The 52,807-nt window shown below is 56.2% G+C and carries 51 protein-coding genes (1 of these 51 cut by a window edge); 14 read left to right on the top strand and 37 right to left on the bottom strand.

The window, feature by feature from the left end; translation table 11 throughout:
• The 3 genes from ABIE61_RS10990 to ABIE61_RS10980 form a co-directional block, all read right to left on the bottom strand.
• The coding region (locus tag ABIE61_RS10990; protein ID WP_354409415.1) for a ferric reductase-like transmembrane domain-containing protein at window positions 1-610 on the bottom strand (610 nt) is incomplete at its 3' end.
• Between the two features lie 103 nt (window positions 611-713).
• Window positions 714-1,382, bottom strand: coding sequence for an RBBP9/YdeN family alpha/beta hydrolase (locus tag ABIE61_RS10985; RefSeq protein ID WP_354409412.1), 669 nt, complete (start codon window positions 1,380-1,382; stop codon window positions 714-716).
• An 86-nt stretch (window positions 1,383-1,468) separates the two neighbouring features.
• Window positions 1,469-2,476 carry a sulfate ABC transporter substrate-binding protein gene (locus ABIE61_RS10980; protein ID WP_354409409.1) on the bottom strand — a complete coding sequence of 336 codons (1,008 nt, stop codon included), beginning with the start codon at window positions 2,474-2,476 and terminating at the stop codon, window positions 1,469-1,471.
• Window positions 2,477-2,683: 207 nt separating this feature from the next.
• Between ABIE61_RS10980 and ABIE61_RS10975 the strand changes: the two genes are divergently transcribed.
• The 6 genes from ABIE61_RS10975 (at window position 2,684) to ABIE61_RS10950 (ending at window position 7,975) form a co-directional block, all read left to right on the top strand.
• Window positions 2,684-4,222 carry a thymidine phosphorylase family protein gene (locus tag ABIE61_RS10975; protein ID WP_354409421.1) on the top strand — a complete coding sequence of 513 codons (1,539 nt, stop codon included), beginning with the start codon at window positions 2,684-2,686 and terminating at the stop codon, window positions 4,220-4,222.
• Window positions 4,219-5,115 carry a ribose-phosphate pyrophosphokinase gene (locus ABIE61_RS10970; protein ID WP_206839488.1) on the top strand — a complete coding sequence of 299 codons (897 nt, stop codon included), beginning with the start codon at window positions 4,219-4,221 and terminating at the stop codon, window positions 5,113-5,115. The genes ABIE61_RS10975 and ABIE61_RS10970 overlap by 4 nt, the downstream gene beginning before the upstream one ends.
• Entirely contained in the window at window positions 5,102-5,686 is a 585-nt protein-coding gene (locus tag ABIE61_RS10965) for an alpha-ketoglutarate-dependent dioxygenase AlkB family protein (RefSeq protein WP_206839473.1), read from the top strand. The genes ABIE61_RS10970 and ABIE61_RS10965 overlap by 14 nt, the downstream gene beginning before the upstream one ends.
• 30 nt (window positions 5,687-5,716) lie before the next feature.
• Window positions 5,717-6,454 (top strand): oxygen-insensitive NADPH nitroreductase, encoded by a 738-nt coding sequence (gene nfsA, locus ABIE61_RS10960; RefSeq protein ID WP_206839472.1) that lies wholly within the window; start codon window positions 5,717-5,719, stop codon window positions 6,452-6,454.
• Window positions 6,455-6,566: 112 nt separating this feature from the next.
• Window positions 6,567-6,890, top strand: a complete 324-nt coding sequence (locus ABIE61_RS10955; RefSeq protein ID WP_091821557.1) for a hypothetical protein — start codon at window positions 6,567-6,569, stop codon at window positions 6,888-6,890.
• 62 nt (window positions 6,891-6,952) lie between these two features.
• Window positions 6,953-7,975 carry a CobW family GTP-binding protein gene (locus ABIE61_RS10950; protein ID WP_354409405.1) on the top strand — a complete coding sequence of 341 codons (1,023 nt, stop codon included), beginning with the start codon at window positions 6,953-6,955 and terminating at the stop codon, window positions 7,973-7,975.
• Between the two features lie 33 nt (window positions 7,976-8,008).
• Here the strand turns inward: ABIE61_RS10950 and ABIE61_RS10945 are convergent, their stop codons facing one another.
• The 5 genes from ABIE61_RS10945 to ABIE61_RS10925 form a co-directional block, all read right to left on the bottom strand.
• Window positions 8,009-9,361: a TRAP transporter large permease gene (locus ABIE61_RS10945; protein ID WP_354409402.1), complete on the bottom strand. Its 1,353-nt coding sequence runs from the start codon at window positions 9,359-9,361 to the stop codon at window positions 8,009-8,011.
• The gene (locus tag ABIE61_RS10940) at window positions 9,351-9,992 is read right to left on the bottom strand and encodes a TRAP transporter small permease subunit (protein ID WP_091821567.1); all 642 of its coding nucleotides are present in this window, start codon (window positions 9,990-9,992) and stop codon (window positions 9,351-9,353) included. Before ABIE61_RS10940 ends, ABIE61_RS10945 begins: the two co-directional genes overlap by 11 nt.
• Complete coding sequence (locus tag ABIE61_RS10935; RefSeq protein ID WP_206839453.1) at window positions 9,967-11,007, bottom strand: TRAP transporter substrate-binding protein; 1,041 nt, start codon at window positions 11,005-11,007, stop codon at window positions 9,967-9,969. The genes ABIE61_RS10940 and ABIE61_RS10935 overlap by 26 nt, the downstream gene beginning before the upstream one ends.
• Before the next feature lie 181 nt (window positions 11,008-11,188).
• On the bottom strand, window positions 11,189-12,238 hold the full coding sequence (locus tag ABIE61_RS10930; RefSeq protein ID WP_354409398.1) for a TRAP transporter substrate-binding protein: 1,050 nt from the start codon (window positions 12,236-12,238) through the stop codon (window positions 11,189-11,191).
• Between the two features lie 79 nt (window positions 12,239-12,317).
• Window positions 12,318-13,817, bottom strand: a complete 1,500-nt coding sequence (locus ABIE61_RS10925; protein ID WP_354409395.1) for a CoA-acylating methylmalonate-semialdehyde dehydrogenase — start codon at window positions 13,815-13,817, stop codon at window positions 12,318-12,320.
• A gap of 146 nt (window positions 13,818-13,963) precedes the next feature.
• Between ABIE61_RS10925 and ABIE61_RS10920 the strand changes: the two genes are divergently transcribed.
• On the top strand, window positions 13,964-14,920 hold the full coding sequence (locus tag ABIE61_RS10920) for a LysR family transcriptional regulator (RefSeq protein WP_091821582.1): 957 nt from the start codon (window positions 13,964-13,966) through the stop codon (window positions 14,918-14,920).
• 63 nt (window positions 14,921-14,983) lie between these two features.
• Here the strand turns inward: ABIE61_RS10920 and ABIE61_RS10915 are convergent, their stop codons facing one another.
• A complete protein-coding gene (locus tag ABIE61_RS10915) occupies window positions 14,984-15,196 on the bottom strand; it encodes a cold-shock protein (RefSeq protein ID WP_091821585.1) in 213 nt (70 codons plus the stop codon).
• A gap of 762 nt (window positions 15,197-15,958) precedes the next feature.
• On the opposite strand from ABIE61_RS10915, the gene ABIE61_RS10910 reads away from it, so the two are divergent.
• Window positions 15,959-17,935, top strand: a complete 1,977-nt coding sequence (locus ABIE61_RS10910) for a methyl-accepting chemotaxis protein (RefSeq protein ID WP_354409391.1) — start codon at window positions 15,959-15,961, stop codon at window positions 17,933-17,935.
• Window positions 17,936-17,941: 6 nt separating this feature from the next.
• Here ABIE61_RS10910 and ABIE61_RS10905 read toward each other — a convergent pair whose 3' ends face one another.
• The 11 genes from ABIE61_RS10905 to ABIE61_RS10855 all read right to left on the bottom strand — a co-directional run bounded on the left by ABIE61_RS10905 (window position 17,942) and on the right by ABIE61_RS10855 (window position 30,404).
• Window positions 17,942-20,170, bottom strand: a complete 2,229-nt coding sequence (locus ABIE61_RS10905; RefSeq protein WP_354409388.1) for a YgiQ family radical SAM protein — start codon at window positions 20,168-20,170, stop codon at window positions 17,942-17,944.
• Window positions 20,171-20,262: 92 nt separating this feature from the next.
• The gene (locus ABIE61_RS10900) at window positions 20,263-21,357 is read right to left on the bottom strand and encodes a DUF1513 domain-containing protein (RefSeq protein WP_354409385.1); all 1,095 of its coding nucleotides are present in this window, start codon (window positions 21,355-21,357) and stop codon (window positions 20,263-20,265) included.
• 2 nt (window positions 21,358-21,359) lie between these two features.
• Entirely contained in the window at window positions 21,360-22,355 is a 996-nt protein-coding gene (locus ABIE61_RS10895) for an imelysin family protein (RefSeq protein ID WP_354409382.1), read from the bottom strand.
• The gene (locus tag ABIE61_RS10890) at window positions 22,355-23,761 is read right to left on the bottom strand and encodes a di-heme oxidoreductase family protein (protein WP_206839430.1); all 1,407 of its coding nucleotides are present in this window, start codon (window positions 23,759-23,761) and stop codon (window positions 22,355-22,357) included. Before ABIE61_RS10890 ends, ABIE61_RS10895 begins: the two co-directional genes overlap by 1 nt.
• A gap of 94 nt (window positions 23,762-23,855) precedes the next feature.
• Window positions 23,856-25,199: an imelysin family protein gene (locus tag ABIE61_RS10885; RefSeq protein ID WP_354409378.1), complete on the bottom strand. Its 1,344-nt coding sequence runs from the start codon at window positions 25,197-25,199 to the stop codon at window positions 23,856-23,858.
• 215 nt (window positions 25,200-25,414) lie between these two features.
• The gene (locus ABIE61_RS10880) at window positions 25,415-26,737 is read right to left on the bottom strand and encodes a Na+/H+ antiporter NhaC family protein (RefSeq protein WP_091821605.1); all 1,323 of its coding nucleotides are present in this window, start codon (window positions 26,735-26,737) and stop codon (window positions 25,415-25,417) included.
• Window positions 26,738-26,926: 189 nt separating this feature from the next.
• Window positions 26,927-27,652, bottom strand: coding sequence for a monofunctional biosynthetic peptidoglycan transglycosylase (gene mtgA, locus ABIE61_RS10875; RefSeq protein WP_354409374.1), 726 nt, complete (start codon window positions 27,650-27,652; stop codon window positions 26,927-26,929).
• 38 nt (window positions 27,653-27,690) lie between these two features.
• The gene (locus ABIE61_RS10870) at window positions 27,691-28,308 is read right to left on the bottom strand and encodes a flavodoxin domain-containing protein (RefSeq protein ID WP_206839422.1); all 618 of its coding nucleotides are present in this window, start codon (window positions 28,306-28,308) and stop codon (window positions 27,691-27,693) included.
• Window positions 28,305-29,114: a DUF4198 domain-containing protein gene (locus tag ABIE61_RS10865; RefSeq protein WP_091821615.1), complete on the bottom strand. Its 810-nt coding sequence runs from the start codon at window positions 29,112-29,114 to the stop codon at window positions 28,305-28,307. The genes ABIE61_RS10870 and ABIE61_RS10865 overlap by 4 nt, the downstream gene beginning before the upstream one ends.
• A 61-nt stretch (window positions 29,115-29,175) precedes the next feature.
• The gene (locus ABIE61_RS10860; protein ID WP_091821618.1) at window positions 29,176-29,694 is read right to left on the bottom strand and encodes a DUF2271 domain-containing protein; all 519 of its coding nucleotides are present in this window, start codon (window positions 29,692-29,694) and stop codon (window positions 29,176-29,178) included.
• Window positions 29,695-29,720: 26 nt separating this feature from the next.
• Window positions 29,721-30,404, bottom strand: a complete 684-nt coding sequence (locus ABIE61_RS10855) for a PepSY-associated TM helix domain-containing protein (RefSeq protein ID WP_354409370.1) — start codon at window positions 30,402-30,404, stop codon at window positions 29,721-29,723.
• 267 nt (window positions 30,405-30,671) lie between these two features.
• Here ABIE61_RS10855 and ABIE61_RS10850 point away from each other — a divergent pair, with 267 nt between their 5' ends.
• Window positions 30,672-32,951 (top strand): TonB-dependent receptor domain-containing protein, encoded by a 2,280-nt coding sequence (locus ABIE61_RS10850; RefSeq protein ID WP_354409368.1) that lies wholly within the window; start codon window positions 30,672-30,674, stop codon window positions 32,949-32,951.
• A gap of 58 nt (window positions 32,952-33,009) precedes the next feature.
• Here ABIE61_RS10850 and ABIE61_RS10845 read toward each other — a convergent pair whose 3' ends face one another.
• The 16 genes from ABIE61_RS10845 to ABIE61_RS10770 all read right to left on the bottom strand — a co-directional run bounded on the left by ABIE61_RS10845 (window position 33,010) and on the right by ABIE61_RS10770 (window position 48,414).
• On the bottom strand, window positions 33,010-34,389 hold the full coding sequence (locus tag ABIE61_RS10845; protein WP_354409365.1) for a sodium-dependent transporter: 1,380 nt from the start codon (window positions 34,387-34,389) through the stop codon (window positions 33,010-33,012).
• Window positions 34,390-34,450: 61 nt separating this feature from the next.
• On the bottom strand, window positions 34,451-35,668 hold the full coding sequence (locus ABIE61_RS10840; RefSeq protein WP_354409363.1) for a tetratricopeptide repeat protein: 1,218 nt from the start codon (window positions 35,666-35,668) through the stop codon (window positions 34,451-34,453).
• Between the two features lie 4 nt (window positions 35,669-35,672).
• Window positions 35,673-36,329: an energy transducer TonB gene (locus tag ABIE61_RS10835; protein ID WP_354409360.1), complete on the bottom strand. Its 657-nt coding sequence runs from the start codon at window positions 36,327-36,329 to the stop codon at window positions 35,673-35,675.
• On the bottom strand, window positions 36,329-36,742 hold the full coding sequence (locus tag ABIE61_RS10830; RefSeq protein ID WP_091821634.1) for an ExbD/TolR family protein: 414 nt from the start codon (window positions 36,740-36,742) through the stop codon (window positions 36,329-36,331). Before ABIE61_RS10830 ends, ABIE61_RS10835 begins: the two co-directional genes overlap by 1 nt.
• On the bottom strand, window positions 36,739-37,236 hold the full coding sequence (locus ABIE61_RS10825; RefSeq protein WP_091821637.1) for a MotA/TolQ/ExbB proton channel family protein: 498 nt from the start codon (window positions 37,234-37,236) through the stop codon (window positions 36,739-36,741). The genes ABIE61_RS10830 and ABIE61_RS10825 overlap by 4 nt, the downstream gene beginning before the upstream one ends.
• Complete coding sequence (locus ABIE61_RS10820) at window positions 37,226-38,575, bottom strand: MotA/TolQ/ExbB proton channel family protein (RefSeq protein ID WP_354409357.1); 1,350 nt, start codon at window positions 38,573-38,575, stop codon at window positions 37,226-37,228. The genes ABIE61_RS10825 and ABIE61_RS10820 overlap by 11 nt, the downstream gene beginning before the upstream one ends.
• Window positions 38,572-39,339 carry a DUF3450 domain-containing protein gene (locus ABIE61_RS10815; protein ID WP_354409354.1) on the bottom strand — a complete coding sequence of 256 codons (768 nt, stop codon included), beginning with the start codon at window positions 39,337-39,339 and terminating at the stop codon, window positions 38,572-38,574. The genes ABIE61_RS10820 and ABIE61_RS10815 overlap by 4 nt, the downstream gene beginning before the upstream one ends.
• Window positions 39,340-39,519: 180 nt before the next feature.
• Entirely contained in the window at window positions 39,520-41,028 is a 1,509-nt protein-coding gene (locus ABIE61_RS10810; protein ID WP_091821644.1) for a fumarate hydratase, read from the bottom strand.
• 118 nt (window positions 41,029-41,146) lie between these two features.
• Window positions 41,147-42,019, bottom strand: coding sequence for a prenyltransferase (locus ABIE61_RS10805; RefSeq protein ID WP_354409351.1), 873 nt, complete (start codon window positions 42,017-42,019; stop codon window positions 41,147-41,149).
• A gap of 82 nt (window positions 42,020-42,101) precedes the next feature.
• Window positions 42,102-43,463: a prephenate-dependent tRNA uridine(34) hydroxylase TrhP gene (trhP, locus tag ABIE61_RS10800; protein WP_354409348.1), complete on the bottom strand. Its 1,362-nt coding sequence runs from the start codon at window positions 43,461-43,463 to the stop codon at window positions 42,102-42,104.
• Between the two features lie 22 nt (window positions 43,464-43,485).
• Window positions 43,486-44,055 (bottom strand): RNA 2',3'-cyclic phosphodiesterase, encoded by a 570-nt coding sequence (thpR, locus tag ABIE61_RS10795; RefSeq protein WP_091822825.1) that lies wholly within the window; start codon window positions 44,053-44,055, stop codon window positions 43,486-43,488.
• A gap of 54 nt (window positions 44,056-44,109) precedes the next feature.
• A complete protein-coding gene (locus tag ABIE61_RS10790; RefSeq protein ID WP_354409345.1) occupies window positions 44,110-44,724 on the bottom strand; it encodes a glutathione S-transferase family protein in 615 nt (204 codons plus the stop codon).
• 1 nt (window position 44,725) lies between these two features.
• On the bottom strand, window positions 44,726-45,601 hold the full coding sequence (locus ABIE61_RS10785; RefSeq protein ID WP_354409344.1) for a coiled-coil domain-containing protein: 876 nt from the start codon (window positions 45,599-45,601) through the stop codon (window positions 44,726-44,728).
• A gap of 116 nt (window positions 45,602-45,717) precedes the next feature.
• Window positions 45,718-47,364: a chaperonin GroEL gene (gene groL / locus ABIE61_RS10780; protein ID WP_206839396.1), complete on the bottom strand. Its 1,647-nt coding sequence runs from the start codon at window positions 47,362-47,364 to the stop codon at window positions 45,718-45,720.
• 68 nt (window positions 47,365-47,432) lie between these two features.
• Complete coding sequence (locus ABIE61_RS10775; RefSeq protein ID WP_091821661.1) at window positions 47,433-47,726, bottom strand: co-chaperone GroES; 294 nt, start codon at window positions 47,724-47,726, stop codon at window positions 47,433-47,435.
• A gap of 214 nt (window positions 47,727-47,940) precedes the next feature.
• Window positions 47,941-48,414, bottom strand: coding sequence for an FxsA family protein (locus ABIE61_RS10770; protein WP_354409340.1), 474 nt, complete (start codon window positions 48,412-48,414; stop codon window positions 47,941-47,943).
• A 297-nt stretch (window positions 48,415-48,711) separates the two neighbouring features.
• Between ABIE61_RS10770 and ABIE61_RS10765 the strand changes: the two genes are divergently transcribed.
• The 3 genes from ABIE61_RS10765 (at window position 48,712) to ABIE61_RS10755 (ending at window position 51,216) form a co-directional block, all read left to right on the top strand.
• The gene (locus ABIE61_RS10765) at window positions 48,712-49,473 is read left to right on the top strand and encodes an SDR family oxidoreductase (RefSeq protein WP_091821667.1); all 762 of its coding nucleotides are present in this window, start codon (window positions 48,712-48,714) and stop codon (window positions 49,471-49,473) included.
• Window positions 49,474-49,588: 115 nt separating this feature from the next.
• Window positions 49,589-50,926 (top strand): AmpG family muropeptide MFS transporter, encoded by a 1,338-nt coding sequence (locus tag ABIE61_RS10760; protein ID WP_354409337.1) that lies wholly within the window; start codon window positions 49,589-49,591, stop codon window positions 50,924-50,926.
• Window positions 50,927-51,000: 74 nt separating this feature from the next.
• Entirely contained in the window at window positions 51,001-51,216 is a 216-nt protein-coding gene (locus tag ABIE61_RS10755; RefSeq protein ID WP_091821675.1) for a hypothetical protein, read from the top strand.
• Window positions 51,217-51,252: 36 nt separating this feature from the next.
• On the opposite strand, the gene ABIE61_RS10750 is transcribed toward ABIE61_RS10755, so the two are convergent.
• Window positions 51,253-51,735, bottom strand: a complete 483-nt coding sequence (locus ABIE61_RS10750; protein WP_091821678.1) for a YajQ family cyclic di-GMP-binding protein — start codon at window positions 51,733-51,735, stop codon at window positions 51,253-51,255.
• 80 nt (window positions 51,736-51,815) lie between these two features.
• On the opposite strand from ABIE61_RS10750, the gene ABIE61_RS10745 reads away from it, so the two are divergent.
• The gene (locus tag ABIE61_RS10745) at window positions 51,816-52,733 is read left to right on the top strand and encodes a ketopantoate reductase family protein (protein WP_354409334.1); all 918 of its coding nucleotides are present in this window, start codon (window positions 51,816-51,818) and stop codon (window positions 52,731-52,733) included.
• Window positions 52,726-52,807: the start of a polyphosphate kinase 2 gene (gene ppk2, locus ABIE61_RS10740; protein ID WP_354409331.1), read on the top strand. It continues 728 nt past the right edge of the window; the window shows 82 of its 810 coding nt (coding positions 1-82); its start codon is at window positions 52,726-52,728; its stop codon lies off the right edge, out of view. The genes ABIE61_RS10745 and ppk2 overlap by 8 nt, the downstream gene beginning before the upstream one ends.

Below are 52,807 nucleotides of genomic sequence, written 5' to 3'. Positions count from 1 at the left end.
TTTTGCCGATCAGCCCCGCCAGCGACTGCAGGCTGGCGATGCTGCCTGCACCGATCAACAGCGCCATCAGCCAGCCGGTCGGCTGCTGCCACCAGTTCAGTGGTGCCAGCAGCAGAGAGTGGGCCGCCAGGCTTAGATAGATCAACGGCATGACACGGTGCAGATAGCGCCAGAAACGGTAAGGGACCCAACGGATCAGGGTGATGAGCACAAGGCCCAGAAGCAGATACAGGCCGGGCTCTCCCCAGTCCTCAAACATTCCCTGCAAATTGTCTAGCAGACCCGAAAAGTCAGCTTCACGCAGGCTGCGATCCTTCCCGAACAGCACCTTGAAGGCGTCATCGCCCATCTCGATCAGCCAGTGTGTCAGGGCAAAAACGGCGCCCAAAATGCCGGTCCACTTGTGCAGGTGATACTGCTTGTCCAGACCACCCAAGGGAACTTCCAGCCATTTCGGTCGCATGGCCAGAAGCATCGTGATGGACATAAAATTGATGGCCAGAAAGCCACTGAGGGTCAGAAAATGTTCATAGCTGAGACTCCATTGCCAGACACCCAGCTGTACCGCCAGCAGTGCAATGAGACTCAGGATCAGATTTCGATTGGGCATACAGAAAATCCTCCAGATGTGGAGTCATTCTGTACCGCTCTACCTGATACCAACCTTAAATTACGTACTTGAGAAAAGTGAATGTACAGCGGAGTGCCTATAATCAAATGCCGAGCTGCTTGCGCGTTTCCAGCCGAACCTTTGCCAGTACGCTCCCTCGACCAGCCTTGCGCACGAGCAGCGGCTGACGCTGAACATGCGGTTCTGACTTCTCGCTGTTTTGCATCAGCGATGTCAAAATGGTAAGTCCTTCAGGCCAAGCACCAAAACCTGAATCCGTATTGATATGACCAGCGGAGCTCATTGAGTAGGTTGGCAAGCCCCAATGTCCAGCCCAGGCTTTTGCTTTCACTTCCTGCATCCAGGGATCATTGCTGCTGTATACAAGCAAGCCTGGTAGGCCGAGCTTGAATGCAGGCATTAGTGGTTCCAGCGACTCCAACTCAGCATCAATGCAGCGCTTTCGACCAAGGGGATGGAAGCGGCGCGGGTCCGCAGGCGCCACCATCAATACGCCCGCAACTTTTTCAGGTATGTCCGCAGCAATCACCGCACTAACCAGACACCCAAAGCTGTGTGCTACCAGCCACACCTTACCCTCGACCATTTTGACCTGTTGCTTGAGACAACGGCCCCACTCTGCAAGGACTGGCTCTTCCCAGCTAATACCCGTGAGACGATGTGTATTCGGTAACTGACTTTCAAACCAGCTCTGCCAATGATCTGGCCCACTACCACCTACGCCCGGCACTATCATGACATTCTGTTTCATAGTCCATTCCTGCCTGTAAACCGTTACAGCAAAAGCCCGGCTCTCACTGCTTGCGAGTAAAGCCGGGCTGTCATTTGAACGTCAGGTTACTTGGCGTAAATCTGATCGAACACGCCACCATCACTGAAATGAACATCCTGTGCTTTATGCCAACTGCCGAACACTTCATCCACGGTGAATGTCTTCACGTTTGGAAAACGTGCAATATCTTCAGGATCAGCAAGGGCAGGCAGCACTGGACGATAGTAGTGTTTGGCAGCCAATCGCTGAGCTTCCGGGGAGTAGAGGTAAGACAGGTATGCTTCGGCCACTTCACGCGTGCCTCGGGCCTCTGCCACCTTGTCGACAACAGTTACGGGAGGCTCGGCCAGAATTGATACGGAGGGCACGACAATTTCGAACTTTTCCGGGCCCAGTTCATTGACGGCCAGGAAGGCTTCGTTTTCCCATGCCAGCAACACATCACCGATTTCGCGTTGAACAAAGGTGTTGGTAGAACCACGAGCACCAGAATCAAGTACAGGAACCTGTTTATAAATACTGGACACAAATTCCTTGGCTTTTTCGACGTCACCTCCGTTTTTCTCCAGCGCATATCCCCAGGCCGCCAAGTAGTTCCAGCGTGCGCCGCCCGAGGTTTTGGGGTTAGGTGTGATAACTTCAACACCCGGCTTGGTCAGATCATCCCAGTCCTGAACTCCCTTTGGATTGCCCTTACGTACCAGGAATACGATGGTGGAGGTATATGGGGCACTGTTGTTGGGCAGTCGTGATTGCCAGTCAGCTGGCAGCTTCCCTGTGCGCTCACCGATCGCGCTGATATCGTATGCCAGCGCAAGAGTGACGACATCAGCCTCAAGTCCATCAATAACAGCACGTGCCTGCTTGCCGGCACCACCATGAGATTGGCGAATTTCGACATTGTCACCCGTGCGCGCTTTCCAATAATTGATAAATTCCGGATTGAGTTCTTGATAGAATTCACGGGTAGGATCATACGATACGTTGAGCAGGGTAACGTCTTTAGCCTGAACGGCAGCCACCCCGGAAATTGCCAGTGCGAGCAATGTACCTTTAAGCGTTTTGTTAAGCATTTTGGGCCTTCCTGACTGATTAGTGTTGGTTAGCACCACGTTAACAAGCGGCATTTATCATAAAAAATAATAAAAAACGAAAAGCTTAGCTTGATTTAAAATAAAGAGTATTCACTCTCTACTATCTCCTTGAATGATTATTCGCAATTACTGCTGTTCGGTTACACTGAGCCAAAGGCTGTAACCGATCGGAGATCCGCAATAATGATGATGCTGACCCCTGAGCGCATGGCGCCTCTCAAGGCCCGCCGGCTCGGAATAGATACACACCACGAGCCCACCCTTTACCTGCCGGCCCAGAGTCATGTCTGCCGTTCTGAAGGGTTTGAAAGCCTGTCACGCGTGCTGGTAACGACCCATCAGAACCAGCACCTGATTGCCTCACTCAATATCATCACCAGCGATCTGCTCAGTGAAGAGGAGGTCGGCTTCTCAGAGTCAGCCTGGCTGCGTCTGAGACTGGAGCATAACGATCCCATCTGGCTGTCACACCCCAAGCCGGTGCAGTCGCTATCCTATGTCCGTGCCAAAGTATATGGTCATGAGCTGACCGATCTGCAGTTCCAGAGCATTATCAATGATATTGTGGATGGCCGTTATGCCGATGTGCACCTGGCGGCCTTTATTACCGCCTGTGGTGATGACAGCCTTAATGACAACGAGATCACTTCACTGACTCAGGCAATGGTCAAGTCAGGCAGCACTGTAGACTGGAAGCTCCCCATGGTGGTCGACAAGCATTGTGTGGGCGGCCTGCCCGGCAATCGTACCACCCCGATCGTGGTATCCATTTTGACCGCTTGCGGCCTGACAGTACCCAAAACCTCATCCCGTGCCATCACCTCTCCGGCCGGTACTGCCGACACCATGGAAACACTGACCGAAGTGAGCCTGACACTGGAGCAGATGCGTCAAGTAGTCGGGGCTGAAGGTGGCTGTCTGGCCTGGGGCGGCTCCATGCGACTGAGCCCGGCCGATGATATGCTGATCCAGGTCGAGCGAGCACTGGATATCGATAGCGAGGGGCAGCTGATTGCGTCTGTACTGTCGAAAAAGATTGCAGCTGGTGCTACTCATGTACTGATCGACATTCCGGTTGGCCCTACCGCCAAGGTGCGCAGCCAGGAAGCCGGCGAACGGCTGGCAGAAAGCTTTCTGGCCGTTGCCGAGAATCTGGGCCTGACACTCAAAATCCTCTTTACCGATGGCTCCCAACCGGTGGGCAGAGGCATTGGCCCGGCCCTTGAAGCACATGACCTGCTGGCAGTGATGCAAAATCATGCCGACGCCCCGCTGGATTTACGTGAACGAGCCATCAGCGTCGCCGGTGCCATGCTGGCAATGGTCAAGGGCATCAGCGTTGAAGAGGGCGTTGTCCTGGCCGAAGAAACCCTCGATAACGGCAGCGCATGGGACAAGTTTCGCGCCATCTGTCTCGCCCAGGGTGGACTCAAGGTGCCACCTGTGGCGCCCTACCGCTATGCAATGGTGGCTGACCGTGACGGCATCGTGGACCGGATCGACAACCGGATTCTGGCCAAGATTGCCAAGCTCGCGGGGGCTCCGGCTGATCCGGCGGCGGGGGTTGAGATCTGTGCCAAACTCGGCGACCGGGTTGCCTGTCAGGATGTATTGATGATGATTCACGCCGAGAATGCCGGCGAACTCAACTATGCGGTAGAGTATCTGAATGATCATCTGGAGGTGATCGAACTGACCGATTCAAGCGAGGAAGCCTGCGCATGAGTATTCTGCTGTTCAATCCTGATTCCGACCCGGCACTGGCATCACAACTGGCTCGACTGCTGGATGCGCAGGCGGGGGTACTGGAACAACGCCGCTTCCCCGACGGCGAAAGCTATCTGCGGGTACACACCGAATGCAAGGGACGCCGGTGTGTCATCCTCTGCAACCTGTTTCACCCTGACGAGCGGCTGCTGCGACTGCTGTTCCTGGCGGACACTCTGCGCGAGATGGGGGCGTCCGAGGTAGGTCTGGTCACCCCCTATCTGGCCTATATGCGACAGGACAAGCGCTTCAAACCGGGCGAGTGTGTCAGCTCCCGCCCCTTTGCCCGATTGCTGTCAGAGGCCTTCGATTATCTGGTGACCGTGGATCCGCACCTGCACCGCTATCACTCATTGGACGAGATCTATACCATCCCATCCCGCGTGGTTCAGGCCGCCCCATTGATTGCACACTGGATCGGTCAGCATATCCGTGATCCGCTGCTGATCGGTCCCGACAGTGAAAGCGAACAGTGGGTATCCCATGTAGCCGGTCTTGCCGGAGTACCGTTCCAGATTCTGCAGAAGGAGCGCCGTGGTGACTATGATGTCAGCATCTCGCTGCCGGATCTTGAACAGGGGCAGCAATGCACTCCGGTACTGGTGGATGACATCATCTCCAGCGGTCGTACCATGCTGGAAACCCTGAGCCACCTGCAGTCTGCCGGCCTGCCCAGAGCGACCATCATCGGCGTACACGGCATCTTTGCCGGCGACGCCTATACACGCCTGACTCAGGTTGCCGATGTGGTCACGACCGCCTGCATCCCGCACCTGAGCAACCAGATCGATATCGCCCCCCCCATCGCCGAGGCGGTGCGCGAGCTGATGCAACAACGTGACACTGACTGAACTGTCACTGCCGAACGCCGAGTTGCGCTACCGCCCGTGCTTCCTTGAGCGCAAGGAAGCTGATTTTCTGCTGCAACTGCTGCAGCAGCGGGTGAACTGGCGCCAGGATAGGATCCGGCTGTTTGGCCGCGAACATCTGATTCCGCGCCTGCAGGCATTTCAGTCTGATCCCGGGCTTTATTACACCTATTCGGGGCTGCGTCTGGCCGGCAGCGACTGGTTACCCGCTCTGCGGCCACTGAAACAGCGGCTGGAATCACTGTGCGGCCAGCCGTTCAACGCCCTGCTGCTGAACCTCTACCGCGATGGTCAGGATGCCATGGGCTGGCATGCAGACAACGAGCCTGAGCTAGGCCCCAACCCGCTGATCGCATCCATCAGTCTGGGTGCCGAACGCCGCTTCAGACTGCGCCACAATACCCATCGCGAGACTCACACTCTAATACTGGAGCACGGTTCGCTGCTGCTGATGGCCGGCCCAACCCAGCACCACTGGCAGCATTGCCTGCCACGCAGCCGGCGCTGCCATGAACCGCGCATCAACCTGACCTTTCGCCTGATCCATGTATAATCCTGCCACGCATCTTTTGGGAGAAACGCCATGAACCCGACGATTGAACTGCTCAATGCTCACCGATCCATCCGCAAATTCACTTCGGAACCTGTCGATCAGGCCACGGTGGAAACATTGATCAAGGCCGGACAGGCGGCTGCCACGTCCAGCTTCATTCAGGCCTGCACCGTTATTCAAGTTTCTCAGGGGGAGAAGCGCAATGCACTGGCCGAGATGGCCGGTAATCAGGCCTATGTAGCGGAAGCCCCTCTGTTTCTGGTGTTCTGTGCTGACATGAAGCGGCACCAGCTGGCCTGCTCAATGCACGAAGCCGAAATGCAGTCCGGTTATACCGAGCAATTCCTGACCGCTTCACTGGACTGTGCCCTGTTTGCACAGAATGTCATCGTTGCAGCCGAGTCACTTGGGCTTGGTGGTGTTTATATTGGCGGCCTGCGCAACAGGATTGCGGATGTGGCCGAATTGCTGGAGTTGCCTGAACTGGTCTATCCGGTATTTGGTCTGTGCCTGGGCAAACCCGATCAGAACCCGGAAGTCAAACCACGCCTTCCCCTGTCAGTGGTGCTTAAACAGGACCGCTACGATGACAGTCAGGACGAGGCTGTCATCCGTGACTATGACGAGACGGTACGCCAGTACTATCGCACCCGTACCGGCGGCAATAAGGAAATGAGCTGGAGTGAGCAGATTTCCGGCATGCTGGTAAAGGAAGCGCGGCCACACATGTTGCCCTTCCTGCAATCCCGGGGGTTTATCAAGCGCTGATTTTTTGCCTGCTGCCCGTGCAGGCTGATTCTGGCTCGTCTATGCTGAACTCAGGTGCCCGCCGCAACCGAAACGGCGGGCTCTGTCGAGTTTCAGCCTGAGGAGCGTCACCATGCCCGGCAACCATATCGACACACTGCTGCAGCAGCTTGAACATGAATCCCATCGCCGTTCCCGTTTGCAGACCATCACCTTGCCGATCGAACAGGAAGATCTGGTTCGTCTGCAGGCACTGGCGGAAGTGTACGGCATGGATATCACTGAGCTGACACCTGTCCTTCTGCACACGATTCTGACCGACATCGAAGCCCATATGCCGTACAAACCCGGCAAAAAGGTGATTCGGGTGGAGGATGACGAGCCCATTTATGAAGATGTGGGCCCAACCCCCCGTTACCTTGCCGCCAAACGCAAACACGAGAAAGTGTGCGCCTGAGCTTGTCAGGACCGAGTGGCTGGCAGACAATTGTTATCCTGTAACACTGACAGGATTCTCTTGTGCCCGCACAGCCACTTCACTCCGTTCCAACCAACATCATCACCGGGTTTCTCGGCAGCGGCAAAACCACTGCCATCAATCACCTGCTGAGTCTCAAGCCCCCCTCCGAACGCTGGGCCGTACTGATCAACGAATTTGGCCAGATCGGTGTCGACGCCAGTTTGGTGACCCACTCCGATGGCGTTGAGCTGCGTGAACTGGCGGGCGGTTGCCTCTGCTGCGCACTGGGTCCAAGCCTGCCGATCACCTTGGCAACACTTCTGCGCAAGGCAAGGCCGGACCGGCTACTGATCGAGCCCACGGGACTTGGTCACCCTGCCCGTATCGTCGATACTTTGCAGAGCGCACAGTTTGCAGACGTACTCGATCTGCGCAGCATCATTTGCATGCTTGACCCAGCTGTTCTGACACAGCCCGAGGTAATGCAGCAGCCGGGGTTTCTGGATCAACTCAACCTATCCGATGTCATTGTCCTGAACCGCACCGATCTGGCGGAATCCAACCTGACGCGGGAAGCACTGGAACTGTCTCAACACATGTTCCCACCCAAGCAGGGAGTCTTCAGGGTTGATAGAGGACAGCTGGACCTCGCCTGGCTCGATCTGGTTCACGATGGTCAGCTCAGCGCACAGTTTCCCGAGGCGCATGCCGAGTCCGCGAAAGCCAGTCCACTAATGGCACCGGTAATATCACGGCCGGAACAGTCACCACAGCCACGGCAGCCATTATTCAAGCAAGGACAGGCCGAGGGCTATTTCAGTTATGGCTGGGTTTTTACGGCAGCTGACCGCTTCGATTACAGAGCCATCCAAACGTTTCTCGACAGTGTGAGCGAGGCCACCCGAATCAAGGCTGCAATGGGGATCGGTCATACATGGGTGGGGTACAACCGCAATCGCGGGGATAAAGCAGCAGAAGTCAGTGAGCTGGCCTGGCGCCGAGACTCACGTATCGAAATACTCGCCGACCGTCAGATCGACAGTGCCGAGCTGGAAAAACACCTGTTGGCTTGTCTGCAATAGACAGCAGGGCGGGACCAGCCCGCCCTGTCAGTTTCAACTCAGTCCCGGTAACCAGAGCACGATCGACGGGAACATAATGCACAGTGCCAGACCGGCCAGCTGCAGCAGTACAAACGGGATGATTGAACGGTAGATGATACCGATACTCACATCCCCCCGCGTGATGCCCTTGAGATAGAACAGCGCGTAGCCAAAGGGCGGCGTCAAAAAGCTGGTCTGCAAATTAATCGCCACCAGGATCGCAAACCATACCATCAGCGCACTACCGTTAAGCCCCTCAAATTCGAGCCCGGCGACCACCGGCAGCAGCAACGGCAGAATCACGAAACTGATCTCGATCCATTCCAGGAAAAAACCCAGCAGGAAGATCAGTCCCATCAACAGTAACAGCAAACCGTACGGCCCAAGCCCTGTCCCGGTGATCAGCTCCTCAATCATGTCTGCACCGCCGAGGCGCTTGAACACCACACTAAAACAGGTGGCACCAATCACCACGAACAGGATCATAGCCGAGGTTTTTGAGGTGGAACGACATACGTGGCGCAGCGTATTCATGTTCAGCTGTCGCAGAAAGAGAGCGAGCAGCATGGAGCCGGCCGCCCCAATGGCAGCGGCTTCCGTCGGTGTCGCAATGCCCGCCATAATCGAACCCAGTACCGCCACGATCAACACAACGGGACCCAACAAGTCACGCAAAAGTGCCAACCCAAGCGGGGACTGATCTTCTGACAAATGCGCTTCGCCTCCCTCACGGGCCAACGGAGCCCAATCCGGGCGAAAGTACGCAGCCGACAGCAGGTAAAGCGTATAAAGTCCGCCCAGCATCAGCCCGGGAACCAGAGCGGCCTTGAACAGGTCGCCAACTGAAATGTTCATGATGGAACCCATCAGCACCAGCATGATCGATGGCGGGATCAGAATACCCAGGGTACCGGACGCCGCCACCACACCGTATGCCATTTCAGGTTTGTAGCCCTGCTTCAGCATCACCGGCAGCGCCAGCAGCCCCAGCATCACAACCGAGGCTCCGATAATGCCGGTGCTCGCAGCCATCACAACCCCCAGCAGTGCCACCGATACAGCCAGGCCGCCACGCACGTTACCGAACAGCCGCTGCAGCGTCAGTAGGAGGTTTTTGGCCACCCCGGAACGCTCCAGCATTAGTCCCATAAAGACGAACAGCGGAATGGCAATCAAGAGCCAGTTCTCAATCACGCCACCAAAAATGCGGGAAGCAACCGTTCCCAGAAACGGCAACGGAATATCGCCAATGAAGGCGAACAGAATACCCAGCCCCCCCAGCAGAAACGCAACAGGGTAGCCACTGAAAATTCCCACCAGCAGCGCCACAATCATGGCGATGGCCAGGCCATATTCATCCAGCATCAGAGCTCTCCTCTACATCACGTGCCGGGTCCATGATCCGTGCCAAACGGTCAAATATCTGCCCCAGCGCACCCAGCGCGAGCAACATGAGACCGGCCGGCAAGGCACCTTTGATCAGGTAACGATCCGTAAGCCCCCCATAGTTGGATTGCTCACCGGAGATAAACGACATCTGCACCATATGCCGTGACAGCCAGGCGACCAGAATGCAGAACGGCAACAGCATCAGGGTATGCCCCGCAATTTCCACCCAGTGTTGCGTGGTACGGGACATGGAATGGTGCAGCATATCCACACGAACGTGTGTATCCGCATGCATGGCATAGCTGGCCCCGATCAGCGTTAACAGGCCGAACAGGTGCCACTGCATCTCGGTGACCGTGTTGATTGTCACGGCTTCCCCCAGCAGAAACACCTTGCCATCCCAACGCATCAACTCATTGATGCCCATGGCGTTCATCACCACGGTTGTAAGCACAGCCACCATTACAGCCAGCACCAACCAACTGCTGATCCGACCGAGCCACCGCCCAACCCCGATCAGGGGGCAGGCAACGATTGAACACCAGCGGGCGCCCTGCAGGCGCCAGCCGGGTATAGGAGTATCAGTTTGATATCTGCTGGAGTTCATACCATTCATCTACCAGAGCAGAGTGCTGCATGAGCGACTCATAGGCTTGTTTGAATTCCGGGTTGTTGCGCATCTCTTCTTCCCGCACTTCATCCCAGCCTTTGCGAAGTTCCGCCAGGACAGGCTCGGGGAAGCGTTTTACGTTGACCCCTTTATCCCTAAGTTCCTGAAGTGCCTTGATCTGTGCCGGCAATACCTCATCAAACTCCTTCTGGATATTAGCCTTGCACGCGGTTTCTATCCTTGCCTGTTGTGTCTCGGAGTAGCTGTCCCACACGCCCTGATTGATCAAGAGGGCAAGCCAGCCGGCACCCTGCTGCCAACCCGGGAAGTAATAGTTGCTGGCAATCTCGTGCAGCCCCATGGACTGGTCAACGGCCGGGATTGAAAACTCCGCTGCGTCCACACGACCACGCTCAAGTGCCAGATAGACTTCACCGCCCGGGATCAGCTGGGTTGTGGCACCATACTTGTTAAGCACCTTGGCTCCCAGACCTGAAATTCGCATTGAGAGTCCCTTGAAATCCTCAATGCCGTTGATTTCCTTGTTGAACCAGCCACCGGGTTCCTGAGGCAGGAAGGAACAGGGCACAACCTTGACACCGTACTTATCCATTGATTTCTGCAGCAGCTCACGCCCTTCACCTGCTGCAGTCCATGAAAACACGGCTTCCGCAGATGGACTGAAAGGCAATGCGCCATACAGGTTGGCGATCGGCAAGGTGCCGGCAAAATAGGCAATACTGCTCCAGCCCGCGGGAATCGCTCCGGAGGATACTGAGTTCAGGATCTCGAAGGGAGGTACCAGCTCACCCGGCTCATGGACTTTCAGCTTCAGCTCGCCGCCACTGAGCAACTCAACCTGCTCAGCCACGTTCTGCGCACTGGCACCAAACATGTTCCGAAGTGAATAGCCGCTGGCCACATCAAGTCTGGACGGACCTTCCGCCACCACCGACATGCTGATCGCTAAAACAGAAACGCCTACCGCAAGAGATTTAGTTTTATTTTTCATGGTGTTAAGTCCTATCAGTGGGTGTCAGACCAAACTATGACACTCATCAATAAGACGATATCCATTATCCGCAACGACTGTCCCTCTACTGCACGCCGGCATAGGCTGACGTGCAGAGTTCGAATGGCTGTCAGGTACTGACACGGGTCCGCCACGAAGGCGGGCCCGTGTCGATAGCCGATCAGCGCGGTATGGCCTGCAGCTCGTACCACTCATCAACCAGCTTGCTATGCTCCATCAACGACTCATAGGCTTTCTTGAACAACGGATTGTTTTTCATCTCTTCTTCGCGGACTTCATCCCATCCCTTGCGCAGTTCGGCCAGCACGGGTTCCGGGAAACGTTTTACTTCTATTCCCTTCTCTTCAAGCTTGCGAATGGTACGGATCTGCTCAGCCGGCGCTTCTGCCATGGCCCATTGCAGGGTGGCGCGACACGCGGTTTCAAACTGTGCCCTGATCTTCTCGTCGTACTGATTCCAGACATCCTTGTTGATAATGAAGGAGAACCAGCTGGCCGACTGATGCCAACCCGGGAAGTAGTAGTACTTGGTAATCTCTTCAAAGCCCATCAACTGATCGACCTGAGGTACCGAAAACTCGGAGGCATCAATACGACCACGCTCGAGGGCGAGGTAGATTTCACCGCCCGGAATCAGCTGAGTGGATGCACCGTATTTGTTCAACACCTTGGCACCCAACCCGGAAATACGGATACGCAGACCATCGAAATCCTTGATATCGTTGATTTCCTTGTTGTACCAGCCACCGGTTTCCTGCGGTGAAATGAAGCAGGGCAGCACTTTTACGTTGTACTGATCATAGGCACTTTGCAGAATCTCGGTGCCCTCGCCGGCCCACATCCATGACATGAAGGCTTCCGGGCTTGGGCCAAATGGCAACGCACCGTAGAGATTTGTCACCGGTACCGTACCGGCCCAGTAGCCGATCCAGTCCCAGCCTGCGGGGATTGCACCCGAAGATACGGCGTTGAACACTTCAAACGCGGGTACCAGATCGCCAGGGTTGTGGACCTTCAGCTGTACCTTGCCGTCGGTTACCGTTTCCAGCTCCTTGGCAAAACGTACGGCACCTTCACCGATGAAAATATTGGTATTGAAGGTGTTGGCCACGTCCAGTTTGGCGGGGCCTGCTGCCTGCAGAGTAGTGGAAAGCGCAAGTGCTGCCACACCTGCGCCGATGGCGGTTGTCATGCGAGAGTACTGACTCATGATTTCACTTCCTGTTGTTGTTATTACGTGGGTTGAAACCTGAATGTATCGCTCCGATGCAAAGCCGGAGCGACTCCAGTTACTTCATGGAAATGGTAGTATTGACCCCAAGCGACTCGTTGTCAGGTTCAAACCAGCGAGAAGTCACGGTTTTGGTCTGCGTCCAGAACTGAATCGCCTGCTTGCCGTTGGGGCCCAGATCGCCCAGCTTGGATGCTCGTGAACCGGTAAAGCTGAAGAAGGCCACCGGAACGGGGATCGGCACGTTAATGCCCACCTGGCCGACGTCGATATCGTTCTCATAGCGGCGCGCAGCCCAGCCGGAGCTGGTAAAAATTGAGGTGCCATTGCCGTTGGGGTTGGCGTTGATGAAATCGATGGCGTCATCCAGTGTATCCACGCACACGACGCACATGACCGGCCCAAATATTTCTTCGCTGTAGATGCGCATTTCGGGCTTCACATCGGTGAAGATGGTTGGCCCGACAAAGTTGCCGTCAGGATAACCGTCCACACTGATGTTACGACCATCTAGTGCCAGAGTTGCACCTTCAGCCACTCCCGCGTCGATGAGGCTAACAACGCGGTCCCGCGCCTGTGGCGATACCAATGGCCCCAGGTCGGCATCACGCTGGGTACCCGGCCCCACTTTCATCTCTTTGGAGCGCTCGATCATCTCGGGCAGCCACTCCTTCGCCTCCCCGACCAGTACCACAACCGCGTTAGCCATGCAGCGTTGCCCTGCCGCACCGAAGCAGGAACCGATCACGTTGTTGATCGCCTGGCTGCGGTTGGCATCCGGCATGATCACACAGTGGTTCTTGGCCCCCATCATGGACTGCACACGCTTGCCGGCCGCACCGGCACGGTTGTAGATATGAGTACCCACATGAGTGGAGCCGATAAACGACAGCGCCTTGATATCAGGATGGTCACAGATCTGGTTGGCAACATCGGCACCACCGTGCACCATATTCAATACGCCAGCCGGTATCCCAGCCTCATGCGCCAGCTCAACCAGACGCATGGTCGACGTCGGGTCCTGTTCGGACGGCTTGAGAATGAAGGTATTGCCTGTAGCGATGGCCAGCGGGAACATGAAGCAAGGCAACATCACAGGGAAGTTAAACGCCGTAATGCCAGCTCCCACACCGATCGGTTGCTGCAGCGAATAGACATTCACGCCTCCGGCGGCATTCTCGGCGATCTCCCCCAACTGCAGTGAGGTGATGGAACAGGCATGCTCTATAACTTCAAGACCACGCCCCACTTCACCTTCGGCGTCAGGCAACGTCTTGCCATGCTCTTCGGTAATCAAGGCAGCAAGCTCTGGCGTATGTTCACGCACCAGTGCCTGAAATTTCAGCATGATGCGCATGCGCTGAGCCAGCGACACCTTGCGCCAGCTTTTGAACGCCTCCTTGGCTGAAGCTACCGCACGATTAACTTCATCCACCGTGGCAAAAGGAACTCGGGCGACCACCTCCTGCGTGGCCGGGTTGATGACATCGCGCCACTCTGGGCTCTGTGAACGGACCGGTTGACCATCAATGAAAAGCGGAATTTCTCGAACCGACATCTACCTGATCTCCTTATATTTTTTGTGTACTCAGGCAAAACAGAACAGTGTCTGCAGCTGCTTTCGAGTCTAGCGGCGCATCCTGTTGACAGACAACGGCCATCCAAGCACATTGGTTGTGCAAAAATGCACAAGGAATATTCCATATGCTCAATTGGCAGGACATCCAGATCTTTCTAGAAGTGGCCCGTGCCGATCGGCTGACCGATGCAGCCCGCCGATTAACCATAGACCATTCCACGGTATCACGTCGTATCCGTCGCTTTGAAACCGAACTCAATACGCAACTTTTTGAGCGCAGCACCCACGGCTACAGGTTAACCGCCGCCGGTGAGCAACTGCTGCTGTTTGCAGAAGAGATGGCTCGCCAGGTCACAGGGGCAAGCGAGAGTATCAGTGACCAGAACCTTCAGGTCAGCGGCCAGATCCGACTCGGTGTAACCGAAGGCTTTGGCACCTACGTTATCACGCCGCTTTTGAGTGCATTCCAGCGCCGCTATCCGGAGTTGACGGTTGAGCTGCTTGCCCTTCCCCGTGCGGTCAACCTGGGGCGGCATGAAGCGGATCTGGCCATTACAATCGACCGTCCACGAAATGCCGAGATGGTGGTTTCGCGGCTGTGCCACTACAGGCTGCAGCTTTATGGTGAGCAGGGGTATCTGGATCGCAGGGGGCGCCCGGCCGGAGTTGATGCGCTGTCAGACTTTGATCTGATCGGCTATGTGGACGATCTGATCTTCAGTGATCAACTGTGCTATCTCGATCCTCTGCTGCAGGGATTACCGACATTGCCCCGCTTTGCACAACGCAGCACCAGCATTGTCACCCAGCTGCATGCCGTGTTGGCCGGCAGTGGACTGGCTGTGCTGCCCTGCTTCATGGCGGAGCAGGACCCTCGACTGGAGCCCTTATTGAGGTCTGAGATCGACATTTGCCGTGAGTTCTGGATAGCCGCCCGTGCGGAACAGCGCCAGCTGTTGCGGGTACGCTTGTTGTGGCAATTTTTAAAGGATGCGATTGAGCTCAATCAGCCTTGGCTGATGGGAGAGAGCGACACAGGTCTGCAGCTGCCGCTTTCAGTACCTTTGGTGCAGCAAACGTAAATCGCGGGGTATAAACAGAACAGCGGGCATGACGCCCGCTGTTGGAATCCGGACTGTCGATGCTCAGGCAACAACAGTGACGTTTTCAGCCTGCGGGCCTTTCTGGCCCTGAGTAACTTCGAAAGTTACAGTCTGGTTTTCCTGCAGAGAACGACGACCAGTACCGTTGATGGCACGGAAGTGAACGAATACGTCCGGGCCGTTTTCCTGCTGGATAAAGCCGAAGCCTTTTTCATCGTTGAACCACTTGACGGTACCAGTTACGAGCTGTGACATTTTTTGCCTCTTTCTTTTACATGTACACCAGCCATTGGCCGGCTTTTCTTATGGTTGGATGCACTAAAGTGCGATCCAGTCGCTAAAGGTTCGACACACCGTTCGAACCCCTTGATACCGGAACCTGCTGGTATCCGGCCTCTTTCAGCCTTCGGGTATCATGCCCGAATGCAGAAATCTTCCCTGGTATTGGCACACTCAGGTAACACTGAGACAGCCTCGCTGTCCGTCATCAACCAGTCTGATGTGCAGTCTTTGCAATTCCATGACGCACTTATCCTCGCTACAGACTGTAGCAAGGTGAGTACAACACAACATGAAAAAACAGAGGCAAAAGGACTGACAACAGAAGGTACGTTCTTCACACTGGCCGAGAAGCGGCTGAAGAGAGGACGGTAGACACCAAAACCGGGAAAGAGGGTTATGGCGTCTGTTTTGCGGGCGGCAGTCATGCCGCTGTGTGGCTGTCGTATCAAGTAACTCAAACTCCGGGCCGATGTCATATCGGCTGTCCGGCTGCCCGCAGGCGGCTATTTCATTAGCACCGGATTTAAACGCTTTCCAGCATAATACCCAAGTTCAGGGCAAATACAATGCCGCCTCTGCGAATTTTTTCAGCCTGTCAATCACCCTATTCAAGTCACTGCTTACAGGGCATTCTGCACCAATTTGGCGCTGGCAAATCCACCCACAACGCTCTAACCTTCAACAAACAGCTATTTGTCGTCGCGCCGTCTCGACAGCCGCAAGGGATCTCGACCCATGAAAATCCGCTTTATCCACAAAATACTGCTGCTGTTACTGCTTCCCGTACTTGGCATCACTATGCTGCTGGGCGATACACTGATTGATCGTTATCACGACGCCGCGGCGCTGAACAAGCTGGAGCTCGAGGTTGAACTTACTACCTATAACAGCGCACTCGTGCATGAATTGCAGAAAGAACGAGGCGCCACCAGCGGTTGGCTCGGGGCAGGTACCGAGGCGTTTGCCAATACTCTGCGCCAGCAGAGGCAACAAACCGATCAGGTAATGTCGCGCTGGCAAAACTACCTTGAAGGGCAGGCATTTTCCGATGCCGATATCACCTCAACCCTGGTCCGAATCCAGCGAGAGCTGGGGCAGTTACGCACTATTCGCCAAAGTGCAGACAACCGTGATATTGAACTCTCCCGCGCCCTGGGCTATTTCACGGATCTGATAGCCGAGCTGCTGAGCGTATCCGCCACCACCTCACGTATCAGCGATGATGCAGCCATTTCACGTGCGTCCGCAGCCTTCTATGCGTACCTGCAAGCCAAGGAGCGCGCCGGAATCGAACGTGCAGTCCTCAGCAACGTTTTCGGCCGCGACAGCTTCGCCCCCGGTCTTTATGAACGCTTTCTGAACCTTGTGTCACAGCAGGAGACCTACCTGGCCCAATTCAAGGTACTGGCCACTGAAGAACAGGGAAGCCGCTTTTCTCAGCTGGACAGCTCTGCGGAGTTTTCTGCCGTAGAACGTTTACGCAAGGTGGCAATGGACAAAGCAACGAGCGGCAATTTCGGAGTGCCCGGCACGGAGTGGTTTGATCGCGCGACCGATCGCATCAATGTCATGAAGAGCTTCGAAGACCAGATTGCCGGCGAGCTGCTCAATACGGCTGCCAACCAGCACCAGCAAGCCCTGTTCCAGACCTGGCTCGCGGGTTCCGCCCTGGCCGGAATTCTGGCTTTGGTTGCGCTGATCTCATCATGGATCATACGGGGCCTTCACCGTCAGGTCGATGCCCTCGCCAATACCATGGACCGGGTGCGCAACGAGCATGATCTCACCGCTCGCGCCGCTGTTCTGTCCGGTGATGAGCTGGGTACGGTGGCACATTACCTCAATCACACTCTGGACAACTTCTCCAGCGCGATCAGAGAAGTCGCCACCGCCAGCACCCAATTGAATCAGGAAGCGCTCAGCACCAGCAGTATTGTGCAGCAGGCAGAACAGAGCCTGCAGTCACAGAGCAATGAAACCATGCAGGTGGCGGCAGCGGTTGAAGAGGTTTCGACGGCAGTACAGGATGTAGCCAACAGTACGGTCAGTGCATCTGATGCCGCACATCAGGCCAATCAGCTGGCGATGGACGGTCATGCCAAGGTACAGGCGGCGGTCGAGGCTGTTGCCAGTCTTGCCTCCGACAGCCAGCGGTTGGCTGAAATGACGACACGCCTCAATGAAAGCAGCCAACGCATCTCCGATGTCACCAATGTAATCAACAACGTTTCCGAACAGACCAACCTGTTGGCACTCAATGCCGCTATCGAAGCCGCCAGGGCCGGCGAGCATGGCCGAGGTTTTGCAGTTGTCGCTGATGAAGTGCGTACACTGGCACAACGTACGCAACAGTCCACCTCGGAAATTGACGAGATAATCCGTCGTTTGCAGCACGAAACACAACAGACCAATACCCTGGTTGAAAGCAACCAGAAGGATATGGAGGTTGCAACCAGCCGTGCCAAAGAGGTCGAGCAGGCGCTGGATCAGATTGTCATTGCCATTGGCGATATCACCAACATGTCGACCCAGATCGCAGCGGCGGCCGAGGAGGAGTCCACCGCCATCAGCGATATCGGCCGCAACATTACCGGCATCGACAATAGCGCCGAAACCATCAGTGAAAGCGCCCGCGTCCTGTCCGAACATGCCGAACAGCAGCTGCAGCTGGCACAGAATCTCAGCCAGCTGATCAAGCGCTTCAAAACCTGACGGCGCCTACCCCTGCCGCCTGCGCCCCGCGGGAGGTTTCTTGCGACCGCTCCTGTTGGGGGTATTGCCTGCACGCGGCGGCAAACCGGTATGCTGAGTCAGCAGCTTACCCTTGCCTGCACGGCTTGATGCAGGCGAGTTCTTGCGCCTTGGACTGACATGGCGGGCATCTTCAGGCTGCTCGGCCGGGATCAACTGCTTTTCGCCATCACCGATAAGATCGGCACGGCCCATCGCCGTCAGCGCCTCACGCAGCAGCGGCCAGTTGTCCGGGTCGTGCCAGCGCAGAAACGCCTTGTGCAAGCGGCGCTGACGCTCCCCTTTTACGGTTTCGACCTTTTCGCCGCTCTTCTTGTAGGTCAGCTTGCGAAGCGGGTTGCGGCCAGTGTGATACATCGCCGTGGCGGTGGCCATCGGTGAAGGATAGAACGCCTGTACCTGATCCGCCTTGAAACCACTACGCTTGAGCCAGAGCGCCAAGTTCATCATATCCTCATCGCTGGTGCCCGGATGCGCCGCGATGAAGTAGGGGATCAAATACTGGTCCTTACCAGCCTCTTTCGAGAATTTCTCGAACATGCGCTTGAACGCATCGTAGGTACCGATGCCCGGCTTCATCATCTTGTCGAGCACGCCGCGTTCGGTGTGTTCTGGCGCGATTTTCAGGTAGCCCCCCACATGATGGGTGACCAGTTCTCGCACGTACTCGGGATCTTCTACCGCCAGATCGTAGCGCAGGCCGGAGGCGATCAGGATCTTGTTTACCCCCTTGACGTCACGCGCTTTGCGGTACAGTGAGGTCAGCGAGCTGTGATCGGTGTTCAGGTTATGGCAGATGCCCGGGAACACACAGGAGGGCTTGCGACAGGCGGCCTCGATCTCGGAACTTTTGCACGCCAGTCGGTACATATTGGCGGTGGGGCCACCCAGATCCGAGATTACGCCGGTAAAGCCAGGAACCTTGTCGCGGATCTGTTCGATCTCCTGCAGAATCGACTCATGGGAGCGGTTCTGGATAATGCGTCCCTCGTGCTCGGTGATCGAGCAGAAAGTACAGCCACCGAAGCAGCCGCGCATGATGTTGACCGAAAAGCGGATCATCTTGTAGGCCGGGATCTCCGCCTTGCCATAGACCGGGTGCGGCACACGCTGATACGGCAAGCCGAACACATGGTCCATCTCCGCCGTGGTCAAGGGGATCGGCGGCGGGTTGAGCCACACCTCCTGATCGCCGTGCAGCTGTACCAGCGCACGGGCGTTACCGGGGTTGGTTTCCAGATGCAAAACCCGGTTGGCGTGGGCGTACAGTACCGGGTCGTTGCGCACCTTTTCAAACGACGGAATTCGGATCACGGTCTGGCTGCGATCAAGCTTCACCCGCGGCTCGATATGCAGGATCTGCACCTCGTCCTCGCCGTCCATTTCGGCGCTTTCGCCTCCCTCTCGGCCATTCTCCAGCTGGCAGGCCTCAAGGTCCCGGGTATTCACATAGGGATTGATGATTTTGTCGATCTTGCCGGGGCGGTCGATGCGGGTGGAGTCGATCTCCATCCAGCCCTCGGGCGTATCCTTGCGCACAAAGGCGGTGCCGCGCACATCGGTGATCTCGCTCACCGGCTCACCCCGGGCGATGCGGTGGGCAACCTCCACCACAGCGCGTTCGGCATTGCCGTACAGCAGCAGATCGGCACGGGCATCAAGCAGGATGGAGCGTCGTACCTTGTCCTGCCAGTAGTCGTAATGAGCGATACGGCGCAGCGAACCTTCAATGCCACCAAGAATGATCGGCACCTCCTTGTACGCCTCGCGGCAGCGCTGACTGTAAACAAGACTGGCGCGATCCGGCCGCTTGCCCGCCTTGCCGCCCGGCGTATAGGCGTCATCGGAGCGAATCTTGCGATCAGCGGTATAGCGGTTGATCATCGAGTCCATGTTGCCAGCGGCGACACCGAAGAACAGGTTAGGCTTGCCCAGTGCCTTGAATGCATCGGCAGAGTGCCAGTCGGGCTGGGCAATGATCCCCACCCGAAATCCCTGAGCCTCCAGCAGACGACCGATGATCGCCATGCCAAACGACGGGTGATCCACATAGGCATCACCGGTGACGATGATGATGTCGCAGCTGTCCCAGCCAAGCTGATCCACCTCTTCACGGGACATGGGCAGAAACGGCGCCGGACCAAAGCACTCGGCCCAGTATTTGGAATATTCGTAGATCGGGGTGACAGCGGACATGGACGACTCTGCGCTAAGGATGAATCAGGGGGCGCGAGTATAGCGCACTTTTTGATCAGTGCCGATCTCCGCCCCCCGTCAAATCGACAGATTCACACCTGCGTCAGATGATTGTCCCAACGGATGCTGTCAGATCTGACTTGCTGCAACTCTTGGCTGCCAGGTGCCAGGCGATAGACGCCCCCCATTCCCGATGTGCAGATGAAACCGCCTTCCGGCAGGGGTAACACGCCCGATACATCCTGCAGCTCAATGCTGTGCAGATAGCGACGTCGGCGATAGTCCAACAGGACTACACGGTTGCCGCGAGGAGCCGTAACGGCAACCATTCCAGTCACTGCATCCATCGCCACACTGGCGATGTAATTGCGCAGCACCTGTTGATTGGCATCCGGCAAACGGATCTCTTCAAATCGCTGCTTCTGGACATCGAGCCAGGCAATCAGGTTGGGCCGCTCCCACTCAGCCCCCTCAAACTGATAGCCAGCCACTACAATCCCCTCGGGGCTGATATCCAGATGATGCATGCTGAGCTGGTGGTGAGACGGCTGATGCCGTTGAGTCACCTTGCCCGTGAGACGATCCACGACCAGCAGGGCCGGCTGCATCCGATCAAGATTGAGCTTAATCCGGCCGTAGTCGGGATGGGTCTGAATACCACCCGCGGCAACCACCAGATCACGCCCATTGGGATGCAACCGCACCTCGTGCGGGTCCATTACGCCAAGCTGGATCTGACCTATCAGGCGGTAAGATTGGTCAGCCGCGTATACGTTGAGTACCCCTTCGCTTTCCTTATAGCGGTGCGCCGTTGCATAGAGCAGGTCGCCTTCGGGCGAAAATGCCCCGTGACCATAGAAGTGCTCACCCGGTTCAGAGGTTACTACCTGAACCAGCCGGCCCTGCTTCGCATCGATAATATTGAGCTGCCGGCCAGGTCTGCGCGAGAAGAAGGCCACCTCATCAGACGCCGGTCGCAGACAGCCCGCATGGCAACGCTCGGCCACCTCGAGGCTGTGCAGCACACGTCCCTGTTCATCCGCAATCAGCACACGATGTTCACCCGCCGCCGTATTGGCTGCACTGATGAAGTAGCCCTCGCGGGTTTGGGCCAGCAACCCGGGGGACAGAGATGCCAAGGCAGCGGCTGAAGCCATGCCCAGCATAAAATCACGACGCTTGAGCATGATCAGTCACCGTCACTGGAGTTGAAACCCTTCACAATGCCCAGCTCGACCGCAACGCGATCATTGAGATGGATCACCAGCGCATCCATGCTGATGAACAGGGACTGCAATTGTGCATAGCCCTCATCGTTGTTCAGCAACGCTTTCATGCCAGACGGCAATGCGCGGGCCTTTTCGAGTGCCGCGGTCAGCCGCTCACGGGTTTCCTGCAGCAACTCCGGCGCCGAGTCTTTCAAGACCTGCTCAAGCCCGGGCATGAAGTAGTCGTTCAGCCCTTCCAGTGAGGCCTGAACAGTCGCCAGTGACTGCTCACTGCGCCAGGCATCGGCCAAAAAGTGCAACCGCCGATTGCTGCCATGCAGTCCCATGGGCTCTCCAAGGCGCTTGTCACGAATAATTTCGGTGGCGTGGATCGCCGATTTCACCATATCAGCGGTGTACGTGTCACGGGACTCAAAGTGAGGCTGAAACTGCTGCCAGTTTTGCGCCAGTGTTTCAGCATTGGCTTCAAGCTGATTACCAATAACAGACGATAAAGGACAGGCACTGCCCGGGCCGCTTTTGGCTTCATGCTCAAACAACAGATATTCCAGCGCCGGGAATCCTTTTACGGCCACCCCTTCGTTCGCCAGCGTCTCGGCCGTGACCGGTGTTTCGCTGCGCAGCAGCATCTGACTCTTACGGGCAATCAGATTTTTCTTGTCCGGCCAGAACTGCATCTGCCAGCCCATACTGTCCTGCTCGATCGGTCCAAACTCGACAAAACGAACGGCCTGCCAAGCCATGAATGCCTTTATCCACTGCTCTCGAACAGCCGACTGTCCCGCTGCATCAGGCATCGCACAATACTGATTCAGTGCTTCGGAGAGCTGACCTGATGTAGCGGCCAACCGGGCATATCCCTGTGACAGGTCTGCGTGCCAGCTCTGCAGAGGCGTTTGCGCATGCGCGGCAAGCGGTAATACTGCGGCAACAACCATACATGCCAGTTTTTTCATTACAGAGACTCCAGAAACCTGATCAGTGTCGCGCGCTGTTGCGCGTCTAGTGCCCGATATACCTCTTTTGCCGCCTGCGCCTCACCTCCGTGCCACAAAATGGCCTCCTCCAGAGTCCGAGCACGACTGTCGTGCAGGAAACCGGCTCGCGGGTTGATCAACTGTGCAAGCCCTACACCCCAAAGCGGTGCAGTGCGCCACTCCTGACCATTGGCTAGAAACTCGGGACGATTGTCAGCCAGCCCCGGTCCCATATCGTGCAGCAGAAGGTCGGTGTAGGGCCATATTTCCTGCCCACTCAGATCCGGTCGACCATTGACCTGACCCGTTACATACCGCGGTGTATGACAGGCTGCACAGCCCGCTTCATTAAATAACTTTGCTCCCTTCTGCACATCCATGTCATCCATGTCACGACGCTCCGGTACTGCCAGACTGGAGGCGTAGAAACCGACAAAGTTGGCGATCTTGTCGCTGACTTCGATATCGCCACCATTCGGAAAACGCTCACAGCCCTGCTCAGGCGTACAATCAGTATGAGGTGCCAGTGTCGATGTCAGCCCCATATCGCCGGCAAACGCACCCATGCTTTGCTGCATCACATTGGGCTCGGCCGCCTTCAGACCAAAACGCCCCAAGACGCCGCTGGTCTTGGTCGCTTTGTCCCAGACACGGTTGGCACGACCGGAAATACCGTTTCCATCCCGGTCATCCGGATCCTCTGCCGCCAGGATATCTTCTTCAGGAATAGCCTCAAGCAACCCCAGACCAATCATGGGAGGAGCAACACGGGGTGAAGTCAACAAGCCTTCCGGCAGTGGGCCGTAGCGGGGGTTCTCAATGGTAAAAACGGGCTCACGCAGTTTCACAACCGTACCGTCAGCCAGTTTTTCTTCTCGCTCTTTCCATTCCAGCAACAGATCGGCTTCGGGCTCCATACCCGGAATGGCGGCAGTTTGCAGCTGAGTACCGTATACCGGCGCGGGAATGAAGCCGTGTTGGCGGATGGCTTCGGCATTCTCATCCGGGTCGCCCAGCACCGCCAGGCGCAGGAATATGGAAACGGGCGGCTCACCAGGCTCATGCGGGTGGCCACGGCCATCCTTGATATGACAGCCCTGGCAGGAGTTGGTGTTGAACAGAGGACCAAGGCCATCACGGGCATCCGTGCTGGCCGGCGCGATCACCCAGGGGTTGCGAAAAAAACTGTTACCAACGCTGAAATTCAGCCTTTCGCTCATGGCCAGGTTGGCCTGTGGCAATGAATAGGCATTGTGGTCAGATTGGGCCACACTGCCCTCGCCACCACTTTTCGGATTGGTTTGAATCGGATAGTCCGTCTGAGCCAGGCTGGACGAGGCCAGCGGCAGCATCAGGGCCAACAGTCCGCTGCGTAACATGTTCATTGTTGTCTTCTCACGGTGGTCAGCCGAGCATCCTTGCCCGGTCAAACGAAGGTTATTGCATTTGAAAGCCATGGCAGATGCATGGCCTGAGTTCTCAGAAGCTGTGACCGGCGGTATCAGGCTCCAGCGAGGTGATCCCCAGTTTTCCAGCTACCTGTTCAATGCTGCCGGTCTGTTTAACCAGCGCCATGATCGCCGCATTGATGATCTCAGCGCCCTTTGCGTTGCCAGGAGCAATCATCATGTCAAACGGCATCGGCGCTTCACTGCTCTCGGCAGCGGCAACCATGACTTCAAGCGCCTGCATGCTGGAAGCCAGGTCAGACTTCACACGCGTATCCAGCTCAGTGTCCTGGGTCGCAACCAGATCAGACAGGGACGGGCCTTTCAGCTCTTCACCACTGGTACTGACATAGCGCCCCAGGTAGACGTTCTGGATACCTTTGGCGTTGTAGTAATGAGAGTTATGCGTGTTGTCACTGAAGCAATCGTGCTCATCTTCATAGGAATTGGCTTCCAGAGCCACTTTCATGCGCTCACCAGCCAGCTCACCCAGAGACAGAGATCCCATGCCGAACAGCATGCGCCGTACAACTTCTGATGTATCAGCGGCCAGCAATTCGGCGCGATAGTTATCCTGCGCACCCGGTGCCCACTGTGCAACCATCCACTCCAAGTCCTGAACCAACAGCTCGGATGCAGCCGTCAAGTACTGGCCGCGGCGGTCACAATTGCCATTGGTGCAGTTTTCGCCCTGCGCAAAGTCACTGACGGAACGCTCACCGGCACCTACGGCAAAGCCGTTCAGGTCCTGCCCCCAGAGCAGAAACTCGATGGCGTGATAGCCACTGGCCACATTCGCTTCGGAGCCGCCGATTTCGTTCAGATCTGCCAGCAGCTGTGGGGTGATTTCACTGACATCGATGGTTTCACCGCCTACCTGAAGACTTTCACTGGCAATGATGTTAGCCAGAGCGCCTTCGTTGCCCAGTTCATACTGGTAGTCAGCCTCTTTGACGTAATCGATCATGCCCTCATCCAGCGGCCAGGCGTTGAGCTGGCCTTCCCAGTCATCGACAACGGCATTGCCGAAGCGAAATACCTCAGACTGCTGATAGGCCACTCGTGCTTTCAACCATGCTTCACGAGCTGACTGCAGATTCGCTTCGGTCGGAGATGCCAACAGTTCTGCAATTGCCTGTTTCAGCGCCTGCGCCGTGACCAATGAATCCTTGTAAGTGGCATGGGCAAGGTCCGCATAATGCACCACAACCTGCTGCTGTGTAACAGCCTGCTGGCTCGCAACAGACTGCTCAACCGCCTGTGCGGGTTGGGTATTCACTGATACCTGCTCAGCTTCCGATTGGTTACAGGCCGTCAACACAACAGATGCGGATATGACCAGCGCAAGGGGTTTCCAGGTAAAGCGCGATGACATAAGACAAGCTCCCTCTGATCAATATTGATAATGAGATAGATTACTATTAACCATTGTCTGATTTATTGATCCTGAGCACAAGAGGTTGCAGTAAGACCACAAAGCGCTTCATGAAAATTTCATAGAGAATAGAGCCAGCGCCTTCTCATCAGGAGCGAAAGCGCCTTCTCATCAGGAGCGAAAGCGCCGCGCTTCAGCTGCGAGAGCGAATCCACTCAGTGCCGAGAGGCAGGGACACCTGGCTTGCCAAGCATAATCGATACCAGTCCAGCGCCTGCCAACACCCAACAGTAATGAATGTTGCCCGCAAGCAAGAGCGGCGACAGTCCAGCTATCGATCCAGCCAGCAGCACCTGAGCACCATATGGCAGCATGCCCTGAACGACACAGGAGAAAATATCCATCAAACTGGCACTGCGACGCGGGTCAACACCGTAGCGCTCGGCAATGTCCCTGGCCAGGCCACCAGAGATGATAATCGAGACCGTATTATTGGCAGTACAGATGTTAGTCAGCGCCACGGCGGCACTGATGCTGACCTCACCTGAGCGGCGATGTTTTTTGGGATCGCTGCTCTGGCGCGACAGCCTGTCAATCATGCTGGAGAGCCAGATCAGTCCTCCCTGAGACTTCATCAGAGCCCCCAAACCACCAATCAAGAGCGACAGGATCAGAATTTCCTGCATGCCGGTATAGCCCGCATAGATATCCTTGGACCACTGTGCGATTGAGTAGCCATCCGTCGCAAACAGCCCTACACCTCCCGCCAGCAGAATGCCCACAAAGAGTACAACCATGACATTCAACCCTGACAGCGCCAGCACCAGTACGGCCAGATAGGGCAACACGCGCAGCAGCTCATACTCACCCGGCGCCTCCACCCGGGCACTGCTGCCCTGAATATAGAGCCAGACCAGTGTCAGCAATGCTGCCGGCAAGGCAATCTTGAAGTTGAGTCGAAACTTGTCCTTCATTTCACAGCCCTGGGTACGGGTCGCAGCAATGGTGGTATCGGAGATGATCGACAGGTTATCACCGAACATGGCGCCACCCACCACTGTACCGATTGCCAGCAACAGGGACAGGTCGGTCGCTTCCGCAACGCCGACTGCAATGGGAGCGACTGCGGCAATCGTGCCCATGGACGTTCCCATGGACGTGGCGATAAAGGCCGTAATCACGAACAGGCCCGGCAACACGAACTGGGGCGGGATGATACTCAGGCCAAAATTAACGGTGGCATCCACACCCCCCACGGCCTTGGCCACACTGGCAAAGGCACCCGCGAGCAGAAAGATCAGTGCCATCGTAATGATCGTATGCTCGCCCACACCGCTGATAAACGTCTCGATACGCTCATTCAGCCTTCCCTTTTGCAGGATCAGCGCCAAGACAATGGCAGGCAGAATCGCTACGGGAGCCGAGATCTGGTAGAAGGCGAAATCAACACCGGCAGACTGGTAGTAGAGACCACTGCCAATAAACAGCGCAAGGAACAGGCCCAGCGGCAACAGAGCCAAAGGCGATTGTCGAATCATCGGTCATCATCCGTTTTGGGTTACGGCGATCAGCCGCAACGTTCTTCCGTTCAGTCTGGTACACCGACACGAAAGCGGAAAGAGGAAGTACACGGGATCACTGCCGACGGTTCATGGAGCCTGCAGTTGCGTGCGTGGAAACGCGCAATTCTGTCACAATAAGCATAAAAACTGAACAGCTTATAACCATTACTCGATATTGGCGATCCAGTCTGGCCCCAGTTGCTGCATCTGACGCAATACCCAGTCAGTACGCTGGCGCACATGACGCGAAGGCGGCTGAGCCGAATAGACCCAGGGGTTGGGCAGTATCGCCGCCAGCCGTGCAGCCTCATTCCGGCTCAGCCGCTGTACCGGCTTGTCAAACCAGTACTCGCTTGCCGCACCAACACCATACACACCGGGGCCGAACTCGACGATATTAAGATAAACCTCCAGCGTTCGCTGCTTGCCCCAAACCTGTTCCAGCAACAGCGCCAACGGCAATTCAAGTCCCTTGCGGGTCCAGTCACGTCCTGGCCAGAGGAACAGGTTTTTGGCAGTCTGTTGGGTCAGGGTGCTGGCTCCGCGCAGAGACTTCCCGGCTATCGCATCGCGTATTGCCTGCTCCAGCTCCTTGAAATCCACCCCCCCATGCAGGGGAAAACGCTGATCCTCGGCCGCAACCACCGCCAGCTGCATGTGAAGAGGAATGGCATCCAAATCCACCCATTGGTGGCGATAGCGCTCGGGATAGCCTTCGGGCGTTGTAATGCCGCGCCAGATCATCCAGGACCAGAACGGCGGGTCCACATAACGCAGCGCCACTGTCACAACCGCGGTTACAATCAACCATACCAGCAGGGCACGCCAAAGCACTCGCCACAGGGGACGAAGCAGATAACGGGATAAAAATGAAGGGTTGGAAGCGGCCACATGAAGTCCTGTCTGATAATGCGTCTATTGCAGCAAAATCAGACCGGAATGTCAGCCGCCTTCTGCAGACACTGATACCAGTAGTTGACCATGGCCGGGTCAGCCTGACTGACCTGCACCGGCGCGAATAGCGGTTTGGCACCCGCCTGCTGCAGTTGACCGGCAACCGACAGACCGAAGGCACAGAACTGTGGATAACTGCGATCCCCCAGCGCCAGCACGGCAAAGGGCAGGTCCACATAGCGCTTGAGGTCATCGTTGGTTGGCCAGCGATCCCCTGTGCGCGGGGCATCACCCTGGCCAGTGGTACTGGCGACCAGCAGCAGCGCCTTGGCGGGCAGCGACTGATCCGCCAACCGGTTGAGCTCGGTCAGGGCTGCAGTGCAGCCCTGTTTGCCCAGTCGCTTGCGCATCTGCTGTGCCAGCTGGCGGGCGGTGCCGGTTTCAGTGGCATAGGCGATCAGGTAGTCCGCTTCACCACTGACAGCCGGTTGCTGCCGCTGCCTGCGCACCTTTGCCCACCACAACAGCAGGGCGTAGGCCGACAGCACCAGCGTTGCCAGCCACTGCCGGCCCGAGCCAAGGTCCTCCATCTGCCAAACCAGCGCCGTGGTCAGCGCCAGCAGTGCAAGAATCAGTTTGCCTGCATGCCTCAAAGCGGCAGCACCTCCAGAGTAGCGCTGTAGCTCAGACGACGCTTGGCGCCTTCAAGCAGCTTGCTGTCCCGCTCTGCCTCAACTTCCAGCCAGTACATGCCCGGCTCGCTGAATTCCAGATTGACCTGACCCTTGGCATCGGATTTCACAATGATCTCTTCAACCTGATCACGATAACGGATGCCGTGACGGATCAGGGTGACTTCGAGATCAGCCGCCGGCTCACCATCGAGCAAAAAGCGAAACTCCACCGGTTCGCCAGTAAACAGATCATTCGGATGGGTTACCGGCACCAACTCGATGCCCTGACCGCTGGTTTTGAAGTTGGCATCGGTCGGGGCGCCCTTGGTGACAAACACCTGCATGCGACTATCGATTTCACTCAGGCGCAGATCTTCCGCTTCAGCCGGAATCTGGCTGATTTCGTCTACACTGCCACGCCAGCGTTTCATCTCACCTTCCAGTTTGTAACGACCAAACACGCCCTGGTTACGGTTTTGCAGAGTGTAAGTACCCTCTTCTGCCAACTCCACATCAAATACCGAACGGTATTTCCCAGTAGCCTGATTCTGCGCTTCAACCAATTTACCACTCGGCGACAGAATCTCCAGATTGTTCAGCTGCAGTGGGTGGTGTTCAAAATAGAACAGATTGTTGGAGATGGCGCCGTCTACGGTGACCCAGGCGTTTTCGCCAGACAGGACGGTCGCGGAGGGCAGCATCCAGGCACGATGCGCCTGAGCTTCGATGGAAGCGCCCATGCCCAGGGCCAGCAGTGAACAGGCAGCCAGTTGTTTCAGATTCATTGTATTCTCCTTGTTTGAATGGGGACGGTTACACGAGCGCAATCACTCAAAACCGCTGCTATCAGGGCTTGAGTGAGAGGGTTACACGACCCAACTCATGTTCGCCGTTCTGAGTCTGCTCGCTGGCGGCCGCAACCGGCCAGGTGAACGGGAGCTTGAGCAGCTCACGGCCACCCACTTCACGGGCCGCTTCCACCACCAGCTGATAGTCACCAGGCTTCATGGCCACCAGCCCTGCATGCTCATCACCAAAGGTCAGCGAGTGGGTGCCCACCGGGCGGGTTGCGCCCGAAAGGCCATCCACCGGAAACTCCAGCTGACGGCCGCTGCGACGCCACCACTGGCGCAAGTCCTTGAGCCATTTGGTGCCTTCGTTGTCTTTCAGCTCCAGGTCGTACCAGACCGCCAAATCGGTCTGATGCCGCCCCTTGTCGGTTTCGATCCAGATCGCTACATAGGGCCGGTGGTATTCCGCCACCTGCAGCGCCGGTATCTCCACATCCAGTTTCAATTCAGCGGCCATGGCGGTTGAACTGCCCACAGCCAGCAGCGCAGCCGCTGCTGTTGTTTTCCATTGCATAAACGCTCCTCGATCAAGATGCACAGTCAATGCACCAGCAATATGGCAAGCAGCAGCGGCACCATGACACCCAGCCCCGTAATCGGCCAGACACTGATCCGCTCCCGCGCATGTAAATAGAGAACCCCAAGCCCCGTCAGGCAGAACACGATGCACAGTACGGCGAAGAGGTCGATGAACCAGCTCCAGGCGGTGCCGGTATTACGCCCCTTGTGCAGGTCATTCAGATAGGAGATCCAGCCACGATCGGTGGATTCATACAGCAGCTCGCCGGATTCGAAATCCACACTAAGCCATGCATCACCGCCGGGACGCGGCAGCGATACGTAAAGTTCATAGTCGGACCATTCAGGCTGGGCGTTACCCAAACCTATGCCCTCCTTCCCCAGCCAGCGACGCAGGTCACCGGGCAGATTTGCCGGAGAAGCGTCAGTCCGCGATGACAGAGACTCAATCAGTTCGGGCGGGAGCCGGGCCTCAACGGTCTCAACCACCGGCGTCGCCGGAATCTGCCCGGCATGATTGAGGGTGATACCAGTGAACGCAAACAGCAGCATGCCAAAAAGCGCCAGCGCCGAGCTGATCCAGTGCCAAGTCATCAAACGGCGCAGCCAGCGGCTGCGAGCTTGAGCATTCCCTTGCGCGCCTTCAGAGACACGCTCCATTTCAGTTTGATCAACACTCATCACGCTTTGTGTTGCCCCATTCATTACCACGACCCCATCACCGGCAGAGCGCAAAAGACTATAACAATTCTCAATCACCATCAACGAATGATAATGATTATCAGTGTAAAGTTTTGTATCCTGCCACTGCGTTATTGGGGAAACCGCGGGAACAAAACAAATTTAATCTAAATGATAATGATTCTTTTTATTGACGTTTTTATTTTTGGTTGCTAGATTCCCTCCCACTTGAACACCCGTGTCAGGTTCGCTGTATATAAAACCAATTAGAAATGAGAAAAGGATAGAGACGTGAGGAAGTCACATTACCGCACTGCTGCAATCGCCTTGAGTGCCGCCATCTCTGCATCCATCCATGCGGAAGAAGCCGTCAAGCTGGATACCATGGTGATCAGTGCCGCTGGTATCGAGCAGAAACTCACAGATGCGCCTGCATCCATCACCGTAATCACCCGTGAAGAGCTGGACAAAAAACCCTATATCACTCTGCTGGATGCAGTGCGTGAAGTAGAGGGTATCGATGTGGGTGAAACTACTGACAAAACCGGCCAGGGTGGCATCAGTATTCGTGGCATGGGGGCTGATTACACTCTGATCCTGATCGACGGCAAGCGTCAGAACAACGTGGGTGACATCTATCCGAACAACTTTGGCGGCAACCAGTTCAACCACATCCCGCCCAAGGAGATGATCGAGCGCATCGAAATCATCCGTGGCCCGGCCTCAACTTTGTATGGAGCCGACGCACTGGGTGGCGTCATCAACATCATCACCAAACGCAACAGTACCGAGTGGCACGGTTCGGTTTCACACAGCCGTACCCATCAGACCAACGACGACTTCGGCAATGACACCACAACCGATTTCGCCGTAAGTGGCCCATTGATTCAGGACACTCTCAATATCGGCATTCGCGGCAGCCTGTATGAGCGTGATGCTTCAGAGCACAATTTTGCTGAGATTGTTGACCCGAACGGTAACCCGGTACCGCGTGAGCTGGGCTATGGCGCTGGCGGCAAAACCACCGAGAATGAAAATCATAACCTTGGTATCCGGCTGGATTTCAAGCCGGCGGATAATCAGAATCTGAGCTTTGATTACGAGACATCCGAGCAAACCTACGACAACAAACCATCCGATGGTGCAAACCCTCTTGGCACCACTGACAGCGTTAACCGTTTGCCGCGTGCAGGTTACGCCCTGGAGCAGCAGTTCAGCCGTGATCAGTTTTCCGTACGCCATGAGGGTGACTGGGCCTTTGGCCACTCAGATATCACCTTGCACCATGTTGCCACCAGCAATGATGGTCGCACTCTGCCACTGACAGCAACAGAAAGACTGCAATATGACCAGATGGTGGCTGACGGTGCGACGGATGCCGAGATAGAAGCGGCATTGCTGCCTCGCCCCAAACGAGCACTGGAAACCCGCCAGACCACTCTGGATGTCAAACTGGACTCACAAATCGGTGATCACTGGCTGGTATATGGCGGTCAGTACATTGATGCCGAAATGGAAGATGGCACGTTTGGCATGAATGGCAGCGGTTTTGCCAATGGCAGCGTACAGGAACACAAGCAGTGGTCACTTTTTGCCGAAGACAACTGGGGGATGACTGATGCCTTCACTCTGACCGGCGGTGTCCGCTATGACCACCACAATATTTTTGGTGGTCATATCAGCCCTCGCGTCTATGCCAACTGGAATCTGACACCCGAATGGACACTGAAAGGCGGCGTCAGCACAGGCTATAAAGCCCCCAAAGCAAGCGATCTGTATAACGGCATCACCGGTTTTGGTGGCCAGGGTACACGCCCCTTCCATGGCACGCCGGACCTGCAGCCTGAAACGAGCGTCAACAGCGAGTTGGCGATCTACTACTCACATCCGGAAGGCCACAACTTTAACGCCACCATATTCTCGAACAAGTTCAAGGACAAGATCGAGAGTGGTGATGGCATCTACCACTGCGATGACCCAGCCGCTAACACTGGCAACTGTGCCAACCTGGCACCGGAATGGAATCAGGTGCTGGGCGATGGTTACACCTTCAGTCAGCTGATCAACATCGACAGTGCCAAAATTGACGGTATTGAGTTGGCGGGTAAATATCAACTGACACCCACACTATACCTGCGCGCCAACTATACCTACACCGATGCGCGCATCACCAGCGGTGCCAACGAAGGTCAGCCTCTGAGTGGCACAGCCAAACACATGGCCAACGCAACACTGAACTGGCAGGCAACACCGCAATTCAGCACCTACCTCACCGCTGAAATGCGTTCAGAGCGCTTCACCAGTACGCCACGCGGCTGGTCATCTGACGTGGATTACCCGGAATTCTACAAGGACTACACCATCTTTCATCTGGGTGCGAGCTACAACGTGACGAAGAACTTCACGGTCAACGCACGCATCAACAACCTGCTGGATGAAGATTTCACCAGCTACCAGACCATTTTCACAACAGAAGATGGCGGTACAACCTGGGATCCCAACTACATCGACGACTACAACGTGAAAGCGAAATCACGCAACTTCTGGCTCTCCGCCAACTACCGCTTCTGACCAGAAGCAACCCTCATTCATTTGGCGCTCCTTGTGGGCGCCTTTTTTATGCACCGAACTACAATGCAATGACGCCCACTGCCTGCAAAAAGATCACCAGGATAATCACCGGTACCAGATAGCGCATGAGCCGCAACCAGATACGCAACACCCCTTTGCGTGCACCCAACTCTTCAGCCGTATGTTCCGGCTTCATAACCCAGGCTGTGAACAACGCCATGCACAAAGCTCCCAGTGGCAGCATCCAGCCAGAGGTAAGATAATCCAGCGCCTCAAAAAATGTCTTTCCGGCCAGGGTCCAGTCGGCACCGATATTGAAGGAAAATACTGTACCCAGGCTCAACAACCAGATGCCCCCGCCACCGAGCAGGCAGGCTTGAAGCCGCGACATGCCACGCTTTTCTGTCAGCCAGGCAATGGCCGGCTCAATCAAGGAGAATGCCGAGGTAAGTGCCGCTACCGACAGCATGACGAAGAACAAGGTACCAAACAGCGTGCCAAACGGCATCTGACCAAAAGCGATTGGCAGGGTTACGAAAATCAGCCCAGGACCACCTGCCGGTTCGAGACCATGCGCGAATACAATCGGAAAAATCGCCATGCCCGCCAGCAGCGCAGCCGCTGTATCCAGTATGGCAATCAGGATGGAGGTGCGCACAATCGACACCGACTTGGGCAGGTAGGAGCCGTACACCATCATCGCACCACCGCCGATGCTTAGGGTAAAAAAGGCATGCCCCAGCGCCAGTAAAATGCCGGAAGCGCTGAGCTTGCTGAAATCGGGGCTGAACATGAAGGCGGCCGCTTGTGCAAAGTGACCACTGCTGGCGGCAAAGCCCACCAGGATAACCAGAAACAGGAACAGCAGCGGCATCAACAGATTAGCAGCCTTTTCCAAACCACTGCGCACACCCCGTCCGACGATCCCCAGCGTCAACACCAATACCAGCGTACCCCAGCCAATCAATACCCACGGGTTGTGCAGATGCGCATCAAATTGCTGCCCGATTTCAGCTGGCTGCAGCTGGGCAAATACACCACTGGCGGTCAAAGGGATATAGGCCAGGGCCCAGCCAGCTACCACCACATAGAAGCTGAGCAACAGAAAGCCGGTCAACACGCCCAACCGGCCGACGTTTTTCCACAGTGGGCTGGCACCCGCCTCCTGTGCCAGAGCCCCCATGGAGTTGACCGGATTCTGCTGACCGCGCCGACCGATCAGTACTTCGGCCATCAGCAGTGGCAGCCCCAATACAGCGATACATGCCAGATAGACCAGCACAAAGGCACCGCCGCCATTTTCACCAGCGATATAGGGAAATTTCCAGATATTGCCCAGCCCGACCGCTGCACCGGCAGCGGCCAGCACGAAGGCAAGACGGGTGGACCATTGCTGTGCGGGCATTCGCCCGGCAGAGGGGTTCGATATGTTGTTCATGACAGGATTCCGCTTGGATCAGCGGGATATCCTGCCATAAAAGCAATGCGTTTTCTGCCGCTTAACTACGGCTCTGTACCTGCTCCAGATAATTCAGCCAGCTCTTCGCCTGATCACGGGTACCATTGTACGCACTGGCACGTTCAAAGCTGGAGCGCGCCAGTTCATATTCAGCGCGGTTGATATCGGCGATTCCGCGCAGCAAGAGCAGCTCAGCCGCATCCGGCTTAAGCGCAACGGCCTTATCAATGCTGCGCTTCATGTCACTCCAGCGCTTGAGCTGCAGCTCCAGGTAGGCCAGCTGACGCCAGGTGTCATAATCCGGCTTGCGCTCGGCGATGAGCTGCAGGGTCTTGCGCCCCTGCTCATAGAGCTTAGCATCCAGCTGTGCCTGAGCCAGCAGGCGCTGGTGCTTGAGGGTATCACGCACAGTGCCCGCTCGCAGGGACTGCTGCAACACTTCGGCGGCGCGTTGAGGGACACCCTGCTGCATCATCAACTGCACCAGCCAGATATACTGTCGTTCTTTCTGCAGATGGCCACCAATCCAGGCGGCACGCAGCGTTGCCAACGCATCAGCGTGACGCTCACGAATCTGATATACACTGGCCAGCTGCTCCCAGTACTGAGACTTCTGTGGATAACGTTCAGTCAGCAGCTCCAATACAGCTGTCGCGCCTTGCCACTGCTTAAGCTGGAAGTGTGCAGCCAGCTGCAGACGATACCAGTCTTCGGGGGCACGGCCTTTAATTCTGATTGCAGTCTTGATGGGATCAACGACTTTTTGCCATTGCTCCTGTTGCGAATAGCCCTGTGCAAGCAATAGATAGTCATCGGCACGAATTTCACTGTCTGCCATCCCGGCCGCACGCACCAGTTGCATCCAGTGCTCCAGAGACGCGGTACCCTTCTTCCATTGATCCTGTGTTAACTGCAATTGAGCCACCGTGTGCAGCAACCGGCGCTGATCCTGTTCGGTCAGTGCTTTCAGCTCCCAGGCGGCCTTAAACTGCTTCAGCGCTTCGGCCTCACGTTTCTGCTGAAGTGCCAGGTTACCGCGAAACTGGTGCATATAGGCTTTGCCTGGTGGGCTCAGATCCTGCTGCGCAAGCTTGTCCAGCACCTCGGTCGCCTTGGCGAACTGCTCTTGTGCCATCGCCTGTTGCGCTGCATTCAACTGCTGCAGCACAAAAGGAGATATATTCACCGTTTCGGCCCGGACAGCACCGGTCAAACTCAGCAATAACAGTAACGGCAACAGAATGATCGTGCGCTTCATGCGATTACTCCAACTTGAATTCCAGACGCTGACGGGTTCGGAACGGCACGGCCTGCCCCCCTTCAGTCAGCGGATTGAAGCGCCAACGCAATAGCGCGCGCTCAACGGCACTGTCAAACATGCCCGGCGGTGAAGACTCGACTATTTCAAACGAGTCAGCGACGACATGCCCGGAGCGATCCACCGTAAATTCGGCGACAACGAACCCTTCTATGCGACGCGTCAAGGCACGCCGCGGGTATTGCGGATTCATTCGTGAAACCGGCGTAGCATTGAGGTTCATGCTGATACCCGGCGAAGGCGCCGGTGCCGCAACAGCCTGGGCAGCCGACAGATTCGCTGCAGCATTGATGCGAATATTCATATCCAGGTTGGGCGCTGGCATATCCAGCGCAACCGTTGGCATATTGATCGCCGCCGTCTGCTGTATGGCGGGCGGTTGTGGTGTATCCGGCTGCTGTATCACGGGCTCAGGTGGCGGCAGCGATTCCCGCTGGCGCAGTTGTACCTCTGAGTCCAGCTTTAGCCGGTGAAGATTGATGTTTGTATGATCTGTCATTACCGGTGGTTCAGTGCGACCGATACCGGCAAGATGCGCCATCAACATAAACAGCAACAGGCTGACCAGCACAGCCCCTGGCAGGAACAACAGCGCTCGCATCAACCCTTACCCTCGCGGGTGGCGACTGCAACCTGCTCAATACCGGACAGTTTCACCTGATCCATGACCTGTACCAGCAAACCGGTTTTAGCGTCCTTGTCCGCCTGAATCATCACACCCAGATCGGGCTGCTCCACCTTGAGCCGCTCCAGTGTGGGTCGAATCATACGGATATCCACCGGCTGACGATCCAGCCAGACTTCATCCTGCGCCGTAATTGCCAGCATCACGCCCTGGCTTTCCTGCACTTCAGACGTATCCGACACCGGACGTTCAATCTCGACCCCGGCCTCTCGTACAAAACTGGTCGAAACAATAAAGAAAATCAGCATGATGAACACGATATCCAGCATCGGCGTCATGTCGATTTCGGCATCATTTTCCAGCATTTCCAGATTGAGTCGTTGCCTCATCCTCTGGCTCCTGTGATATCAAGACGGGTACGTTGCAGCTGGCTCCAGCGGGCAAGACGGTTCCACAGCAGCAGTCCACTGACGGCCATTACCATGCCTGCCAGCGTTGGCAGGGTCGCACGGGCCACACCAGCGGCCATAAGACGCGGATTACCGGTACCGTTCAAGGCCAGGGTGTCAAACAGGTGGATCATGCCGGTCACGGTACCGAGGAGCCCGATCAGCGGACACAGCGCTATCAAGGTTCGTATCAACGGCAATGCCCCCTGAAGATCCAGCAGCAGATCCGCTCGTTCAAGGCCTCGCAGTGCGCCGGGCTGTTGCTTACGGTAGGCACGGATGCGACGCGGGAAATCGATCCAGCGAAACCAGAGCCGCTCCAGTAAAAGCGTCCACAGCAGCAGGCTGACCAGCAGCAGCGCCCAAAGCACAGGACCACCCGCCTTGAAAAAGCCCTCCAGTGCTGCCTGATACTGGGACAGATCAGGCAGCATGGCGCGCCTCGTCCGCATCACTGAGATTTGCACGCTGCGTGGCCAGCAAGGCCAGCCCCTTCTGATGCAGCAGCTGCAGCAGGCGACGGCTGCGTGCAGCCAGCAGGCTGTGACAGAACAGCAGCGGTATCGCCACACACAGCCCCAGCACTGTGGTCATCAGCGCCTGGGAAATGCCGCCAGCCATCAGTTTGGGATCACCGGTTCCGAACAGAGTGATGCTCTGGAAGGTGCCGATCATACCGGTTACGGTGCCCAGCAGGCCCAGCAGTGGCGCAACGGCCGCGACCAGTTTCAGCAGAGTCAGGCCACGCTCAAGAATGGGGGCTTCCTTGAGAAGCGCCTCATCAACTCTCAATTCGGTTTCATCAGTCGTACGGCCCGATTCTCCCGCCTGCATCACTCGGCCCAATGGATTATTGCTATGCGCCTGCTGCGGCTGGCGCAGCTGTTTGCGTACACTCAACTCGACTGTGATCGTGGTCATCAGTTTCCAAAGCGCAACCAGCAGACCAATGCCGCCCAGCGACAGAATGATGTAACCCACCAGCCCGCCCTGTGCGATGCGCGCCTTCAGATCAGGGGTTTGTGCCAGCAACGCCAACAGATTGCCGCGACTGGGGTCGACTACCACCACATTGCCCTGCCCAGCCATAAAATCACGGGCCTGCGTGATCACGCCACTGTCTGGCTGCACCGGCAACTGCTGCAACACACCATTTTCATAGTTCAGATAGTGGCCTTCAGATGTCAGGGCCGTGAACGGACCAATCCTCAACACATTTGTTTCGGCGCGACTGCCATCAGGCTTCACCACCGAAGCTGTGAAGGGGGCAACTTCTCCCGTAGCGGTCATTTCCTGCTGCAGCAGGAACCAGAGTCCCTCCAGCTCGGCCAGCAAAGGAATACGCTTGAGCTCGGCGAAGGCCAATAGCTCATCACGCTGGGGATATTCTGCCGTGATCAAGGAGTCAGACAGCTGTCCCTGAAGTTCCTGTGCCTGCTGCTTGACCACACCAAACACCTCACCCAGCTGTCCGCTGCGCATGCGCAGGGCTTCGCCCTGCTCAGTTAACGCATCCTCATTGGCCTGAAATTCGGCCTTCAATCTTTCCTGCTCGGCTTCGGCCGCCGCCAGTCGCTTCCTTGCATCATTCAGCAGGGCCAACTGGCGATTATGATCACCCTGAAATGCCTGCAAGCGCTCGGCATCCTGACTGCGATCCCGAGATACATCTGAACGAATCTGCTGCAGCAATTTCTGCAATTCATCGGCCTGAGCCGGCACACTTAATATGATGGCACATGCCACGAGCGCGATCTTCATGACCTGTTTCACAGTGAACCTCCTGTCAGCTCAAGCGGCAGTTCCAACAACTCAGGTACAGACTGCTGACGCGCAACGCTGATCGCTTTGCGAATCGACCAGTTGTGCGATGCATCCATGACTTCCCAGCCATCTTCGGCTTTGCTCCAGCGACCACTCTCTTCACCATTCAACGTCTGGTAGTACAGCCCCACACGCCCCAGTCGCAGGAAGGTTACCTCTCGCTCCGACCCATTCTGGTTCAGCGACCCGGTCCAGGCTTCCAGCGTACGGCCGTACTCAGCTTCGATTTGATAGGCTTCAAGAATCTGGCGATATTTCTCCGCCAAACTGACATCGGCCCGATCCATCAAACGTGCCAGCCTCTCCGTCCGTTGCTGGCGCTCTTCAAGCAGGAACGGCAGGTCAGCCGCGACGAACTGTTCCAGCATGGCCTGCATGCGAACCAGAAGAGGCAGCGTAGCCTGCTCGGTTTCAGCCAGTGACGCCAGCTGCTCTTCAATATCGACAAGTTCACGGGACTGATCGTCAATCATGCGTGACAACTGCCGGTTGTAGGCTTCCACCAGATCGGCCTGACGCAGGATCGCACTGTACTCTTCGTAGTTTTCCCGAGTCTGGCGATCCAGCTGATCGATGTTACGCTGTACCTGTGCGCCTTCACGATGACTCTGTTGCAGTGTCTGCTGCGCCTGATCGAGTGGTCCTGCCTGGACCAGCAGCGACACTGAGCAGCCTAGTGCAAGCAAAGCGGCCTTACTGTGTATGGACTGCATGATTAACCCAATATGTAATTTTAATGAAAACGATTCGCATTATTTAATCTATTGTTTTGAAATGCAACCCTGAATTGGTATTGAAGCTCAGATACCTTGGTGTCGAATCGTCAGACCCAACAACAAAAAACCCGCCGAAGCGGGTTTTTTGTTACAGCGTATTCTTGCTATACCACAGCATCACACCGCCTTGTGGGCGATGATGTCCTTCCACTTGGCCGGACCGGTGGTGTGTACGGATTCGCCTGAAGTATCCACGGCCACAGTGACCGGCATATCCTTCACTTCAAACTCGTAGATCGCTTCCATACCCAGTTCCGGGAAGGCAATCACATCGGCATGGGTAATCGCCTTGGATACCAGGTAAGCTGCACCACCAACTGCCATAAGGTAGACAGCCTGGTTGTCCTTGATCGCGTCGATGGCGATCGGGCCGCGCTCGGACTTGCCGATCATGCCCAACAGACCTGTGCTTTCCAGGATCTGACGGGTGAACTTGTCCATACGGGTAGAGGTAGTCGGGCCAGCCGGACCGACCACTTCATCGCGCACCGGATCAACCGGGCCCACGTAGTAGATAAAGCGGCCTTTCAGATCCACCGGCAGCTCTTCGCCGTTGTTCAACATTTCAACCATGCGTTTGTGCGCGGCGTCACGACCGGTCAGCATCTTGCCGTTCAGCAGGATGGTCTCACCGACTTTCCACTCTTTCACCGCTTCCGGGGTGATCTCGTCCAGATTGACACGACGGGTATTGGCGCCGACTTCGAAGGTCACTTCCGGCCAGTCATCCAGGCTCGGCGGCGTCAGTACGGCCGGGCCGTTGCCGTTCAGGGTGAAGTGGGTGTGGCGGGTAGCGGCACAGTTCGGGATCATGCACACAGGCAAAGACGCCGCGTGAGTCGGGTAATCCATGATCTTGACGTCGAGAATGGTGGTCAGACCGCCCAATCCCTGAGCGCCAATGCCCAGGGCGTTGACCGCGTCCATGATTTCCAGACGCAGCTCTTCGATACGGTTCTGCGGGCCACGCTCGCGCAGTTCGTGAATATCGATCGGGTCCATCAGCGACTCTTTCGCCATCACAGCCGCCTTCTCGGCGGTACCGCCAATACCGATGCCCAGCATACCCGGCGGACACCAGCCGGCACCCATGGTCGGTACGGTCTTGACGATCCAGTCCACGATGCTGTCGGATGGGTTGAGCATCGCCATCTTGGACTTGTTCTCGGAACCACCGCCCTTGGCCGCCACGTGTACTTCCACTTCGTCGCCTTCAACGATTTCGTAGTGGATTACCGCCGGGGTGTTGTCCTTGGTGTTCTGACGCTTGCCAGCCGGATCAGCCAGGATAGAGGCGCGCAGCACGTTATCCGGGTGCATGTAGGCGCGACGTACGCCTTCGTTGACCATGTCGGTCACGGACATTTTGGCGTCCCACTGAACGTTCATGCCCACTTTCAGGAATACGGTAACGATACCTGTGTCCTGACACAGCGGACGGTGGCCCTCGGCACACATGCGTGAGTTGATCAGGATCTGCGCCATGGCGTCTTTTGCCGCCGGGTTTTCCTCTTTCAGATAGGCTTCGTGCACACCCTGCACAAAATCGATCGGGTGGTAGTAGGAAATGAACTGCAGCGCATCGGCGATGCTGCTGATGAAATCATCCTGGCGAATAACGCTCATTGACGACTCTCCAATCTGGCTGGTTTGGGTTCACTGAGGTCGGGCCAGTCCAAAGACCGGCAGAATCTGGGGCCGCATTATACACCAAATTGGCCCCTTAACTTCTCGGGTATTGGTATTAGAACAGGGACGGCAGCGGGTTGATCAGCGCTACACAAAACAACAGACCAAAGCCCAACAACAGTCGTGCCGTGGCAGGCGTCAGCGGAGCCCGCCGTTCAGCGGGTGCATTGAGCAGGCAAACCGGCTTAAGTGTCAGAAGCAGACTCGGCAGCAGCCAGAAGGCACCGGGCAGCAGCCCCAGTGCCAACAGCAATGCCAGCAGCAGGTAGGCCAGCGCCAGCAGTACGCAGTAAAGCCGCACCGAGAAATGATAGCCGACTCTGACTGTCAACGTATTGTGACCATCGCGCTGATCGGTTTCGTAATCTCTCAGCTCATTACTCAACAACAGCAGAGAGACCAGCAAGCTCACCGGCAGCGATTGCAGCACCAGTTCAGCCGTCACTGATGCCCCCAACGCGACGGCACTGCCGCTGATCATCAGCACACCCATCAACCAGAACACCAGCACCACACCAAGCCCTCGACTCTTGTAGTTAACCGGTTTCAGGGTATAGCCCAAAGCACCTGCCAGCCCCAGCACACAGAGCAACAGGAAGCTTAGACCTCTGAGACTGACAAAATAGAGCGCGATGGCACTGGCCAGCAGGAAGCAGACCATGCCCAATCGAAAATGCCGCTGTACTGCCTGTTCCTGCCACTCGCTGCCCGGCTTTCGTCGCAACAGCGGCAAATCACTGTAGTCATTGATCAGGTTTACGCCAGCCTGCAGCAGCACGCCACCGACCAGTACCAGCACCGCCTGCAGCGAGTTGAATTGCCCCTGCTGCCAGGCCAGCAGCAGGCCGATCGAACAGGTGACAAGCGCGACCGGGAAGCTGAACGGGCGCAACGCACCGATGAAGGTATATTTGTCAGGAGTTTTCATTCAGGCCAGCTGCCCAACAAGGGTTATTCAAAAAAATGGGGAGCAAGGGCTCCCCACTGGATTGCGTGCGAGTCAGTGTGTATCAGCCACGCGCTGGCGCGTTGGGCAGGTCACGCATTAGCAGCGCATAGGTCATATCGGCATCGAAATCAACCGGAATACGCATGCGATGGCCGGAACCCGGTGCCACCTCTGCCGCCTGACCTTTCTTGTCCAGCATCTCCTGCAACACAAAGCGCTTGTTGCCGGTCGGGGTCATCAGCTCCAGAGTGTCGCCCTTCTTGAAGTGGTTTTTAACATCCACTTCAATGAAGCCGGTTTGGGCATCATGGCCGATGATCTCACCCACAAACTGCTGATGCACGCCAACGGAGTTGCCGGTTTCATAGTTCTGATACTCATCATGCACATGACGACGGTAAAAACCTTCGGTGTAACCACGGTTGGCCAGATTTTCCAGTGTATCCATCAGGCTCATGTCGAACGGCTTGCCCGCTACGGCATCATCGATCGCCTTACGGTAGGCCTGAGCCGTACGCGCCACATAGTAATGCGACTTGGTCCGACCTTCGATCTTAAGCGAGTCCACGCCCATCTCGGCCAGCTTGTGTACATGCTGGATGGCACGCAGGTCCTTGGAGTTCATGATGTAGGTACCGTGCTCATCCTCGAACGCCGGCATGTATTCGCCGGGTCGGGTCTCTTCCTGCAGCAGGAAGATGCGATCGGTCGGTTTACCCTCACCCAGTGCTGGTTGTGTTTCGTCAGCCTGTGCGTTGGGATCAAAGGATTGTACCGGCACCACATCACCGGATTCGTCTTCCTTCGCTTCGTGCGCGTCGTACTTCCAACGACAGGTGTTGGTACAGGTACCCTGGTTGGGGTCACGGTGATTGATGTAGCCAGACAGCAGACAGCGACCGGAGTAGGCGATGCAGAGCGAGCCGTGCACGAACACTTCCAGCTCCATCTCGGGACACTGCTGACGGATCTCGGCAACCTCGTCCAGTGACAGCTCACGCGACAGAATGATGCGCTCGATGCCGGCCCGATGCCAGAACTTCACCGAAGCCCAGTTCATTGTATTGGACTGAACTGACAGATGGATCGGCAGATCCGGGTACTTGTCCTTCACCATCATGATCAGACCGGGGTCGGACATGATCAGGGCATCCGGCCCCATCGCAATGACCGGGTCCAGGTCCTTCATGTAGGTCTTGAGCTTGGAGTTGTGCGGCATGATGTTGCTGGCAACAAAGAATTTCTTGCCCATTTCATGCGCAATACGAATCCCTTCGGCCAGATTGTCGTGCGTAAAATCGTTGTTACGCACCCGCAGGCTGTAGCGGGGCTGGCCCGCATAAACCGCATCGGCCCCGTAGGCAAATGCATACTTCATGTTTTTCAGTGTCCCGGCTGGGGACAGCAGTTCAGGTGTTCGCATAGAGTCTGTGTAATCTGAGTAGTTATAGGGCCTGGTTGCAGGCAGACAGGTGAACCTCAAACAGGGGTGTGTAAATGGAGCCACGCTCACCCGGGCGGCTCTGAAACAGCACCACTGAATCCGCCGGCGTGGTCAGTCCCGGTTGTGGCCAGCAGTCGGGCACTTCGAACCGGTTACTGGCCGGCAAACGAGCCAGCGTAATATGAGGTTTGAAATCGCGTTCATCATACCGAATTCCAGCTTCCTTGGCGATCTCGACCATCTGCCGGTGCAGCGCCATCAATGGCTCGCTTTCGCTCGTCAACGCTGCCAGCACGGCCAGACGCGGATTGGCCTTGTAATAAGCCAACCGATCCAGTTGCACCATAAAGCTTCCCTGCTGCTTAAGCCGCTCACGGCACAGCTGCTCCAACTCGGTAACCTGATCCAGTGTCACTTCACCTGTAAAACAGAGTGTCAGATGATAGTTGGCCGAGTCGACCCAGTGGGCATCCAGGCCTCGATCATAGGCACAGAGCGTATCGGCACAGTCGGACAGCGGCCGTGCAATTCGCTCGGGTACCGGCAACGCAAAAAATGTTCTCAGATTCATGTCGTATGGCTGCACACGCTGCCAACAACAGCGCGAGCAACCTTCACCTTCCTGTTATTTGGCGGCTTTTGCCATCAGTGTCTTTTGCGCCGGATGCGACAGTATCGACTTGATCCAGCGATGCACCTCGGGATAGGCACTGTAGTCAAATCCGCCCAGTTTGGGCCAGCTCAGCACCGTCGCACCGTGAATATCCGCAATGGTAAGATGATCACCACTAACCCATTCACGTCCCTGTAACTGCTGCTCCAGCGTCGGCAAAAACCGATTCAGCTCTTCACTGGCGCGCTCAATCACAGACTGATCGGGATTGTCCTTGTTGAACTTGAACTGGATCAATATATCCAGTGCCGGCACTTCCATCTGGTTACTGACAAAAAGTGACCAACGCAGGATATCCGCTTCCTCTTCCGGAGTAGTACCCCAAAGACGACCGTTGCCGTACTTCCGCGCCAGATAGAACAGAATCGCCTGCGTTTCGAACAGCACCAGATCACCATCGACCAGCGTGGGAATTTTTCCAGTGGGGTTAAGCGCCCGATACTCGCTGGTTTGAGTCTGCTCACTGCGCGGCAGCATATCCACCGCTTCGTACTCCAGCCCCAGCTCTTCGAGTGCCAGCATCACCATGCCGGCACGGGAAAACACACTGCCATATACTTTGATCATGCTACTGCTGCTCCACTTTGAGTTGCAGATTGTTCAACTGCTGCCGAATACGCAACAGGTCCTGATTGATTTGACGTCGGGTTCCATCAATGGCGCTGATCGCCTGCTCATTCTGGCGGATCCGCTGCGCCAACTCGGCACTGCCACCCTGGCCGTCTTGCAGGCCGGTCAATTGCTGAGTCAGCTGCTGTTGTACCTTGAGCCGACCTTCACTTTCCACTTTCAGGCCCTGCTCCAGAGTGGCCAACTGCTGTTCCAGCCCCTTAAGCCGAGCATCCAGACGCTGCTGCGTGCTGCTGACAGCAGACTTGGCAGCGCTGGCCTCTTCAAGCGCCTTGCCTGCCTGAGCCGCCTGCTGGCGGATCGATTTCAGACTGCTGCCCAACTCGGCCAGAGAGCCCTCAAGTGTTTTCAACTGTTCGGCATGCGCATCCAGCTGAGGCTTGTTACGCTGATAGGCAATGGTCCACAGCTTGGCAATTTCAGAGTCAACATGGGCCACCCGCTCGTTCACACGCCCACTCAGGTCTTCCAGCCGCTGCTGCAGCGTCTGACCGGATTGAGCTGCGCTGTCAGACGTAACCTCCAGCATCTCCTCCAGCACCTCTACCCGCTGCTGTGCCTGAGTCAAATCCTGTTCCAGCTGCTGCAAACGCCCCTGCTGTTCCGTAAGTGTGAAACCCAGGTAACCAACCCCGGCCACCAACAGCAGCAGGATCAACGTTATCAGAAGGCTGCCGCCCCGCCCCGCTCCGGCAGGAGCTGGTGTAACCGCCGCTCGTTCAGTGGGGGCGCTGGAAGAAGTGCGGGACACCGGCTCGACGACGATTGATTCCAGCCCGGCCGTGTCCAGGCCTGGCTCCTTGCGTTCACTCATGATGTTTCAATTTCTCTGTCGGCGTTAAGCGCTCAACCCTAGCAGGTTTGCCGGGAACGAAAAAGCCCCGCGTATGCGGGGCTTTCAGGGCCATTAAAGGCGAGAGGGAGGCTGAATCACATCATGCCGCCCATACCACCCATTCCGCCCATGCCGCCCATATCCGGCATGCCACCGGCATTCTCTTCCGGGTGGTCGGCAACCATTGCTTCAGTGGTGATCATCAGGCCAGCGATGGAGGCAGCCGCCTGCAGCGCAGAACGAGTCACCTTGGCCGGGTCGATAATACCCATTTCCATCATATCGCCGTACTCTTCGGTACCCGCGTTGAAGCCGAAGGCTCCTTCACCAGCACGTACCTTGTCGACTACGACAGAGCCTTCGCCACCGGCGTTGCCCACGATCTGACGCAGCGGTGCTTCCATGGCACGCAGTGCCAGCTGGATACCGATGGTCTGATCATGGTTGTCGCCTTGCAGGCCTTCCACCTTGCTCAGCGCACGGATCAGGGCAACACCACCACCCGGTACCACGCCTTCTTCAACGGCAGCACGGGTTGCGTGCAGAGCATCGTCAACGCGGGCTTTCTTCTCTTTCATTTCCACTTCGGTGGCAGCACCCACCTTGATTACGGCCACACCGCCTGCCAGCTTGGCAACGCGTTCCTGCAGCTTTTCACGATCGTAGTCAGAAGTGGTTTCTTCGATCTGGGTACGGATCTGCTGTACACGTGTCTCAATATCAGCCTTGGTACCGGAGCCATCGACAATCACCGTGTTTTCCTTGGTGATGTTGATGCGCTTGGCAGTACCCAACTGTTCAAGAGTAACCGTTTCCAGGCTCAGGCCGATCTCTTCAGAGATTACCTGACCACCGCTGATCACGGCGATATCCTGCAGCATCGCCTTGCGACGATCACCAAATCCAGGCGCCTTGACGGCACATACCTTGACGATGCCACGCATAGTGTTAACTACCAGCGTCGCCAGTGCTTCACCCTCAACATCTTCAGCTACGATCAGCAGCGGACGGGAAGACTTTGCAACCTGCTCAAGTGTTGGCAGCAGTTCACGGATGTTGGAGATTTTCTTGTCTACCAGCAGGATGAACGGGTCTTCCAGCTCAGCTGACATGTTCTCTTGGTTGTTGATGAAGTAGGGAGACAGGTAGCCACGATCGAACTGCATACCTTCAACCACATCCAGTTCGTTATCGAAGCCGGATCCTTCTTCAACAGTGATGACACCGTCCTTGCCTACACGCTCCATCGCTTCAGCGATAATGCGACCGATTTCCGGATCAGAGTTGGCGGAGATGGTGCCCACCTGCGCAATCGCCTTGGAGTCTTCGCAAGGTACAGACATGGCTGCCAGCTGTTCTACAACCGCCTTAGCAGCCTTGTCGATACCGCGCTTCAGGTCCATCGGGTTCATGCCAGCGGCAACGGACTTCAGGCCTTCGTTCACGATCGCCTGAGCCAGAACGGTTGCAGTGGTAGTACCGTCACCGGCCACATCGTTGGCCTTGGAAGCGACTTCCTTGACCATCTGTGCACCCATGTTCTCGAACTTGTCTTTCAGTTCGATCTCTTTGGCAACGGATACGCCATCCTTGGTCACGGTCGGTGCACCGAAGGACTTGTCCAGTACCACGTTACGGCCTTTCGGGCCCAGAGTTGCCTTTACTGCATCAGCCAGGATGTTCACGCCCTTGAGCATGCGCTGACGGGCATCATCACCAAAACGTACGTCTTTAGCAGCCATTGTTCACTAGTCCTGTATTCAGTATCGAGTTAATAAGTTGACGATTTGAGCGACGCGAAGCTGAGCTTTCAGTCTTCCAGGACGCCGTAGATCTCACCTTCCTGCATGATCAGCAGTTCATCACCATCGACTTTGACGGTGTTGGAGCCGGCATACTGACCGAAGAGGATCTTGTCACCCACTTTTACGGAAGGCGCCTGAATCTCACCGTTATTGAGAGTCCGGCCCGGACCTACTGCCACGACTTCGCCACGGTTGGGCTTCTCGGCTGCAGAGCCCGGCAGCACAATACCGCCAGCCGTAGTGGTCTCTTCTTCGCTGCGGCGAACTACAACACGGTCGTGAAGTGGACGAATTTTCATCTGGTTGTTCTCCTGGTATCTAGGATCCAATGCGATGTTGTTGTTAATGCGGACGCGATGCGCGATCCGAATTCAGGTTGCAACGTTAATGGGGGGAGCCTTCCGGCTTTTCAATGCCTGAACTGCAACTTTTTTTTGCAGCTGCAGAGCTCTCCATCCTGCAGCAGGAAATGGGGGGGACAGGGGGTGTTTTCAAGGGGCCGAACAGGATTTTTTATCGATCTCGATGGGTGATTTCACCTTCAATCGGGTCACGCTCTTCTACCGTTCTGTAGTCATCCGGATCTGCCGTGTACACGTGCATTTCTTCGGTCTGATTCCGGTGAGTGGCTGCCACTACGGTAAAGCGCCCGATCAGGGGTTTGATCAAGGCCCGTCGTACAGCCGGGATCAGGCAGCTGAAGCCGATCACATCCGTCACAAAGCCCGGAGTGACCAGCAACGCACCACCCACCGCAAGCAGGATCCCCTCGGCCATCTCCTGCCCCGGCACCTCACCCTGATCCATGCGTTGCTGGGCGCGCGCCAGCGTCGACAGGCCCTGATGGCGCAGCATGTTGACACCGATAAAGGCGGACAACAGTACCAGTCCAACGGTGTACCAAGCGCCTATTGCCTGTCCCACCTGAATCAGGACGGTGATTTCAATGATTGGAATGATGATGAACAACAGAAAGAGAACGCGCATGTGACTCCTGCAAGGCAAGCTGGATATAACAATCGGACAGTCACATGATCGCTCAGTTCCGACCCAAAGTCATGCTGCCGTAACCAATCCAAGCATATAAGAGAAAACCCTTATTTTACAAAAAGTTAAGCTTTCACCCCTCTTATCTCTTAGACACCAAAACCCTCCATTATTAGTACATTTCATGACTTTTTTGCGACAGATATAGACTTTTTGGACGATGCAAATTAAATTGTTGCACTGCAATATGTTGCGGCGCACAATAAGAAACTACCATTTGATTAGAGGGGATTCCCGATGGAACTCAAAGATAAAGTGATCGTTGTAACCGGTGGAGGCCGCGGTCTGGGCCGCGCCATGGCGCTTGAATTGGCTGGCAAGGGTGCCAAGCTGGCACTGGTAGACCTGAATCAGGATGACCTGGACCAGACCGCTGGCCTGTGCATGGAAATGGGCGTCGAAGCACGCACCTACACTGCCAACGTGGCCGAAGAAGCCGATGTTGAAAAACTGTTTACCGATATCGTGCGTGATTTCAGCAGCATCAACGGCCTGGTCAACAATGCCGGCATCACCCGTGATGGCCTGTTCATCAAAGCCAAGGATGGTCAGGTGGTCGGCAAAATGTCGATGGAGCAGTGGAATCAGGTTATCGCCGTCAATCTGACCGGTACTTTCCTCTGCGCGCGTGAAGCCGCCGCCAAGATGATTGAGCTGGGCTGTGAAGGCTGCATTATCAACATCTCTTCCGTTTCACGCTCCGGCAACATGGGCCAGACCAACTACACCGCCACCAAGGCTGGCGTCGAGGCCATGGCTGTCACTTGGGCCAAGGAACTGGCACGCTACGGCATCCGTGCAGCCTCCATTGCACCGGGCTATATCGGTACCGAAATGGTAATGAGCATGAAGCCGGAAGCACTGGAAAAGATCGCATCCGGCATCCCGGCCAAGCGCTTGGGCAAACCGGAAGAGATCGCCAAAACCGTCACTTTCATTCTTGAGAACGACTATGTGAATGGTCGCTGTCTGGAAATTGACGGTGCACTGCGCATCTAGTTCCCCTGATGCAGCGCCGGCGTTCGCGCCGGCCTGCAGCACCCGCCTTTCGCTGTTGCACCAACCACTTTCCGCTATACTCGGGCCTTTCTGAATTAGCCGGACCCGCATCTATATGCCGCACTCATGGAAAGAAACCTTCTCCCGATACCGTGATATCCGCCTGCTGTGGATCTTTCTGATGGGATGCTCCAGCGGTTTTCCCTTTGTGCTGATTGGCAGCAGCCTCAGTGGCTGGCTTGCCGACGCTGGCACCAGCCGTGCTGACATTGGCCTGCTGGGAACCGTAGCCACCGTGTATGCGATCAATTTTCTCTGGGCACCACTCGTAGACCGAGTAAAGCTGCCACTGGTCGGCCGCCTGGGACAAAGGCGCGGCTGGATTTTCACTACCCAGATACTGATGTTGCTGTTCGTTTTGCTGATTTCGACCGTGGATCCAGCCTCCAATCTGGTTCTGGCAGGGGCTTTGGCATTGGGTATTGCCGCCAGCTCCGCCACACAGGATGTAGCCATCGATGCCTTTCGAATAGACCAATTTGCTCGTCATGAGAAAGAAAAGCTGCCCCCAGCCGCCGCAATGGCCATTATTGGCTGGTGGACCGGTTACTCATGGCCGGGCTACCTGGCCTTTGTTCAGGCTGATCGCATCGGATGGAACGGGGTCTACTTGCTGATGGCCGGCATCATTCTTCTATTAATGCTGTTTACCCTGATCGTACGGGAGCCGGTCACCTCACGTGACCTGTTGCAGGAGCAGGCTGATCGACGCTACCAGCAAGAGCTGCACAGCTCGAAAATCGTTGCCTGGCTGATGGTCACCGTGGTGGAACCGTTCGCCGAGTTCTTCCGCAAGAATGGTATCAAGGTCGCACTCATGCTGATGCTGTTCATCTTCCTGTTCAAGGTGGGTGAGGCTTTTCTTGGTCGGATGTCGATTGTGTTCTACAAAGAGGTGGGGTTCAGTAATGAGCAGATCGGCGAATATACCAAGATGTTCGGCTGGTTTGTAACCGTGAGCTTTACCCTGCTCGGTAGTGCCTTTAACACCCGTTTTGGTGTTGTGCGTGGCTTGTTGCTGGGCGGTGTTGCGATGGCGTCCAGCAATCTGATGTTTGCGGTGATCGCTGCCGTCGGCCCGGTCGAGTGGCTGCTGGTCCTGACCCTGATTGTGGATAACTTCACCACAGCATTTTCGACCGTGGCGTTTGTCTCATTTCTTACGCTGCTGACCGGTCGCGCCTTCAGTGCAACCCAGTATGCACTGCTGGCCTCGTTGGGCAACCTCAGCCGGACCACGCTGGCCGGCCTCAGTGGCTACAGCGTTGACTGGCTGGGGAGCTGGGAGCGGTTCTTTATCGTCACGGCCCTGATGGTGCTGCCATCACTGCTGATGCTCTGGACCCTGCGACATCGGTTTGATGCAATAGCCGTTGATGCCGACAATAAATGATATCAATTATCATTTACAATAAATTCTACGACAGATAGAGTAACTGCTGAACCGAATGACAGCAGGAGTCTGACATGACATTTCAAATTAACGCTTGGCTGGAGCATCCCCAACCCAGCCTCAGTATCAGCGATAAACTCAGCGGCGCAACTTTGATGGAGTGGAAAGGCCCACAGCTGCACCGGCTGTTCACTAAAGGAGGGCTGGTAGCAGAGGACTTCAGCCACTGTGGAGAGCAGGAACAGCAGGCGCTGGCACGCGAACTGTTTCTGCTCTGTTGCCAAGACTAGACTCAGTAAGCCGAGTACACACTCGGCTTTGCCCAATCAGTCACGGAAGTTGTTGAACTGCAGCGGCAATTCGACATCAGACTCACGCAGCAGCGCGATCGCCTCCTGCAGGTCATCGCGCTTTTTGCCGGTCACGCGCACCTTGTCACCCTGAATCTGGGTCTGCACTTTCAGTTTGGCATCCTTGATCACCTTGCTGATCTTCTTGCACAGCGGCTGGTCGAGTCCCTGACGCAGGACCACCTCCTGCTTCGCCTTCACACCGCCCAGATCCGGATCCTTGATCTCCATACACTTGATATCGATCTTGCGCCCGGTCAGCTTGGCCTTCAGCATTTCCAGCATCTGCTGCAGTTGAAAGTCCACTTCCGCTTCCAGTGTCACCACCTCACCGCTGAGTTCATATGCCGCCTTGACACCCTTAAAGTCATACCGGCTCTGTAGCTCACGGTTGGCCTGATCGACAGCATTGGTTACTTCATGCATATCCAGCTCAGACACTACATCGAATGAAGGCATTTCAACTCTCCTGTTAATATCGGTTTCATCCCCGCCTGAAACGGGGCTAAGATCATGCTTTTTGGACCTGCGGAGTACCCATGCACTGGTACATTCTTGGCGCTGGCGCGATTGGACGCCTCTGGGCCTGCCTCTTCGAACACGGCTCGGTACCAACGACCCTTATGCTGCGCGACAAGGCTGCACTGAAAAGCTGGCAGCATGGCAACAACATAGAGCTGCATGAGTCAGGTCAGGTACAGCGCTGCTCACCCAAAGCGGAAACCATCAACAACCCCAACCCGATCCGGCACCTGCTGGTCACAACCAAGGCCTATGATACCCTGACTGCGCTGCGTGCCATACAACATCGGCTGCAACCCGACTGTCAAATTGTGCTGTTGCAGAACGGTATGGGGCAGCAACAAGCCGTGCTTGATCTGCTACCCGACTGCCAGCTCTGGGCAGCCACCACTACAGCCGGCGCCTGGCGCGAGCCACCCAACAGGCTGCACTGCATCAGCCGAGGCGAAACCCTGATCGGCCCACTGACCCCAGCTTCACCTGTTCTACCTGATGGCTGGGACCGGTTGCCTCTGACACTGAAAAGCTGCAACGAAATTCTGCCGGTACTGTGGCGCAAGCTGGCAATCAATTGTGCCATTAATCCGCTAAGCGCCCTGGAAAACTGCCGTAACGGCGAACTGCTGCATAATCAGCATCGCCTGCAACTGCTGCGACAGGTTTGCACCGAAGTCGAGCAGGTAGCCGCAGCAGCCGGTATCACACTGTTTACCGAACCGCTGCATCAACAGGCAGAAGCCGTGGCACATGCGACAGGCGACAACCTGTCTTCTATGCTGCAGGATATACGCCATAAGCGACAGACGGAAATCGAACAGATTACCGGTTACCTCTGCCATCGAGCATCTGAATATGGCATCGCCACCCCACTTAATACGGCCCTGCTTCATCAGATCAGAACATTGACAATGGAAAGAGAACATCGGAATGACTGAACCGCACACACCGGTTTACCCCTACAAAAAAAAGCTCAAGCGTGACCTCTACGAAGCGGAAAAACGCGAGCTGC

This window comes from Marinobacterium sp. MBR-111 (assembly GCF_040547585.1).
GTDB classification, from domain to species: Bacteria; Pseudomonadota; Gammaproteobacteria; order Pseudomonadales; family Balneatricaceae; genus Marinobacterium; species Marinobacterium iners.
The sequence above is the reverse complement of the archived record's forward strand: the minus strand, read 5'-3'. Positions and strand labels throughout refer to the sequence as shown.

Excerpts from the sequence above, each read along its gene's own strand:
- ABIE61_RS10750 (WP_091821678.1), bottom strand. The coding sequence starts at position 51,735 with ATGCCTTCATTCGATGTAGTGTCTGAGCTGGATATGCATGAAGTAACC.
- ABIE61_RS10985 (WP_354409412.1), bottom strand. The coding sequence starts at position 1,382 with ATGAAACAGAATGTCATGATAGTGCCGGGCGTAGGTGGTAGTGGGCCA.
- groL (WP_206839396.1), bottom strand. The coding sequence starts at position 47,364 with ATGGCTGCTAAAGACGTACGTTTTGGTGATGATGCCCGTCAGCGCATG.
- ABIE61_RS10825 (WP_091821637.1), bottom strand. The coding sequence starts at position 37,236 with ATGCTGCCTGATCTGTCCCAGTATCAGGCAGCACTGGAGGGCTTTTTC.
- ABIE61_RS10935 (WP_206839453.1), bottom strand. The coding sequence starts at position 11,007 with ATGAAAAATAAAACTAAATCTCTTGCGGTAGGCGTTTCTGTTTTAGCG.
- ABIE61_RS10760 (WP_354409337.1), top strand. The coding sequence starts at position 49,589 with ATGCCGCACTCATGGAAAGAAACCTTCTCCCGATACCGTGATATCCGC.
- ABIE61_RS10835 (WP_354409360.1), bottom strand. The coding sequence starts at position 36,329 with ATGCGAGCGCTGTTGTTCCTGCCAGGGGCTGTGCTGGTCAGCCTGTTG.
- ABIE61_RS10980 (WP_354409409.1), bottom strand. The coding sequence starts at position 2,476 with ATGCTTAACAAAACGCTTAAAGGTACATTGCTCGCACTGGCAATTTCC.
- ABIE61_RS10770 (WP_354409340.1), bottom strand. The coding sequence starts at position 48,414 with ATGCGCGTTCTCTTTCTGTTGTTCATCATCATTCCAATCATTGAAATC.
- ABIE61_RS10940 (WP_091821567.1), bottom strand. The coding sequence starts at position 9,992 with ATGAACTCCAGCAGATATCAAACTGATACTCCTATACCCGGCTGGCGC.
- ABIE61_RS10925 (WP_354409395.1), bottom strand. The coding sequence starts at position 13,817 with ATGTCGGTTCGAGAAATTCCGCTTTTCATTGATGGTCAACCGGTCCGT.
- ABIE61_RS10830 (WP_091821634.1), bottom strand. The coding sequence starts at position 36,742 with ATGAGGCAACGACTCAATCTGGAAATGCTGGAAAATGATGCCGAAATC.
- ABIE61_RS10895 (WP_354409382.1), bottom strand. The coding sequence starts at position 22,355 with ATGAAAAAACTGGCATGTATGGTTGTTGCCGCAGTATTACCGCTTGCC.
- ABIE61_RS10860 (WP_091821618.1), bottom strand. The coding sequence starts at position 29,694 with ATGCAATGGAAAACAACAGCAGCGGCTGCGCTGCTGGCTGTGGGCAGT.
- ABIE61_RS10910 (WP_354409391.1), top strand. The coding sequence starts at position 15,959 with ATGAAAATCCGCTTTATCCACAAAATACTGCTGCTGTTACTGCTTCCC.
- thpR (WP_091822825.1), bottom strand. The coding sequence starts at position 44,055 with ATGAATCTGAGAACATTTTTTGCGTTGCCGGTACCCGAGCGAATTGCA.
- ABIE61_RS10805 (WP_354409351.1), bottom strand. The coding sequence starts at position 42,019 with ATGAAAACTCCTGACAAATATACCTTCATCGGTGCGTTGCGCCCGTTC.
- ABIE61_RS10975 (WP_354409421.1), top strand. The coding sequence starts at position 2,684 with ATGATGCTGACCCCTGAGCGCATGGCGCCTCTCAAGGCCCGCCGGCTC.
- ABIE61_RS10920 (WP_091821582.1), top strand. The coding sequence starts at position 13,964 with ATGCTCAATTGGCAGGACATCCAGATCTTTCTAGAAGTGGCCCGTGCC.
- ABIE61_RS10815 (WP_354409354.1), bottom strand. The coding sequence starts at position 39,339 with ATGCAGTCCATACACAGTAAGGCCGCTTTGCTTGCACTAGGCTGCTCA.
- ABIE61_RS10890 (WP_206839430.1), bottom strand. The coding sequence starts at position 23,761 with ATGAACATGTTACGCAGCGGACTGTTGGCCCTGATGCTGCCGCTGGCC.
- ABIE61_RS10915 (WP_091821585.1), bottom strand. The coding sequence starts at position 15,196 with ATGTCACAGCTCGTAACTGGTACCGTCAAGTGGTTCAACGATGAAAAA.
- ABIE61_RS10955 (WP_091821557.1), top strand. The coding sequence starts at position 6,567 with ATGCCCGGCAACCATATCGACACACTGCTGCAGCAGCTTGAACATGAA.
- ABIE61_RS10790 (WP_354409345.1), bottom strand. The coding sequence starts at position 44,724 with ATGATCAAAGTATATGGCAGTGTGTTTTCCCGTGCCGGCATGGTGATG.
- ABIE61_RS10855 (WP_354409370.1), bottom strand. The coding sequence starts at position 30,404 with ATGAATGGGGCAACACAAAGCGTGATGAGTGTTGATCAAACTGAAATG.
- ABIE61_RS10885 (WP_354409378.1), bottom strand. The coding sequence starts at position 25,199 with ATGTCATCGCGCTTTACCTGGAAACCCCTTGCGCTGGTCATATCCGCA.
- ABIE61_RS10865 (WP_091821615.1), bottom strand. The coding sequence starts at position 29,114 with ATGAATCTGAAACAACTGGCTGCCTGTTCACTGCTGGCCCTGGGCATG.
- trhP (WP_354409348.1), bottom strand. The coding sequence starts at position 43,463 with ATGCGAACACCTGAACTGCTGTCCCCAGCCGGGACACTGAAAAACATG.
- ABIE61_RS10945 (WP_354409402.1), bottom strand. The coding sequence starts at position 9,361 with ATGCTGGATGAATATGGCCTGGCCATCGCCATGATTGTGGCGCTGCTG.
- ABIE61_RS10765 (WP_091821667.1), top strand. The coding sequence starts at position 48,712 with ATGGAACTCAAAGATAAAGTGATCGTTGTAACCGGTGGAGGCCGCGGT.
- ABIE61_RS10810 (WP_091821644.1), bottom strand. The coding sequence starts at position 41,028 with ATGAGCGTTATTCGCCAGGATGATTTCATCAGCAGCATCGCCGATGCG.
- ABIE61_RS10840 (WP_354409363.1), bottom strand. The coding sequence starts at position 35,668 with ATGAAGCGCACGATCATTCTGTTGCCGTTACTGTTATTGCTGAGTTTG.
- ABIE61_RS10930 (WP_354409398.1), bottom strand. The coding sequence starts at position 12,238 with ATGAGTCAGTACTCTCGCATGACAACCGCCATCGGCGCAGGTGTGGCA.
- ABIE61_RS10905 (WP_354409388.1), bottom strand. The coding sequence starts at position 20,170 with ATGTCCGCTGTCACCCCGATCTACGAATATTCCAAATACTGGGCCGAG.
- ABIE61_RS10775 (WP_091821661.1), bottom strand. The coding sequence starts at position 47,726 with ATGAAAATTCGTCCACTTCACGACCGTGTTGTAGTTCGCCGCAGCGAA.
- ABIE61_RS10785 (WP_354409344.1), bottom strand. The coding sequence starts at position 45,601 with ATGAGTGAACGCAAGGAGCCAGGCCTGGACACGGCCGGGCTGGAATCA.
- nfsA (WP_206839472.1), top strand. The coding sequence starts at position 5,717 with ATGAACCCGACGATTGAACTGCTCAATGCTCACCGATCCATCCGCAAA.
- ABIE61_RS10745 (WP_354409334.1), top strand. The coding sequence starts at position 51,816 with ATGCACTGGTACATTCTTGGCGCTGGCGCGATTGGACGCCTCTGGGCC.
- ABIE61_RS10970 (WP_206839488.1), top strand. The coding sequence starts at position 4,219 with ATGAGTATTCTGCTGTTCAATCCTGATTCCGACCCGGCACTGGCATCA.
- ABIE61_RS10845 (WP_354409365.1), bottom strand. The coding sequence starts at position 34,389 with ATGAACAACATATCGAACCCCTCTGCCGGGCGAATGCCCGCACAGCAA.
- ABIE61_RS10880 (WP_091821605.1), bottom strand. The coding sequence starts at position 26,737 with ATGATTCGACAATCGCCTTTGGCTCTGTTGCCGCTGGGCCTGTTCCTT.
- ABIE61_RS10900 (WP_354409385.1), bottom strand. The coding sequence starts at position 21,357 with ATGCTCAAGCGTCGTGATTTTATGCTGGGCATGGCTTCAGCCGCTGCC.
- ABIE61_RS10755 (WP_091821675.1), top strand. The coding sequence starts at position 51,001 with ATGACATTTCAAATTAACGCTTGGCTGGAGCATCCCCAACCCAGCCTC.